Source organism: Methanomassiliicoccales archaeon LGM-DZ1 (genome assembly GCA_030168595.1).
In the GTDB taxonomy this organism is placed as follows: Archaea; Thermoplasmatota; Thermoplasmata; order Methanomassiliicoccales; family Methanomethylophilaceae; genus Methanomethylophilus.
Window position 1 is genome coordinate 861182 of sequence record CP115556.1, and the last position, 57106, is coordinate 918287.

Annotated in this window: 53 protein-coding genes and 4 tRNA genes (1 of these 57 only partly in view); 30 read left to right on the top strand and 27 right to left on the bottom strand. The window is 62.2% G+C overall.

What is annotated here, in order from left to right:
• Positions 1-809, bottom strand: the 5' portion of a protein-coding gene (locus O8W32_04125) for a THUMP domain-containing protein (GenBank protein WII10012.1). 67 nt of this gene lie to the left of the window's left edge; only the first 809 of its 876 coding nucleotides appear in the window; its start codon is at positions 807-809; its stop codon lies off the left edge, out of view.
• Positions 810-967: 158 nt separating this feature from the next.
• On the opposite strand from O8W32_04125, the gene O8W32_04130 reads away from it, so the two are divergent.
• The 3 genes from O8W32_04130 (at position 968) to O8W32_04140 (ending at position 2478) form a co-directional block, all read left to right on the top strand.
• Positions 968-1297, top strand: coding sequence for a hypothetical protein (locus tag O8W32_04130; protein ID WII10013.1), 330 nt, complete (start codon positions 968-970; stop codon positions 1295-1297).
• A gap of 87 nt (positions 1298-1384) precedes the next feature.
• Entirely contained in the window at positions 1385-2212 is an 828-nt protein-coding gene (locus O8W32_04135; protein WII10014.1) for a sulfite exporter TauE/SafE family protein, read from the top strand.
• Positions 2209-2478, top strand: a complete 270-nt coding sequence (locus tag O8W32_04140) for a DUF1634 domain-containing protein (protein WII10015.1) — start codon at positions 2209-2211, stop codon at positions 2476-2478. The genes O8W32_04135 and O8W32_04140 overlap by 4 nt, the downstream gene beginning before the upstream one ends.
• A gap of 39 nt (positions 2479-2517) precedes the next feature.
• Here O8W32_04140 and O8W32_04145 read toward each other — a convergent pair whose 3' ends face one another.
• The 4 genes from O8W32_04145 to O8W32_04160 form a co-directional block, all read right to left on the bottom strand.
• Positions 2518-3972 (bottom strand): pyridoxal-dependent decarboxylase, encoded by a 1455-nt coding sequence (locus O8W32_04145; GenBank protein ID WII10016.1) that lies wholly within the window; start codon positions 3970-3972, stop codon positions 2518-2520.
• Positions 3959-5302 carry a diaminobutyrate--2-oxoglutarate transaminase family protein gene (locus O8W32_04150; protein WII10017.1) on the bottom strand — a complete coding sequence of 448 codons (1344 nt, stop codon included), beginning with the start codon at positions 5300-5302 and terminating at the stop codon, positions 3959-3961. Before O8W32_04150 ends, O8W32_04145 begins: the two co-directional genes overlap by 14 nt.
• Before the next feature lie 401 nt (positions 5303-5703).
• Positions 5704-7020 (bottom strand): replication-associated recombination protein A, encoded by a 1317-nt coding sequence (locus O8W32_04155; protein WII10018.1) that lies wholly within the window; start codon positions 7018-7020, stop codon positions 5704-5706.
• Complete coding sequence (locus O8W32_04160; protein WII10019.1) at positions 7017-8393, bottom strand: replication-associated recombination protein A; 1377 nt, start codon at positions 8391-8393, stop codon at positions 7017-7019. Before O8W32_04160 ends, O8W32_04155 begins: the two co-directional genes overlap by 4 nt.
• A 44-nt stretch (positions 8394-8437) precedes the next feature.
• Between O8W32_04160 and O8W32_04165 the strand changes: the two genes are divergently transcribed.
• Positions 8438-9805: an MATE family efflux transporter gene (locus O8W32_04165; GenBank protein WII10020.1), complete on the top strand. Its 1368-nt coding sequence runs from the start codon at positions 8438-8440 to the stop codon at positions 9803-9805.
• A gap of 47 nt (positions 9806-9852) precedes the next feature.
• Here the strand turns inward: O8W32_04165 and O8W32_04170 are convergent.
• A tRNA-Leu gene (locus O8W32_04170) sits at positions 9853-9939 on the bottom strand.
• Between the two features lie 92 nt (positions 9940-10031).
• Positions 10032-10250 (bottom strand): hypothetical protein, encoded by a 219-nt coding sequence (locus tag O8W32_04175; GenBank protein WII10021.1) that lies wholly within the window; start codon positions 10248-10250, stop codon positions 10032-10034.
• 205 nt (positions 10251-10455) lie between these two features.
• Here O8W32_04175 and O8W32_04180 point away from each other — a divergent pair, with 205 nt between their 5' ends.
• On the top strand, positions 10456-11751 hold the full coding sequence (locus O8W32_04180; GenBank protein ID WII10022.1) for a phosphomannomutase: 1296 nt from the start codon (positions 10456-10458) through the stop codon (positions 11749-11751).
• Between the two features lie 118 nt (positions 11752-11869).
• The gene (locus O8W32_04185) at positions 11870-12097 is read left to right on the top strand and encodes a hypothetical protein (GenBank protein ID WII10023.1); all 228 of its coding nucleotides are present in this window, start codon (positions 11870-11872) and stop codon (positions 12095-12097) included.
• 58 nt (positions 12098-12155) lie between these two features.
• On the opposite strand, the gene O8W32_04190 is transcribed toward O8W32_04185, so the two are convergent.
• Complete coding sequence (locus tag O8W32_04190; protein WII10024.1) at positions 12156-13772, bottom strand: NAD(+)/NADH kinase; 1617 nt, start codon at positions 13770-13772, stop codon at positions 12156-12158.
• Between the two features lie 84 nt (positions 13773-13856).
• On the opposite strand from O8W32_04190, the gene O8W32_04195 reads away from it, so the two are divergent.
• From O8W32_04195 to O8W32_04210, 4 genes are read left to right on the top strand one after another with little or no spacing between them, the layout of a single operon-like run.
• Positions 13857-14516, top strand: a complete 660-nt coding sequence (locus O8W32_04195; protein ID WII10025.1) for a fibrillarin-like rRNA/tRNA 2'-O-methyltransferase — start codon at positions 13857-13859, stop codon at positions 14514-14516.
• Entirely contained in the window at positions 14513-14908 is a 396-nt protein-coding gene (locus O8W32_04200; GenBank protein WII10026.1) for an NUDIX domain-containing protein, read from the top strand. Before O8W32_04195 ends, O8W32_04200 begins: the two co-directional genes overlap by 4 nt.
• 55 nt (positions 14909-14963) lie before the next feature.
• Positions 14964-15419, top strand: coding sequence for a 30S ribosomal protein S15 (locus O8W32_04205; GenBank protein WII10027.1), 456 nt, complete (start codon positions 14964-14966; stop codon positions 15417-15419).
• 5 nt (positions 15420-15424) lie between these two features.
• A complete protein-coding gene (locus O8W32_04210) occupies positions 15425-16774 on the top strand; it encodes a DHH family phosphoesterase (protein ID WII10028.1) in 1350 nt (449 codons plus the stop codon).
• Positions 16775-16887: 113 nt separating this feature from the next.
• Here the strand turns inward: O8W32_04210 and O8W32_04215 are convergent, their stop codons facing one another.
• Positions 16888-17871 (bottom strand): bifunctional N(6)-L-threonylcarbamoyladenine synthase/serine/threonine protein kinase, encoded by a 984-nt coding sequence (locus O8W32_04215; GenBank protein WII10029.1) that lies wholly within the window; start codon positions 17869-17871, stop codon positions 16888-16890.
• A 130-nt stretch (positions 17872-18001) separates the two neighbouring features.
• Between O8W32_04215 and O8W32_04220 the strand changes: the two genes are divergently transcribed.
• Positions 18002-18077, top strand: a tRNA-Val gene (locus O8W32_04220).
• Between the two features lie 414 nt (positions 18078-18491).
• On the opposite strand, the gene O8W32_04225 is transcribed toward O8W32_04220, so the two are convergent.
• Positions 18492-19613 (bottom strand): IS110 family transposase, encoded by a 1122-nt coding sequence (locus tag O8W32_04225; protein ID WII10030.1) that lies wholly within the window; start codon positions 19611-19613, stop codon positions 18492-18494.
• 210 nt (positions 19614-19823) lie between these two features.
• Here O8W32_04225 and O8W32_04230 point away from each other — a divergent pair, with 210 nt between their 5' ends.
• From O8W32_04230 to O8W32_04240, 3 genes are all read left to right on the top strand, one after another.
• Complete coding sequence (locus O8W32_04230) at positions 19824-20285, top strand: hypothetical protein (protein WII10031.1); 462 nt, start codon at positions 19824-19826, stop codon at positions 20283-20285.
• Positions 20286-20517: 232 nt separating this feature from the next.
• Positions 20518-22089 carry a transposase gene (locus tag O8W32_04235; GenBank protein ID WII10032.1) on the top strand — a complete coding sequence of 524 codons (1572 nt, stop codon included), beginning with the start codon at positions 20518-20520 and terminating at the stop codon, positions 22087-22089.
• A 177-nt stretch (positions 22090-22266) separates the two neighbouring features.
• Entirely contained in the window at positions 22267-22452 is a 186-nt protein-coding gene (locus O8W32_04240; GenBank protein ID WII10033.1) for a hypothetical protein, read from the top strand.
• 67 nt (positions 22453-22519) lie between these two features.
• On the opposite strand, the gene O8W32_04245 is transcribed toward O8W32_04240, so the two are convergent.
• The 4 genes from O8W32_04245 to O8W32_04260 form a co-directional block, all read right to left on the bottom strand.
• Positions 22520-23083 (bottom strand): MarR family winged helix-turn-helix transcriptional regulator, encoded by a 564-nt coding sequence (locus O8W32_04245; GenBank protein WII10034.1) that lies wholly within the window; start codon positions 23081-23083, stop codon positions 22520-22522.
• Between the two features lie 15 nt (positions 23084-23098).
• Positions 23099-24430 carry an MATE family efflux transporter gene (locus O8W32_04250; protein WII08392.1) on the bottom strand — a complete coding sequence of 444 codons (1332 nt, stop codon included), beginning with the start codon at positions 24428-24430 and terminating at the stop codon, positions 23099-23101.
• Between the two features lie 146 nt (positions 24431-24576).
• Complete coding sequence (proB, locus tag O8W32_04255; protein WII08393.1) at positions 24577-25653, bottom strand: glutamate 5-kinase; 1077 nt, start codon at positions 25651-25653, stop codon at positions 24577-24579.
• A 52-nt stretch (positions 25654-25705) separates the two neighbouring features.
• Positions 25706-27019, bottom strand: coding sequence for a glutamate-5-semialdehyde dehydrogenase (locus O8W32_04260; protein ID WII08394.1), 1314 nt, complete (start codon positions 27017-27019; stop codon positions 25706-25708).
• A 53-nt stretch (positions 27020-27072) separates the two neighbouring features.
• Between O8W32_04260 and O8W32_04265 the strand changes: the two genes are divergently transcribed.
• Both O8W32_04265 and O8W32_04270 read left to right on the top strand, forming a co-directional pair.
• Positions 27073-27158 (top strand) — tRNA-Ser (locus tag O8W32_04265).
• Positions 27159-27275: 117 nt separating this feature from the next.
• Positions 27276-27361 (top strand) — tRNA-Ser (locus O8W32_04270).
• A 45-nt stretch (positions 27362-27406) separates the two neighbouring features.
• On the opposite strand, the gene O8W32_04275 is transcribed toward O8W32_04270, so the two are convergent.
• The gene (locus O8W32_04275; protein ID WII08395.1) at positions 27407-28813 is read right to left on the bottom strand and encodes an AAA family ATPase; all 1407 of its coding nucleotides are present in this window, start codon (positions 28811-28813) and stop codon (positions 27407-27409) included.
• Between the two features lie 247 nt (positions 28814-29060).
• On the opposite strand from O8W32_04275, the gene O8W32_04280 reads away from it, so the two are divergent.
• Both O8W32_04280 and O8W32_04285 read left to right on the top strand, forming a co-directional pair.
• Positions 29061-29690 (top strand): class I SAM-dependent methyltransferase, encoded by a 630-nt coding sequence (locus tag O8W32_04280; protein WII08396.1) that lies wholly within the window; start codon positions 29061-29063, stop codon positions 29688-29690.
• A 1-nt stretch (position 29691) separates the two neighbouring features.
• A complete protein-coding gene (locus O8W32_04285; GenBank protein WII08397.1) occupies positions 29692-30063 on the top strand; it encodes a hypothetical protein in 372 nt (123 codons plus the stop codon).
• Between the two features lie 344 nt (positions 30064-30407).
• Here O8W32_04285 and O8W32_04290 read toward each other — a convergent pair whose 3' ends face one another.
• The gene (locus O8W32_04290) at positions 30408-31979 is read right to left on the bottom strand and encodes a hypothetical protein (protein ID WII08398.1); all 1572 of its coding nucleotides are present in this window, start codon (positions 31977-31979) and stop codon (positions 30408-30410) included.
• A gap of 107 nt (positions 31980-32086) precedes the next feature.
• On the opposite strand from O8W32_04290, the gene O8W32_04295 reads away from it, so the two are divergent.
• Positions 32087-32503, top strand: a complete 417-nt coding sequence (locus O8W32_04295; protein WII08399.1) for a tetratricopeptide repeat protein — start codon at positions 32087-32089, stop codon at positions 32501-32503.
• Between the two features lie 373 nt (positions 32504-32876).
• Here the strand turns inward: O8W32_04295 and O8W32_04300 are convergent, their stop codons facing one another.
• Genes O8W32_04300 through O8W32_04310 form a run of 3 tightly spaced genes read right to left on the bottom strand, consistent with a single transcriptional unit; the run spans position 32877 to position 35668 of the window.
• Entirely contained in the window at positions 32877-34346 is a 1470-nt protein-coding gene (locus O8W32_04300; GenBank protein ID WII08400.1) for an MFS transporter, read from the bottom strand.
• A gap of 13 nt (positions 34347-34359) precedes the next feature.
• Complete coding sequence (locus tag O8W32_04305) at positions 34360-34824, bottom strand: hypothetical protein (protein WII08401.1); 465 nt, start codon at positions 34822-34824, stop codon at positions 34360-34362.
• The gene (locus O8W32_04310; protein WII08402.1) at positions 34802-35668 is read right to left on the bottom strand and encodes an inositol monophosphatase; all 867 of its coding nucleotides are present in this window, start codon (positions 35666-35668) and stop codon (positions 34802-34804) included. The genes O8W32_04305 and O8W32_04310 overlap by 23 nt, the downstream gene beginning before the upstream one ends.
• Positions 35669-35855: 187 nt before the next feature.
• On the opposite strand from O8W32_04310, the gene O8W32_04315 reads away from it, so the two are divergent.
• Both O8W32_04315 and O8W32_04320 read left to right on the top strand, forming a co-directional pair.
• Entirely contained in the window at positions 35856-36020 is a 165-nt protein-coding gene (locus O8W32_04315; GenBank protein WII08403.1) for a 4Fe-4S binding protein, read from the top strand.
• Between the two features lie 5 nt (positions 36021-36025).
• Positions 36026-36193 carry a 4Fe-4S binding protein gene (locus tag O8W32_04320; protein ID WII08404.1) on the top strand — a complete coding sequence of 56 codons (168 nt, stop codon included), beginning with the start codon at positions 36026-36028 and terminating at the stop codon, positions 36191-36193.
• Between the two features lie 98 nt (positions 36194-36291).
• Here the strand turns inward: O8W32_04320 and O8W32_04325 are convergent, their stop codons facing one another.
• Both O8W32_04325 and O8W32_04330 read right to left on the bottom strand, forming a co-directional pair.
• Positions 36292-36969: a hypothetical protein gene (locus O8W32_04325; protein WII08405.1), complete on the bottom strand. Its 678-nt coding sequence runs from the start codon at positions 36967-36969 to the stop codon at positions 36292-36294.
• Positions 36970-36973: 4 nt separating this feature from the next.
• Positions 36974-37891 carry a TerC/Alx family metal homeostasis membrane protein gene (locus tag O8W32_04330; GenBank protein ID WII08406.1) on the bottom strand — a complete coding sequence of 306 codons (918 nt, stop codon included), beginning with the start codon at positions 37889-37891 and terminating at the stop codon, positions 36974-36976.
• Between the two features lie 86 nt (positions 37892-37977).
• Between O8W32_04330 and O8W32_04335 the strand changes: the two genes are divergently transcribed.
• The gene (locus O8W32_04335) at positions 37978-38457 is read left to right on the top strand and encodes a YbjN domain-containing protein (GenBank protein WII08407.1); all 480 of its coding nucleotides are present in this window, start codon (positions 37978-37980) and stop codon (positions 38455-38457) included.
• Positions 38458-38523: 66 nt separating this feature from the next.
• On the opposite strand, the gene dnaJ is transcribed toward O8W32_04335, so the two are convergent.
• The 4 genes from dnaJ to thsB form a co-directional block, all read right to left on the bottom strand.
• The gene (gene dnaJ, locus O8W32_04340; GenBank protein ID WII08408.1) at positions 38524-39693 is read right to left on the bottom strand and encodes a molecular chaperone DnaJ; all 1170 of its coding nucleotides are present in this window, start codon (positions 39691-39693) and stop codon (positions 38524-38526) included.
• Between the two features lie 22 nt (positions 39694-39715).
• Positions 39716-41635, bottom strand: coding sequence for a molecular chaperone DnaK (gene dnaK / locus O8W32_04345; protein ID WII08409.1), 1920 nt, complete (start codon positions 41633-41635; stop codon positions 39716-39718).
• Positions 41636-41668: 33 nt separating this feature from the next.
• Positions 41669-42295 (bottom strand): nucleotide exchange factor GrpE, encoded by a 627-nt coding sequence (locus O8W32_04350; GenBank protein ID WII08410.1) that lies wholly within the window; start codon positions 42293-42295, stop codon positions 41669-41671.
• Between the two features lie 74 nt (positions 42296-42369).
• The gene (gene thsB, locus O8W32_04355) at positions 42370-43992 is read right to left on the bottom strand and encodes a thermosome subunit beta (GenBank protein ID WII08411.1); all 1623 of its coding nucleotides are present in this window, start codon (positions 43990-43992) and stop codon (positions 42370-42372) included.
• Between the two features lie 333 nt (positions 43993-44325).
• Between thsB and O8W32_04360 the strand changes: the two genes are divergently transcribed.
• Together O8W32_04360 and O8W32_04365 are read left to right on the top strand one after the other, a co-directional pair.
• Positions 44326-44682: an SMR family transporter gene (locus O8W32_04360; GenBank protein ID WII08412.1), complete on the top strand. Its 357-nt coding sequence runs from the start codon at positions 44326-44328 to the stop codon at positions 44680-44682.
• Positions 44682-45059 carry an SMR family transporter gene (locus O8W32_04365; protein WII08413.1) on the top strand — a complete coding sequence of 126 codons (378 nt, stop codon included), beginning with the start codon at positions 44682-44684 and terminating at the stop codon, positions 45057-45059. Before O8W32_04360 ends, O8W32_04365 begins: the two co-directional genes overlap by 1 nt.
• A gap of 38 nt (positions 45060-45097) precedes the next feature.
• Here O8W32_04365 and gltB read toward each other — a convergent pair whose 3' ends face one another.
• Positions 45098-49474: a glutamate synthase large subunit gene (gene gltB / locus O8W32_04370; protein WII08414.1), complete on the bottom strand. Its 4377-nt coding sequence runs from the start codon at positions 49472-49474 to the stop codon at positions 45098-45100.
• A gap of 10 nt (positions 49475-49484) precedes the next feature.
• Complete coding sequence (locus O8W32_04375; protein ID WII08415.1) at positions 49485-51668, bottom strand: glutamine synthetase III; 2184 nt, start codon at positions 51666-51668, stop codon at positions 49485-49487.
• Between the two features lie 396 nt (positions 51669-52064).
• Between O8W32_04375 and O8W32_04380 the strand changes: the two genes are divergently transcribed.
• From O8W32_04380 to O8W32_04405, 6 genes are read left to right on the top strand one after another with little or no spacing between them, the layout of a single operon-like run.
• Positions 52065-53000: a hypothetical protein gene (locus tag O8W32_04380; GenBank protein ID WII08416.1), complete on the top strand. Its 936-nt coding sequence runs from the start codon at positions 52065-52067 to the stop codon at positions 52998-53000.
• Complete coding sequence (locus O8W32_04385) at positions 52997-54544, top strand: hypothetical protein (protein WII08417.1); 1548 nt, start codon at positions 52997-52999, stop codon at positions 54542-54544. The genes O8W32_04380 and O8W32_04385 overlap by 4 nt, the downstream gene beginning before the upstream one ends.
• Before the next feature lie 37 nt (positions 54545-54581).
• Positions 54582-54959, top strand: coding sequence for a hypothetical protein (locus O8W32_04390; GenBank protein WII08418.1), 378 nt, complete (start codon positions 54582-54584; stop codon positions 54957-54959).
• Between the two features lie 19 nt (positions 54960-54978).
• Positions 54979-55530: a hypothetical protein gene (locus O8W32_04395; GenBank protein ID WII08419.1), complete on the top strand. Its 552-nt coding sequence runs from the start codon at positions 54979-54981 to the stop codon at positions 55528-55530.
• A gap of 5 nt (positions 55531-55535) precedes the next feature.
• Positions 55536-56687, top strand: coding sequence for an SPFH domain-containing protein (locus tag O8W32_04400; GenBank protein ID WII08420.1), 1152 nt, complete (start codon positions 55536-55538; stop codon positions 56685-56687).
• 60 nt (positions 56688-56747) lie between these two features.
• Positions 56748-57068, top strand: a complete 321-nt coding sequence (locus O8W32_04405) for a hypothetical protein (protein WII08421.1) — start codon at positions 56748-56750, stop codon at positions 57066-57068.
• Positions 57069-57106: the final 38 nt, after the last annotated feature.

Below are 57106 nucleotides of genomic sequence, written 5' to 3' on the forward strand. Positions count from 1 at the left end.
GCCACCTCGGCATCGGTCATCCCGACGGTCGGGAAGAACGCCGGCCGGTCGCGGGAGGCGGGGTCGAACCCGGCGGCCTCCTCCAGCCCGTACCCGAACACGTACCCCAGGTTGCGCTCGACGCGGAATCCGGGATCGATGACCTTCAGGCGGGGGTCGTACTGCCTGAGCACGCCGAGCCCGTAGTCCCCGACCACGTAGACCCTGCATCCCCTCTTCATCATCAGCCAGGCGCTCAGGAGGCCGCGGTCGTCATCGACATAGGCGACCACCCTCCCCTGGGTGCCCAGGGGCAGGCCGGCATGGGCGTAGATGTACTCCTGGAAGTAGTACGTCTTCTTCGGCCTGACCTCCACCCAGAAGGTGATGTCGGGTTCGCTGAGGTTCACCTTCGGGTGCTTGTCCAGGTTGGCGTCCCAGATGGCGTCGCCGACCTGCCTGGCTATGTCCATGGAGGTGTACTTCTGGCCCCCTTCCCTGCGGGCGCGGACAGCGAAGGTCTTCCCGTCGGCCATGCGCGTCTTGGAGTATTCCGCGAGCGCGGCGCATATCTCCTCCGGGTCGGTGCTGTCCAGTTCCTCGGCGACGCTCAGCGAGGAGACCCCGAAGACCTTCCTCACGGACCTTATGGCCGCCTGGATGTCCCCGGCGGTGATGTAGAAGCGTGCCTGGCCCTTCTCCACCAGGGATTCGACCCCGTCGGCCTCCAGCATCTGCATGAGATTGTCTTTCATGCGGTTCTCCCAGCGGTTGCGGACCGCCGAGCCTTTGAGGCCGATTTCCGAATACCTGATCAGCAGCACTGCCATCGCATTCCCAATCGGGCGGAGGTCTTTCTACTTATCGACCCCGGCCGAGATGATGCGCCGTGCGGACGTTGGATCCGACACCCGACCGTTATTGCAACATGCATCGGATGCCGACGTCCGTAGAACATTGCTTATCGTTCCTCGCGCATAGCCCCGGCATGACCTCGACCGTAAAGGTAAACATGCGCGTCTGCGACAAGAAATGCAGGATCACCGCCACCCACAAGGAGAACGGGGACCTCATCGAGATCGTCTCGGACTGCAGCAAGCTGCAGAAGATGGGGGAGGACCTGAAAGAGGTGTCCTCGGACGATATCATGGACGTATACCACAGCAGGATCATGTCCCCCGAGGTGCGCGGGAACGTCTGCTTCGAGTGCCTCGCCGTGCCGGCGGTATTCAACGCCGCCTGGCTCGAGGAGGGCATGATCTCCAAGAACCTGGCCCGGAAATCCGGAAGCAACTCTGTTGAATTCGACGAGCTCTGAAACGTTTTCCCCCGCCGGGGGGCATCGGGCCCGCTCCCGGCGGAGTTCGCGTCAGTTTATTATCTGTCCCCTTCATGGAGAGGCCCGATGGAACCCTTCCTGCTCCTGGTGCTCATGGTCATCGCGGTCGGCGCGGGCATAGTGGGCGCCCTGTTCGGCCTCGGAGGCGGCATCGTCTTCGTCCCGGTGCTGACGATCCTCTTCGGGCTCGATGCCACCGAGGCGACCGCCGCCTCCCTCGTCGGGATTGTGGCGACCTCCACAGGCTCGGCCACCAGCTACATCAGGAAAGGGATGTCGAACGTCCGCCTCGGGATGATGATGGAGATCACGACGACCCTGGGAGCGGTATCGGGTGCGATAATCGCCGCCTACCTGGACAACACCGTCCTCATCGTGCTGTTCGCCGCCGTGATGCTGTACTCCGGCATCAAGATGGGCCTGTCCCCCGAGAGGCATTATGCCAGCACCGACGAGAAGGACTCCCGGTTCACCTTCTCCTACGTCGAGGCGGGCGCGGAGCCCTCTGAGCAGAAGTACACCGTCCAGCACGTGCGCGGCGGGATGGCCCTGTGCACGGTGGCCGGAGCGGTATCGTCGATGACCGGCATCGGAGGGGGGTCGATAAAGGTCCCCCTCATGAACATCTACATGCACCTGCCCATTAAGGTCGCCACCGCCACCAGCAACTACATGATCGGGATAACTGCATTCTCCGGGGCGGTTATCTACTTCCTGATGGGGGAGATTATCCTAGACGTCGCCGCCGCGGTCGCCATCGGAGCATATATCGGGGCCAGGCTGGGCACCCGCATCAGCTCCAGGATCAACGCCAAGGCGCTCAAGAGGTACATGACCGTGGTCTACTTCTTCATAGCCGCCGTGATGCTGTGCCAGGCAGGAGGGATCATATGAGCCTGAACTCCGACACCTCCAACGTCCTCCACTGGGGGACCCTCATAGGGCTGTCCATCATGTGCGTGGGATTGCTGCTGAGCGTCCTGGACGTCACGGACCTCCTGCTGGCGGCCGGGATACTGGTCCTCATCTTCACTCCGGTCGCCGGGATAGCGGCGGCCACTTACAACCTGAGGAAGGAGCACGATACGTTCTGGACGAGGATCGCCTACGCCCTGTGCTGCGTGATCGTGATAGGCATGCTGGCGACCGTGTTCCTCTGAACCGCCCGCCGGGGAAACCGAAGGCTGTCCGGGGCCCGGTCAGGAGAGCGAGGTCCCGATCTCCTTGATCCTGGCTATGATTGAGTCGATCGTAGCGTGGTCCAGGTTGGGGTTGAGGAGCGTGAACTTCAGCATCACGCGGCCGTCCATGACGGTCTGCCCGATGACTGTGCCCTCGTCCATCAGGCGGCGCCTGATCCCCTTGTTGACCCCGTCGCCCCTGTCCAGGGCGAACACGACCGAGGAGATCTCCGGTTCCACGGGGGCGATGAAGTCTGGGTCGCCGGAGATCCTGCGGTAGAAGTAGGCGGCGTTCTCCACGGCGGTGTCGATGAGCCTCCCGTAGCCTTCCTCTCCGCGGGTCTGGAAGGCCATGAAGACCTTCAGGGCGTCGAAGCGGCGGGTGGTCTGCATGGACTTGCCGACCAGGTTGATGTATCCCTCCTCCTCGTCCTCCTCGCGGTTGAGGTAATCGGCGTGGAGCTCGAAGCATTTCAGCCTCTCCCCGTCCTTCATCAGCAGGGCCGAGCAGGAGATCGGGAGCAGGAACATCTTGTGGAAGTCCACCGTGACCGAGTCGCAAAGGGAGACCGCGGAGATCCTCTCCCTGTACTTCCTGCTCATGATGAGCCCGGAGCCGTAGGCGGCGTCGGCGTGGAGGTGCATGCCGTAGCGGTCGCAGAGCGCCCTCATGCCGCGGGCGTCGTCGATGGACCCGAAGTCGGTCGTCCCGAGGGTGGCGACGGCGCAGAACGGGAAGAGCCCCGCCCTGACGTCCTCCTCGAGCATCTCCGCGAACGCGCCGAGGTCCATCCTGCACTTGGAGTCCACTGGGACCTTCCTGACCGCCTCATACCCCATCCCGAGGATGTGGCAGGCCTTCTCCATGGTGAAGTGGGAGACATCGGACGCATACAGGCGCAGCTTCCCGAACTCGGGGGGCAGGCCTTTCTTCTTGACGTCCCAGCCGAACTTCTCCATGCAGTACCAGTCGCGGGCGGCCAGTATGGCCGAGATGTTGGACTGGGAGCCGCCGGAGGTGAAGCACCCGTCGGCGGTCTCGGGCGGGAAGCCGTAGAGCCCCTCCAGGCCCCTGATCATGCTGACCTCGAGCTCGGTGGCGGCGGGCCCCTGGTCCCAGCTGTCCATGCTGTCGTTGAAGCAGGCGATGATGAGCTCCGAGCAGATCGACTCTGTCAGCGCGGGCGAGTGCAGGTGGGGCATGTACTTGACGGACCAGGTGCGCAGCATGTTCGGCAGGATGACCTTCTCGGTCTCCTCCAGGACCTTATCGAAACCCTTCCCCTGAACGGGCAGGAACCCCAGGTCCCTGACCTCCTTCCTCAGCTCATAGGGGCCGATCCCGGAGAAGGCGCTCCCGTCGGAGTACGATGAGAGGACAGCCCTCAGGGTCTCCTCTATCATCTCTGTGAATCTTTTCTTCACATCCTCCGAATCGGAGAGGAGCACCGGGATGCTGTCAGACGCGGGCATCGGCGTCCACCTGCCTGATGACCTTCTCGAGGACGGCCATTGCCTTCTCGATGTCGGAATCGGGTATGTTGAGCGCGCAGAGGCACCTCATGACGGCGCCGTTCCTCCCGCCCCTCTCCATGATGAGACCGTTCTCGAAGCACAGCCTCTGCACGCGGGCGGCGATGTCCCCGCTGGGCTCGGGAACGCCCATCAGGTCCTTCGGCCCGCGGGGGTCGATGAGCTCGATGCCGTACATCAGGCCGCGGCCGCGGACGTCGCCGATGATGGAGACCTCCTTCTGGAGCTTCCTGAGGCGGCCCATCATGTACTCTCCCTTGCGGGTCACCTCGGCCAGGAAAGCGGGGTCGCTGATCCTCCTGATCACGACGGTCCCCGCCGCCATCGCCAGCTGGTTTCCGCGGAAGGTCCCGGTGTGCGCCCCGGGGCCCCATTTGTCGAGGTCCTTGTCGTAGACGACCACGGACAGGGGCTGCGATCCCCCTACGGCCTTGGAGATGAGGATGACGTCGGGGACGATGCCGGAGTGCTCGAAGGCGAATACGTTCCCGGAGCGCCCCATCCCGCACTGGATCTCGTCGCAGATGAGGGGGATCCCGAGCTCCTTGGTGACCCTGCGGACGGCCTGCAGGAACTCGTCGGGAGCGGGGATCACGCCTCCTTCTCCCTGGATGGCCTCGAGGATCACGGCGGCGGGCCTGGTGACCCCGCTGTTGGTGTCCTTGAGGAACCTCTCGAAGTAATTGATGCAGGCCCTGGTCCCCGCCTCGCCGCCGATGCCCATCGGGCAGCGGTAGGAGTACGGATAGGGCATGAACTGGACCCCGGGCATGAGGTTCTGCACGTGCTCCTTGGGGTGGAGCTCCCCGGTGAGGGCGAGGGCGCCGTGCCCCATGCCGTGGAACCCGCCGGAGAAGGCGATGACGGTGCCCCTGCCGGTGGCGGTCTTGCAGAGCTTGATCGCGGCATCCACGGCGTCAGTGCCCGAAGGGGAGCAGAACTGCACTTTGGCCCTGGAAGCGAGCTCTTTGGGGATGATGGAGAGGAGGGCATCGACGAACCTGTCCTTGACAGGGGTCGCAAGGTCCAGGGTATGGAGCGCGGCTCCCGACTGGATCAGGTCGACCATCGTCCGGTTCACCTCGTCGTCGTTGTGCCCGAGCGCAAGGGTCCCGGCCCCGTTGAGGAAATCGATGTACTTCCTGCCGTCCGCATCCTCTATCCATGATCCTTTCGCGGACTTGATCGCGATAGGGAATTTGCGGGGATAGCTCCTGGCGGAGGATTCGTACTCGTTCTGATGCTCAACGAAGTACCGGTTGTTCTGCATAAGTGCTCGAAAAAACCCATCATATAAAAAACATATAACTAAAAATTCTGAATAAAACGGATATTTGTCTAAAATTATTTTATAATATTCATTGCCCATCTAACAAAATAGACTACAAACAATTGAAATATCCGTAACGGAAAATTCCGGGCCGGAAGCACCCCAGATCATGGGAGATGCGCATATAGGTGCATTCGCGAACTCGCAGGAGAGATGAAACCAGGCCCGAAAAACAGTAACAGTAACCCAATTAGTCTGACATGCTTCTTTGCGATGAGTTCCGATGTTGCGGCCCCGAACGCCCAGCGTCTGTGTCGCACTGGGTCCGGGGAGGCTCTTATAATATTAAAATTGGCCCCAGCAGGCGGCCTTACGGATGCATCATCCATCCTGGCGGGCGTTCAGAGAGGCGGGTCCTTCCTGATGCCCGCCTTCCAGTCCCTGATCGCCTTCAGCCTGCGGGCGTAATACTTCTCGTCGCCCTTGGTGCCGGGAACGTAGTACCTCCTGTCCCTGAGCGAGTCCGGAAGACACTGCATCTTCGTGATCTTCTCCTCCGAGGCCTCGGCATGCTGGTACCCCTTCCCGTAGCCGAGGCCCTCCATGAGCTTGGTGGGCGCATTGCGTATCTGCATGGGCACAGGCTCCCCGGGGGAATGGTGGACGTCCCAGAGAGCGTGCCCTATGGCCATGGGCACCGCATTGGTCCTCGGGGCCATCGACATGTAGATAGCCGTCTCCGCGAGGATGAGCGCGCTCTCCCTCTCGCCGAGCTCCGAGCAGGCCTCGTAGCAGGCCGCTGCCATCTCCATGGCGGTGCTGTCGGCCAGACCGACGGTCTCCGGGGCGGCCTCCATCAGCCTCCTGGCTATGTACTTGGGGTCCTCCCCTCCCGCGAGCATCCTCGCCAGCCAGTAGACCGCCGCGTCCGGGTCGGTGTTCCGCATCCCCTCGTGGAAGGCCGAGATGATGTTGTAGTGCTCCTCGCCGTTCCGGTCGTAGCGGACCGCACGGTCCCCGAGGCTCCCACTGATCGCCTCCTTGGTAACGATATCCCCGCCGGACAGCTCGACCGCGGTCTCGAAGGCGTTCAGCGCCGCGCGGGCATCGCCGTCGGCGAAGGCGGCGATCCTTCTCAGGCCGGCGTCGGAGCATTCAATGCTCCTGCCCGGGAAGCCCTCGGCGGCCGCCTTCTTCAGAAGGGCGGTTATGTCCCCCTCGGACAGCTTCGAGAGGACGAAGACCTTGCAGCGGGACAGCAGGGCCGAGTTCAGCTCGAACGAGGGGTTCTCGGTGGTGGCGCCGATGAGGGTTATGCTCCCCTTCTCCATGTACGGCAGGAACTCGTCCTGCTGGGTCCTGCTGAAGCGGTGAATCTCGTCCACGAAGAGCACGGTCCTTCCGCCGCGAGAGGCCCTCGCCTCGGCGTCCGACATGATCCTCCTGATCTCCGGGACACCGTCTTTGACGGCCGATATCGATACGAACTCTGCCCCCGTGGAACGCGCGATTATCCCTGCCAAAGTGGTCTTCCCGGTGCCGGGAGGGCCCCAGAGGATCATCGAGGGCACCCTGTCCGCCTCGATGGCGTGCCTCAGGAACTTCCCCTTCCCGAGGAGGGCCTCCTGCCCCACATACCCGTCCAGGGTCTTCGGGCGCATCCTGCTGGCCAGGGGCTCGGGGTCCTCGGTCCCTGTATCCAATGATGTCTGGGTCATTCGGGAGGCTCCCCGCGGCGGCCGGCCTTCCAGTCCCGGATCCCCTGCAGGCGCTTGGAGATGTACGCCTCGTTGCCGCGGTTCCCCGGCTCATAGTAGATCCTGTCCTTCAGGCCGTCCGGAAGGCACTGCATCTTCGTGACCTTGGCCTCGGTCCCCTCGGGGTACTGGTATCCCTTCCCGTATCCCAGCTGCTCCATGAGCTTCGTCTCGGCGTTCCTGAGCTGCATGGGGACGGGCTCGTTCGGCTTCCCGCGGACGTCCGCCATCGCGCTCTCTATAGCCTTCGCGACGGAATCCGACCTGGGGGCGAGGGAGAGGTATATCGCCGTCTGCGCGAGCGCGAAGCGGCATTCGGGCATGCCCATGTTCTTGCAGGCGAAGAAGCAGGACACCGCCTGCAGCATGGCATTGGGGTCGGCCATGCCGACGTCGTCCCCCGAGAACTCGATCATCCTCCTGGCGATGTAGCAGGGGTCCTCCCCGCCGTCCAGCATCCTCGCCAGCCAGTAGACCGCGGCGTCCGGGTCCGAGTTCCTCATGGACTTGTGGAACGCGGATATGAGGTTGTAGTGCTCCTCGCCCGTCTTGTCGTAGAGGAGGGAGCGCCTGCTGACGCAGTCGGCGACGGCTTCCTCGGACACCATGATGGCCCCGTTCTCCTTCGGGGAGTCCGAGGCGGCCGCCTCGAGGGTGTTGAGGGCGGTGCGGGCATCGCCGTTGGCGAACCTCGCGATGACATGCGCCAGGTCGTCCGATATCACCGCCTTCGTCCCCGGGAACCCCTTCTCGGCGGCGCGGAGGACCAGCCCCGCGACGTCGTCCTCGGACAGCGCCTTCAGGACGAACACCTTGCAACGGGACAGCAGCGCCGAGTTCACGTGGAACGACGGGTTCTCGGTGGTGGCGCCGATGAGGATGATGCTGCCTTTCTCCACATAAGGCAGGAACGCGTCCTGCTGGGCCTTGTTGAAACGGTGGATCTCGTCCACGAACAGCACGGTCCTCCTCCCGGACGCACGCCTCTTCTCGGCGGCGTCCATGATCGCGCGGACCTCCTTCGCGCTGCCGGTGACCGCCGAGAAGGGGATGAACTCGGCCGAGGTGCGGACGGCGATTATGTGCGCCAAGGTCGTCTTCCCGACGCCCGGCGGGCCCCAGAGAATCATGGACTGCATGCGGTCCTGCTCGATCATCATCCTCAGCACCTTGCCTTCGCCGAGCAGGTGCTCCTGGCCGACGAAACCGTCCAGGCTGTCCGGGCGCATCCGCCCTGCCAGCGGCTCCCCCGGCCCGCGGACGGGCTTCCGGGCCGATTTCGGCTCGTCTCCGAAAAGCGTTGTCTGCGCCGTGACCTTCCCCTCCTTCTTCATGGACAGCATAAGGATTAACTAGATAAACGCTAGACGGAGGGCAGATGCACGGAACCGATGTCCTGACCTCTGAGCCCCGCACCGCGCTCAGGGCGATGGCGGTGCCGATAGTGATCTCGCTTCTGGTGGCCCAGATCAACGCGTTCGCGGACACCTTCTGGTGCTCCGGGCTGGGAGGGGAGGCGCTGGCCGCCCTGGGGCTGGGGATTCCCATGTACGCCGTCGTCGCCGGGATCGGGAATGGGATGGGGATCGGCATCTCCGCCGCCGGGGCCAACAGGATAGGCGCGGGGAAGAGGGACGAGGCCGCCGAGATCGTCAGGCAGGCCATCCCCGCGATGCTCATCGTCTCCCTCGCTGCCGCTCTGCTCTTCCTTCTGGCCGGGAGGCCCGTGGTGGATTGGATGGGAAGCGGCGGAAGCGTCAGCGGGGAGGCCTGGGAGTATTGCATCCCCTGCTTCATCTGCTCGGCCGCCATCATCATGCCCAACATCTACGCCGGGGCCCTGCGCGCCGAGGGGGACGCGGGACGGTCGATGTACATCCTGGCCTTCGGGGCCCTGCTGAACATGGTCCTGGACCCGGTCTTCGCTTATGGCCTCGGATACGGGATATCGGGCCTCGCATGGGCGACCTCGGTTTCCTCCGCGGCGGCGGCCGTGCCCGCGGCCTACTGGTACCATGTGAAGAAGGACACCGAGCTCCGCATCTCCTACGGAGGGTTCAGGTTCAGGAAGGGGCCGGTGAAGGCGTTCTCCTCCATCGGGGTGCCCAAGGCCGTCGAGCTCGACATCTTCTACATCTTCAACATCCTGATGCTGTACTTCTTCGTGAAGGTCGGAGGCCCGGACGGGTCCGCCCTCTACAATTCCGCGTACAAGTACGTCGACCTCATCGGAGTCATACCTGCGGGGATCGGCGGGGCCATCGCCACCGTCTGCTCCGCCCAGTTCGGGATGGGGGACTTCGGCAGGATACGCAGGACCGTGTCCGAGGGGCTGAAGATATCCCTCATCGCCGTGACCGCTGCCGCCGCCGTGCTGTTCGTGTTCTCCGATTGGTTCGCGGCCGTGTTCGCATCCGGGGACTCGGCGTACCTGAGGGCGGACCTGGCCCGCACCATCCGCCTGTACTGCCTGTTCATACCGATACTCGTCCTCAGGGACATCGGATCGGCCCAGCTGCAGAGCATAAGGATGGCAGGGTCCTCGATGGCGTCGGCGCTCATCAGGAACCTGGAGATGACCGCCGCGTTCTGGGCCGCATCGTATTTCTCGCTCGATGCCGAATGGTGGGCGCTGATAACCGGGCACTGGCTGGGGGCCCTGCTCATGTGGGCCTGGGCAGAATGGGGGCTCAGGCTCAGGGAGCGCGAGCACAGAAAAGCAGAAGCGGGGAGAGAGGCTGCATGACGGGGCCGCCGGGGGAAATGCCCTCAGGCAGGCGGAAATGAGAGTGATGGTGCAGAGAGCGGGATTCGAACCCGTGGACCGCTAGGGATTAGACCCTGAATCTAACGTCGTTGGCCATGCTTGACTATCTCTGCAGGTGGGGTTCCCCATCGCGTTCTTCTATTAAAGGATAAGTGTTGGAAGAAGTTTGTGGAGTTTGATTTCCTGTCCGGAGATGTGCGTCCGTTCAGGCGTTCATGATCTTCATCCAGCCGCCGGACTCGTAGACGGCCAGGTTCCTCTTCTTGAGGATCGCCTCGAACTCATCCCAGGAGATGACGTCGAGACGCCCGTTGGTGCCCTTGGTGAACTGGACGCCCTCGGTGCCCTTGACCTTTCCGGGGTTCAGACCCTTTATCTTCGCTATCTGCTTGGCCTTGGCTATTGTTATTCTCTCCATCGCCATTTCAAAACCTCATACTGCAGTTTCTCTTAATGAAGATAAACTCGCTGAATAGTATATAAGACTTATCGAAAATTCAGGTTCCGAGTTGCAAAAAACGTCATATCTGGGTCTTTTTGGCTGCGAGTTTGCCGATATATCCCGGCCCGTTCTCCTGCCGTCTGGGGCCCTGCCAAAAACTATTATCGGCGGTGCCCATCATGAGTCCATGGACGGCAGCGGCGGAGCGGTATCCCTGACGGACGACATGACCCCCTCGAGGGCGCTCTCCCTCGGGACCAAGCTGGGGTCCGTATGCCTGAAGGTGGCGGTAGGGCGCGACGCGAACCCGAGCAGCCAGATGATCGCGGCGGCCTTCATGGCCGGCCTGACCTCCGCCGGCGCGGACGCCATCGACGCAGGGATAATCCCTGCGCCCGGCCTCTGCATAGCGTTCAGGGACCGGGTCGACTGCACGGTCCATGTCGGCTCCCCCGACGATTACGGGCACATCGCCGGCATCCGCATCCGCCTCCCGGAGGGCTCCCCCTTCCCGCTCGAGCGCCTGGACGGCGCGGACGGAGAGCTCCCGCCTTTCAGCGACGTCGGCTGCATACGCTCCGAGCCGGGAGCGGTGGACGCGTACATCGATTCGTTCCCCGAGGGCGAGGGCGGAGGCTACATCCTCTCGGACACCGGAGGGAACAGCACGTCCGTCTGCGCGGACCGCATCCTGAAGAAGAGCGGGGCGGACCCGATCGGCCTGAACGCCCACATAAGCGGCGGCGCCCCTCCCCGCTCCCCCGGCATAGACAGGGCGGAGCTGGCGGGGCTGTCGAGCTTCGTGAACGCGAGCACCGGGTCCATAGGCATAGCGTTCAACGGCGACGGCACCAGGCTGGCCCTCCTGGACGAGAGCGGGAAGTTCGTTCCCGGGGACAAGCTCCTGGCGATAATGCTGCTGGCCGTCAAACCGTCCAGGGCCGTGGTCCCCTATGCCTCTCCCAGCATCGTCGACGATGCGTTCTACAGGTACAGGCCGCGCGGGAAGAACGGCGGAGGGCTGATCCGCCACGGGAACTCGCTGGAATCGATAATGAAGGCCGCGAAGGACAGCGGGGCCGATTTCGCCGGCACCCTGGACGGCCTCTTCGTGTTCCCGAAGAGGACCCAGTGCCCGGACGCGCTGGCCGCCGCGGCCGAGATCTCCAAGCTCGCGGGGGCCAGGAGCATAAGGAACGTGCTCGAGGGTTTCCCCAGATACACCGTCAGGAGGACCTACGTGGACTTCGACGGGTATTTCAGCGCCTTCACCGACCGCTTCCTGAACTCTGTGAAGGATGCGGACGTGAGCAGAGTCGACGGCGGCGGAGGGCTCTGCATCCAGATGAGCCGCGGGATCCTCTACGTCAACCCCGACCCTTCCGACCCGAAGAGGATCGAGATCTCGGCGGAGTCCGGGGACCCTGTTTACCTGGCGACCATGCTCGATGAGGCGGAGGAGCTCGTCCGCGGCTCGATCTGACCTTCGCGGGGCCTGCGGGTCGGCCTTGGTGCCGTCGGCGTACAGCATGTCGAGGCGGACCTCATCGCCCGCTGAATTATAGGCTTTCCAGCTGGTCCTGTCGTACGGCTGGCAGGTGATGAAGTGCACCCCGCCCATGCTCCCGAAAACCTGCAGGTCGTCCTCCGACGCCTCGTTGGAGTACCCTGGATGGGAATGGGCCGAGCCGGTCCTCTGGAAATCGATGGGGTCCATCCAGTCCATGATGAAGCTGTGGGAGTCCCCGAACACCGTCCCGGGGAGCATGACCATCTCGTCGATGATGCCGCCGTGCGCCCGGTGCAGGCAGATGAACTCGTCCGGGTAAACGGACCTCGCGGATTCGTTCAGGGCATCGATGAAATCGATGCTGACCCCTTTGATGTTCATGACGAGTTCACCAGCTTCTCCGTCAGGCTCTTGTAGAAGTCGCGGTCGAAGCGGATGATCCTGAAGCTCTGGGAGGACCTGACGAACGTCAGCCTCGAGCCGCCCTCGACCTTATGCTCCAGGAGCCCGTCGATGACCAGCAGGCATCCCTTGTCCAGCACGCAGTCGACGTCCACCTTGCTCCAGCTGGGCACCACGATGGGGCGGGAGGAGAACTTGTAGGCTGCCATCGGTACGATGACGAGGGCGTCTACCCTGGGGTCGACCACGGGGGCGCCGAGGCTCATCGCATAGCTGGTGGACCCGGTCGGGGTCGAGATGATGATCCCGTCCGCCCTGACCTCCGTGGCGAGCCTGTCGTCGACGTAGATCCTGAACTTCCTGATCTTCGCGATGGAGTCGGAGTGCACCACGGCCTCGTTGACGGCCGGGTCGAACATCTCGTCCCCGCAGGCGGTGTCCAGCTTGAACCTCTCCTCCATGGTGTAGTCGCCGTTTCTGAGCCTGGCGATGCCCTCTTCTATCTGGGAGGGCTCGAGGGCGGCCAGGAACCCGACGCCGCCGGCGTTGATGCCCATGACGGGCGCCGAGTTGGCGTTCAGCGTCCTCAGGATGGTGCCGTCGCCGCCGATCGTTATCACGGTGTCCGCATGCATGTCGGAGATCTCGAGACCGTCGTCCCTCCCGAGCACCGCGGCGGCGGACTTGTCGAGCACTATGCTGGCGTCCCCCAGTGACTCGATGACCCTCTCCAAGTAGCCCCTGACGCCGTCCACCTTCGGGTTGGCGACGATGCCGTAGACCCTTCTCCTGCCGGACATGAGGTGCTTGCGGGTGATGAAATCGTAGAGGGACGGGCTGGAGACCGCGATGAAGTTGCCGCGGGTCTCGAGGTCGAACGGCATGTCGAAGTCCGCTCCCTCCAGGGTGTAGATGTATCCCCCGGCCTCCCTGAGGATCAGGTACGAGGCGGCGATGTCCACCACGCGGATGGCGCGGGTGTACCTCTCGGAGTTCATGTAGACCCCGTCGGCGGTGCCCTCGGCGACGAACGCCATCTCCAGCGAGGAGCAGCCGTAGGAGCGGGAGGATTTCACCCTCTTCCCGAGCTCCCAGGCGGACGGATGGGCGCCGTTCCCCGTGTAGATCATCATGAGGAGGGAGCTCTCCTTCGGGGCGCGGACATGCAGCCTGCGCCCGTTCTTGTACGCCCCCTTCCCCTTCTCGGCCCAGTACTCGTCCCCGGTCGCCGGCATGAACAGGTAGGCCAGCCTCTCATCGGACAGCCTGGCCGACCCGATGGCCATGGACACGGTGTACAGCGGGACCCCGGCGATGGCGTTGTGCGACCCGTCGATGGGGTCGAGGACCATGGTCTCCTCCGCGCCGTTGTCTATGAAGCCGATCTCCTCGCTCAGGACGTTCAGGGCGATGTCGTTCCTGACGATGTAATCGAGAACGGTGTTCTCGGCGACCTTGTCGATGAGGGCGGTCGGAGTGCCGTCCGCTCCCATCTCGATGTCCCTCCCCTTCTCCTCCTGTGTCGGGATCTTGTCGATGTTCTCCTTGACCGCCGCCCCGATGGCCTTGAGGACCTCCAGCGTGACTTCCATATGGACCTTGCTATCGTACGTGCGCGTATAAAGACAGCGCGCCGGCGCACTTTTTTTATCGGCGGCGCCGCATCGGAGTGGGGAATGCAGCCCATGGATTTCACATCGGGGACCGTTTTCGCGGAGAACGGCCGCCTCTACACCCTCTCGGCGGCGCCCGGGACCCGCGTTTACGGGGAGAGGACCGTCACGGCGGGCGGGAAGGAGTACCGCGAATGGGACCCGCACCGCAGCAAGCTCGCCGCCTACCTGGCGAACGGGGGGAGGGCGTTCCCGTTCCTCCCGGGGTCCTCCGTCCTGTACCTCGGGGCCTCGAGCGGGACCACCCCGTCGCACGTCTCCGACATAGCCAGCATGGGGAAGGTCTACTGCGTCGAGTTCGCCCCCAGGATGTTCAGGCAGCTGGTCTCGAACTGCCGGCCGAGGAAGAACATGATCCCGATCCTGGCCGACGCCACCCGGCCTTCGGAGTACTCTTTCATGGTCTCGCACGCCGACATCGTCTACCAGGACGTGGCGCAGAAGGGGCAGGCCGACATCCTGGCCGACAACATGGAGGCGTACGGCGCCGAGCACGGCATGATGGCGGTCAAGGCGAGGTCCGAGGACGTGGCCGAGGAGCCGGCGAGGATCTTCAGGAAGGCCGAGGAGCGCCTGAGGGAGAGAGGGTTCGAGATCGTAGACGCCAGGCGCCTGGAGCCGTTCGAGGATTCCCACGAGATGATCGCCGTGAGGCGCGCATGACCCCGGACACCGGCTCGACGGTGTACGCCGTCGCGTTCCGCGGCAGGAGGTTCCTGATGGTCTTCAACGCCCGGAGAGGGGGCTGGGAGATGCCCGGGGGGCACATCAAGGAAGGCGAGACCCCGGAGCAGGCCGCCGTCCGCGAGACGCGGGAGGAGTCCGGGTTCGCGATAAAGGTGGTCGCGACGAGGGACCTGGGCCACTGCTATGTGTGCGCGGCCGTCGCGGATGCCGGGGCCGCCGACGGGGACTGCGAGATGGAGAGCTCGTTCTTCGGCTCGCTCCCGGAGAAGCTGTCCTTCCCCAGGGAGGAGTATTTGGACACCGTCCCCTGGGCGGAGCGCGAGCTGGACGCCTGCGGGGCCTCCGATCGGCCTTACAACACACTTTAAATAGGGAACACCGATAGGGAAGACCTAGCCTCGCCGCCAAGATGAGTGATTCATAATGGCAAGAATGCACGCAAGAAGAAAGGGAAAGGCGTCCTCCAAACGCCCCATGATCACCGAGAACCCCGACTGGGTCCCCCTGTCAGCCACCGAGATAGAGGACAAGATCGAGGCATTCGCCAACGAGGGTATGTCCCCCGCTATGATCGGCATGGTGCTCAGGGACCAGTACGCCGTCCCCAACGTGAAGCTCGCGACCGGTAAGACCGTCACCGAGATCATGGCAGAGAGGAAGGCCAGCGGAGCACTTCCCGAGGACCTCGCCGCCCTCATGGTCCGCGCGATCAACCTCAACAACCATGTTTCAGCAAACCCGAATGACGTCGCCAACAAGCGCGGACTGACCCTGATCGAAGCGAAGATCAGGCGCCTGGAGCGCTACTACAAAGAGAACGGCGTCCTTCCCGAGACCTGGAAGTATTCTCTCTCCAACGCTGAACTGATGCTCAAGTGAGCTTCATGGAAGGTTTCGACCTGCCTTCTAAACTTCTTTCCGCCCTGCGGGCGGCCGCGGACACTGTCCGCGGCCATGATTTTATCCAATGCTACTCGCACTTCGATGCCGACGGCATAACCGCCGCCGCCATCATCTCGAAGGCCCTACTCCGCGAAGGGAAGGAGTTCCGCATGACGATCTTCCCGACGCTCAACGAGGAGCAGATGAAGACGATCGAGGAGACCCCGTCGGAGTGCGTCCTGATAACCGATCTCGGAGCATCCTACATCAAGCGCTTCGATGCCCTGCCCTGCGACGCGGTGGTCCTGGACCACCACACGGTGAAGGACCAGGCGGAGAAGGCCGTCTACGCCAACCCCCACCTGTACGGGATCGACGGCATGACCTCGGGATGCGGCGCGACGATGGCGTTCCTTTTCGCTGTCACCCTTGACGAATCCAACTGGGACCTCGCGCCCCTGGCCCTCGCCGGCATGGCAGGGGACAGGCAGCACATCAACGGCCTCAGCGGGCTGAACGCCTTCGTCCTGAGCGGCGCTGAGCAGAGAGGGCTGGCCGAGGAGAGGCCGGGCTCTCTGATCCCGCCCGGGAAGCTCTCCGAGTCCCTTTACCTGTCCACCGACCCCTACATCCGCGGAGTGAGCGGCAGCGAGACGGGGACGGCGGCCCTGCTGGCCGATGCGGGGATATCCGGGGACAGGTCCCAGGCGGACCTGACCGAGGAGGAGAAGGACAGGCTGTCCAGCCTCATCGCCCTGAAGCTGATCTCCCAGGGGGTCACCCGCGAGAAGCTCGAGGAGCTGGCCCGCACCAGGTACTGGCTCCCGGGCTGGAGAACCGATGCTGAGTCGCTCTCAGGCGTCCTGAACGCCGCCGGGCGCTCCGGGGAGGCCGGGCTGGGCGTCGCCGCAGGGATGGGCGATGCCGAGTCCCTGAAGGCCGCCGAGGAGATCGACAGGGCATCCTCCAGGGAACTCCTGGAGGCAGTCCTGGCCGTCGACAGGGAGGGCCTGGTCCAGATGGAGAACATCCAGTGGTTCGATTCTTCCGTCGTCGGCTTCACCGGGATGGTCTGCGGGACCGCCATGAGCTACTTCGCCGACCCGTCGAAGCCCACTGTCGGCGTGAACACCTCCGACCCGAAGGCGAACGCCTCCTCGAGAGCGACATTCTCCCTGCTCGATGCAGGCGTCGACCTCGCCGAGGCCATGTCTGAGGCCGCCAGGGCCGCAGGCGGCGAAGGGGGAGGCCACAAGATCGCTGCAGGCGGTTCGTTCCCGTCCGAAAGGGTGCAGGACTTCCTCAGGGCCGCCGACGAGGCCGTCGGCCGGCAGAAGAAGACTAAGAACTGAGAACAGCATCCGGCCGGACCGATTTGAACCGACCGGAGCAGGTATCTGAGGTACAGCCATTGTCTGAACGCCGGTTCTGACTCGGCAGATGGCTGAGAACGATATTCCCTATATCAGTCGCGCCAGGTAACGGGGACCTCGTCGGTCCTGAAACGCTGCCTGACCTCGGTATCAGCGATGTCCATCCTGACCCCGGAGCCGTACATCAGGTTCCCCAGCCAGGCGATCATGGCGCCGTTGTCCCTGCAGAGGTTCCTGTCGGGGACGAACATCCTCCCGCCGCGCTCCTTGGCCATCTCAGAGAGCATATCGCGGAGACGGCCGTTCTGGGCCACCCCGCCGCCCAGGAGGACCTCTGACTTGCCCACATGGGCCATCGCCCTCTCCGTGACCTCTGTGAGCATCGCGAAGGCGGTCTCCTGGACTGAATAGCAGATGTCCTCGATCCTGCAGCCCCTGTCCCTGTAGGACTCGGCGGCTGTCAGTATCCCGGAGAAGGAGATGTCCATCCCCTTGACCGAGTAAGGGAGGTCCAGGAGCCTGTCGCCGTCCTTGGCCAGCTTCTCGATGGCCGGCCCGGCGTAGAATCCCAGGCCGAGCTCCCTGCCGAGCTTGTCCAGCATGTTCCCGATCCCGACATCCTGGGTCTCTCCGAAGATGCGGTAGCGGCGGTCCGAATAGGCGATCACCTGGGTGTTGCCTCCCGAGGCATACAGCAGGACCGGGTCGGAGCATCCGGTGGTCGCATTGCCGATCTCGATATGGGCGATGCAGTGGTTGACGCCGACGATCGGGACCCCGAGGGACAGCGCGAGGGACCTCGCGGCGGTGCCCGCGACGCGCAGGCAGGGGCCGAGGCCCGGGCCCATGGAGAACGAGACCAGGTCCACGTCGTGAATGGAGATCCCTGCCTCTTCCAGGGCCTTCCCGATGTCTCCGGCGACGACCTCGGCATGGTGGTTGGCCGCCTCCCTGGGGTGGAGCCCGCCCTGGGGCGGCCGGTACATGTCGATCACGTTCGACATTATCTTCCCGTCCGAATCGACGATGCCCACGCCCAGAGTGTGCGCCGTGCCCTCGATCCCCAGCGTTATCATCGCCCTTCCATGGAAGTCGTGATAATAACCGTTTCCCAAATCTTCCTGCATATCGGAGGGCCAGAACCTGCCGGTCCGGGACCGGGCATTCGGAAAGTATAATTATATCCAGTTATTACAGAGGCCTACTGGGCTCGTGGTCTAGGGGTTATGACGTCACATTGACATTGTGAAGGTCGCCAGTTCAAATCTGGCCGGGCCCACCATCTTAGATGGCCAGCAAGATTTTTTTAGGTCATGTTAAATTTTAATCCGAAATCTCAGCCGGGTTCCGGCTGATCATCACGGCCGCGTTTCGTTAACGGGGACCTTATTCCATTCAGGCAGCGCCCGCCAACCACATTATCAGCCCCGTTTTGGTTAAACTTTGCGTAGCTTCCGCTGTGCGACCGCCTTCTGCAGGTGCTGTGCCTCAGCTCTCGTGCGGGCGGGATCTCCGCCGGGCCGCCATCTTATTCACGCCCATCCGCCCCTCCGGGACGGAGGACCTCACCGCGTATCCGGCTGTCCCTCGGCTTTGCGCCATCTTTTGCTTCGGCCTGCCGCTGATGCGGCGGCCAAATGGTGCTCGGCGATTAAGGCCCCGGGATGCCCGCGCTCGGCGCCCGCATATCAGGGGTTCAGTCCGCCGCCGGATCCCCCTCCGCTTCCTCCGCCATCTCGGCGGAGCGTTCCAGGAGCTCCCTGTCGGTGCTGAAGGGCCTGCGGTTCCTCAGCACCGACCAGACCACGGTCACCAGCTTGCGCGCGGCCGCCACCTGGGCCTCCCGGTGGGAGACCCCCCTCGCCCTCAGCCTGTTGTAGAGGGCCGAGACCACCGAGTCCTCGGCGGTGCGGACGTGGACGATCGCCGACTGGCACAGCAGCCTGCGCATCTCTCTGTCGCCGCGGTGCGTGGTCGCGCACCGGTGCGAGGTCTCCGCCGATTCGCGCACCTTCGGCACCAGGCCGAAGTACGCCGCCAGCTGGGCCGACGACCCGAAGCGCTTCACGTCGATGATCATAGAGACCGCGTACGCGGCCGAGACCGCGCCGAACCCCGGGATGCTCATCACCAGGTCGAAGTCGGTGATGTGCCCGAACGTCGCCCGGATCAGCCTGGCCTCCTCGTCGGTGCGGGCCTTTATCGACCTCGCCTCCGACACGAGGAGCCTCAGGCAGGTGTCCCTCGAGTCCCACATCTCCTTCATCGCCTTCTTCGAGAAGATGTCGGAGTAATCCTTGCTCAGCCTGATCCCGTGGAGGAGCATGTGCATCCTGGCCCGGCGCTTGAGGTCCGCCAGGTGCCTCTTCTCCGCGAGGACCGCGCGGCATATCTCGCGCCGCTCCATCCAGACCGGGGACGGCATCTTGCAGACGGCGAACTCGCGCTCGCCGTTCAGCCTCCGCCGCATGTACCCCGCGAGCTCGGCCGCATCGTTGGCGTCGGTCTTCTTCACGGACTTGGTGATCCGGTAGAGGTCCTGGGCCTGCGCCACGACCGTGTCGATCCCGAGGTTGGTCAGGACCCAGTAGGTCTCGTGCGTCTTCGTGGAGTTCTCGATGAGGACATGCGCCTCATGCCCGCGGAGCGCCTCCGCGATCCGCGCTATGTCCTCGGGCTCCGACGGCTGCGTGCCGTGGTCCCTGTTGAAGCGCCTCAGGAACTCCTCCTCGTCTTCGCTCGGCTTCCCCGGGCCCGCATGGACCGCGCAGCATACCGCGGTCTTCTTGTGCAGGTCCATCCCGATCGCTATCCTCAAGCTTTCCTTGCCTCCCTGCCGCAACCTTCCCCGGAGGCCTGCCGAGGCGCCAATCTTTATCTCAGGTCGGCGATATTCCTCTCGGCCTGCGGTTTTTTGTTGCAACTATGAATCAGCAGGTCGCTTTTTGAATGGGGCGGTCTTCTCTACACAGTGGACACCGATACTGCCGCCCTGGACGGAGGAAGGGCTCTGCCCGGAGGCGAGAGAATGAGGACAGGGCCCGGGAAGCACGGTCGGACCGGCGTGACTGCATTCAGTATAAATATCTCCGAATGCAGTATCGATTTCAGGGAGAAGATGACGGCTCCGGAAGGAGCCGGACCCTTGAGGCGGGTCAGTCCCGATCATTCCTTACGGAATGTCGATGACGATCACGGCCTCGTCGGTCATGATCATCAGACGGAATCCGCGATTCCGACACTTGGTGACGATCAGTACGATCTTCTCGCCTCCTGCCGGGACGGTTCCGCGCATGCCGGGTGTAAGAGGTTCGGCATGCGCGAACTTCCCGTCTCCCGGCGTCCTTCTGAATGCGGCGTATCCGAAATAAACATATCGGGATCGCGCATCTTTACAACATACCACATCCCCGAAGGGGATGTAAGAGAACAAAATGGGGCCAGTGAGGTTCAAATTTTAAGAATCGGTCTTATTCCATTTCTTTTTTGAGCCTAGCCAAGGCCAGTTCTATTCCATGCGACCAGCTCGCGAACTCGTGCTCCTGCACTCCCTTGTCGAGGAACTCGAAAAGATCCTGCGAGATTGTGATGTTCAGAGATTTTTTGTTGCGTTTTGTAACCTCACCTATGCTGAGTTTTGATAACGAGGCAGGATCCTGATTGTCTGGCTCATGTGATTCCGGCAAAGGGTATTTATATAAACATCGTTATCACTATTAACGATGTCATACAACGTGATCCAGCAGCAAAAGACCAAGACCGGGACGAGGTACTATCTCTACGAGGTCACTGCGGAATGGGATCCCGTGAAGAAATGTTCGAAGCAGAAACGCAGATATCTCGGTCCATGCGACGAGAAAGGCAATCTGCTGAAGAAGCCCGCGAAGAAGCAGACCATAGTGCGCAGTCCGTCCTACGGGCCGTACTACATCATGTGGAACCTCGCCAGGGAATCGCATCTGGATGAGGTGCTGACCAAGATCTACGGTGCGAGGAACGCGAAGAGACTCCTGGCTCTTGCCATACTGGGAATCACCGACCCGGGCAGCGGGGACCTCCTGGAGGAGACGGTGGAGGACACCTACCTGCGCGAACTGATGGACATGGATTGGTCCTTCGAACAGTCGGAGGTCTGCAGGTTCCTGCAGACCGTGGGCGAGGATGCCGGCAGGAGGGAGGACCTCTTCGCGGAACTGTGTCCCGGGAAGGGATGCATGATCTTCGACATAGTGTGCATGGGCACCGACTCCGACGGTCTGGAGTATTCCGAAGCCGGACGCAAGGCACGTTTCACAGGTTCGAAGCAGTTCAATCTCGGTATGGTGCATTCGATGGAGGACGGGCTGCCCTTCTGCTACCGCACCTATCCCGGTTCGGTGGCCGACGTGGTCACCCTGGACATAATCGTTGCCGATCTGAAGAGGATGGGTTGCGACGGTTTCGAGATGGTGATGGACAGGGGGTTCTTCAGCGCGGGCAACGTGGAACTGATGATGGAACGCAGTGCGGGATTTACCGTCCCCGTACCGGCCAGGAACTCCATCCTGAAACTCCTGATATCCGATAGTGTGAAGGATATCGAATCCCCTCTGAACACCGACTATCTGGCGGGCAGTTCTGTACGCGGTTACGAGACCAGGGTTGTATTGGAGGAGGGGGAGTTCTCCATAGATCCCGACAAAGGGACGATAAGGGCCGTGGTATTCCAGGACGACGCCCGCAGGCAGACGGAGGTCTCTACCTTATACAGGAGGATCGGCGAGATGGAGAGTTTCCTGGCGGATAGGAAGTACGACGCATTCCTGCCGAAGAAACTGTCTGCGAATCAGATCGAGATATACAATCTGCTGGAGGTATCCGATGCAAACGGGAGATACGATATCCGGAGGAAACGCAACGCCATAACGGCCAAGGAGAACGGATGCGGAAGGTTCGCTGTTCTTACGACATCCGATCTGCCGTGGAAGGAACTCATGATAGAATACAGGCAGAGGAACGATGTGGAATACGATTTCTCCCAATTGCAGTCGGACCTGTTCATGGGGATCAAAGGGAAATCTGATCAGAAGTCCGCCGAAGGAGGGCTCCTGGTGAACTTCCTTTCCCTGAGACTGAGACTAACTCTTCTGGACAGGATGAAGACCGCAGGGATAACGGACGAGATGTGGATCCCCAAGTTCATGAAGATCATGAGGAAACTGAGGATAACCCTGGTGGGCGACGAGTGGCGCCTCAACGAGGTCACGAGGAAACAGAGGGAACTCATATCCAAACTGGGTCTTCCGCTGCTGTGACCTCGTTATCAATTATCTGCATAAGTGAGGTTGTAACTACCATACGTAACAAAATTCTGCACAAACGGTTGAATAAGACCCAAATTAATCTTTGTACTGCAAAGATTACCTTTGCAGGAAGACCAGAATATAACGAAATCGACGCTATCGGCGCAAGCTTTAGACGGCTCCTCGAAGGTGTTCTGCATCATATGCCCGGACGGGTCCAGGGTGCACCTCTGCCGCACCACGGCGGAGTGGTCCGCGGCCGCCGGGGACATCCTCGTCTGCAGGGAGTATGAGGGCGACTACGCGAGGATCAACTGCGATAAGGAGGTGCGGGACGCCCTCGGCGATCAGTGGAGGACCAATCCGATAAACTGATTCCTCGAACCTTTTTCCCAAACTTTTTCTCGTTTTTTATTAGTCTGCAATCTGGCGCTATCAACGATTATTTCCGCGTGTCTGGCACAAGAAAGTTACTGGTCTGGCCGGACCCACCATCCCCTTCGTTTTCGCTGATGCGCCCTTCAGGCGCTGTTCCTACTGATCCCTTGTTCCTGCCGGCTGCGATCATCTTCCTGATGTTCTCGCTGAGCCTGCGCGTATAGGCGATGACGCTGCGGATCATCTCTTCGCTCTTCTCCGCACCCAGGACATCGAAGGCATTCTCCGAGGCCTCGTACAGCGGCAGGAGCAGCTTCTCCGCGTAGGCCGTGCCCGATTCGGTGAGGCGGACCTGCTTGTTGCGGCGGTCCGAAAGGTCCTCGGACAGCTCCGCATAGCCTTTCTCCCAGAGCGCTCTCACGATCTGATTGACACTCTGCTTCGAGCACATCATCGCCTCGGAGATCTCCTTCTGGGATATCGGGCCTGCATCGTACAGTATGTCGAGCACCAGCAGGCTCGTGTAGCTCATTCCGACTGATTTCGCATAATCCTGGTAGAGCCTGTCGGCGGCCGCTGTCGAGTCCATCAGCCTGTCCGTCCGGTCGGTCTTCTTGCTGCCTTCCATGCACCCCGTGCCTCCTCATGCGTAATGGAAAACGGTTTTCTTCTTCTTAAAATAGTGAACTGTCAGGACGATCGCCAGGGTCTCCTCCATGGCCAGGGATGCCCAGACCCCGTCCGTCGAGAACAGCCAGGGCAGCACCGAGAGCGGGATCAGCAGGAACAGGGTGGTCCTCAGCAGCGAGAGGATGGCAGACGTCTTCCCGTCGTTCAGGGCAGTGAACATCGCGGATGCGAATATGTTGTACCCCATGAACAGCATCGACACGGAGAACACGTACACTCCTCTCACCCCGAGGTCCAGGACATCCGCGTTCTCGGCGGCGAACAGGGACGCCAGCGGGACCGCCAGGATCAGCAGCATTGCGAAGGTGATGACGGACAGGATGCCCATCGTCTTCAGCGCTATCCTGTAGATCTTCTGCAGATTCCCGACATCGCCGGCACCGTAATTGTAGCTGAACAAAGGAGCGATCCCCTCCGAATATCCCATGTACACGGCGGACAGCAGCATCTGGATGTTGACCACTATGGCCCCTGCGGCGACGCCATCGGACCCGGCGAGGTCCATGAGGATGATGTTGAGGGCGATCATCTTCACGGTGACGGCCAGAGAAGTGACCATCTCGCTGCTCCCGTTGGCAAACGCCTTGACGACCGCACGGCCTTCCCACCTCGGGCGGACGAAATAGAGGTCCCCTCTGCGGTTGAACATGAAGTAGATCAGCCCCACGGCCGTCTGGAAAGTATAGCCTATCCCGGAAGCGTATGCTGCCCCGGCGACCCCCATGTCGAGGATGCCCATCAGCACATAGTCGAGGACTATGTTGATCAGGCCGCCGGCTATTGTCGCGAACAGCCCGAGATGGGGCTTCCCGCTGAGGATGAACATGACGGAGAGGACCACGCCCCCCATGGCGACAGGCATCAGCAGGAACAGGGGAATGAGATAATCCTCGCAGAGATCGTACAGCGAGCCGCGGGCCCCGAGAGCGTAGATGATCGGCTCCCTGAACACCAGTCCCGCCACGCAGAACGCCGCGCTGATGGCAATGCAGAGCACCATGAACAGGCTGAAGTTCTCCCTGGCCTGCTGCTTCCTGCCCTCTCCGAGGCGTTTCCCTATGAGCGCGCTGCCCCCTATGGCGATCATCTGCCCCACGGCCATGGTGAAGACAAGGACGGGGGCATCGATGTTGATCGCGGAGAGAGCATCGGTGCTGATCAGGTTCGACGCGAGCGCCGAATCCACCAGGCTGTAGATGTTCTGGAATACGAAGACCAGGATCGTCGGGACTGCGAAGAACAGCAGCGAGCGCGGCGATATCCTGATATTGACTGATTCTGCCATCGGTTACCCTCTCGAAATTGGTATATTTTCGATATAGTAAAATAAATTTACTATTTTGCAGACGGTAGGGACGGCACAGGATAGCCCGGAATACAGGCTTACCGAGGAGGGAGAGGATACCCCATGCACCTGAATGCAGGCGTTCCTCAGGGGAGCAGCGCGATGTTCTCGCTGAGGACGATGTCCCGGTGCTTCATGTTGCCGCCCAGGGCCGCCTTCGCCTCGGACGATCTCATCCCGCGGACGCGGTTGATCTCCTCCGAGCCGTAATCGGGAAGGGCGCGGGCGATGACGGCGCCGCCGCATACGATGTCCACCGGCTTCCCAGCCTCGAACGGGCCTTCGGCGTACTTGACGCCCACTGGCAGCAGGGAACGGTGCTCCCTGAGCGCCCTGCCGGCGCCCTCGTCCACCACGATCCTCCCCACCGGGGGCGCGGACTTGATCCATCTGCGCTTCTTGGTGATGGCGGAGTCGGCCACGAAAACCGTCCCGACCTCCTCCCCGCGGACCGCCCTGAGGATGACGTCCTCCTCGGCCGATGACGCAATGATCATCTGGCACCCTGCGTCGCGGCAGATCTCGGCGGCGCGGATCTTGGTCCTCATCCCGCCGGTGCCGGCCTTGGAGCCCGGGCCCCCGGCGGCCGAGAGCACATCGTCCCCTATCTCGGTCACCGTGCGGATAATCTTGGCGTCCGGGTTCTTCCTCGGGTCGCTGTCGTACAGCCCGTCGATGTCCGAGAGGATGATCAGGAGGTCCGCGTCCGCCCTGCTGGCTATTATCGCCGACAGGGTATCGTTGTCCCCGAAGATCGGCCCGATCTCCTTCACCGAGATGGCGTCGTTCTCGTTGAAGATGGGGACGGCCTTGTGCTTCAGGAGCTCGGCCATGGTGTTGTTCAGGTTGAGGACGACGTCCCTGTTCGAGTACCCGTCGGCGGTTATGAGTATCTGCCCGACAGTGAGGCCGTACTTCTGGAACGCATCGTTCCATTTCTGCATCAGTATGCCCTGGCCGACGGAGGCCGCAGCCTGCTTCACCGGGACCTCGTTGGGCTTGGGGACCACGTTGAGCGCTCTGAGGCCGATGCCTATGGCCCCGGAGGACACCAGCAGGACCTCTTTCCCTGCCGATTCCAGCTCCGACACCTGGCGGGCGATAGAATCCATGAAGGCGTCCGACGGGACGCTCCCGCCCATGGTGATGGAGGACGTCCCCACCTTGACGACTATCCTCTCCGGGTCCCCGAGGACCTCTTTCCTGTCCGCCGTCTCACTCCCCGAGGTCGAGTTTCTTCTGTATGTGCCGGTGGAGGTACTTCTTCGCGTGCGGCCCGGTGTAGTCGGCGACCTTCTGGCCGTTCCCGATCACGACGTACTTGTAGATGCACAGCCCCTCCATGCCCATCGGACCGCGGGCGTGCACCTTGCCGGTGGAGATGCCTATCTCCGCCCCTTTCCCGAAGCGGTAGCCGTCAGCGAAGCGGGTGGAGGCGTTGACCATGACGTCGGCGGAGTCGACGCCCTTGATGAACCTCTCGGCCGCCCTCCTGTCCTCGGTCACGATGCAGTCCGTGTGGTGGCTGCCGTAGGTGTTGATCTGCGCGATGGCGTCCTCGAGGCCGTCGACTATGCGCACGTTGATGATGCGGTCGTCGTACTCGGCGGACTTGTCCGCCTCGGTCGCCTCCTTCACCGGAAGTCCCAGCAGGTGCGGCATGCACTCGGGCGAGGCCCGGATCTCCACCCCTTTGGCGATGAGGGCGTCCGCCACCCTCGGCAGGATGAACTTCGCGATCTTCCTGTCCACGAGGAGCTGCTCGGCGGCGTTGCAGACCGCCGGATACTGGGCCTTCGAGTCCACCGTGACGTCTATCGCCTTCTGCAGCTCGGCGGCCCCGTCGATGTAGACATGGCAGACCCCCGCCGAATGGCCGAGCACCGGGATCTTGGTGTTGTCCTGGATATATTTCACGAAGGAGTAGGAGCCCCTCGGGACCAGGAGGTCGATGACCCCGTCGAGCTTCAGGATCTCCGACACATCCTCCCTGGACTTCATGAGGACGAAGGCCTCCTTCGGCACGCCCTCGGAGGCGGCGGCATCCCTCAGGATGTCGAACAGCGCCCTGTTGGACCTCTTCGCCTCTGAACCTCCCTTGAACACCACGGCGTTCCCGCTCTTGAGGCACAGGGACATGATCTGGGGGACAACCTCGGGGCGGGCCTCGAATATCACTCCCACCAGGCCGATCGGGCACCTGATCTGGTAGAGGGTAAGCCCCTCGTCGAGCTCGACGGTGTCCATGGTCTCGCCCACGGGGTCAGGGAGGGAGGCGACGGACTTCATGCTGGCTATCATGTCGTCCACCTTCCCGGCGTCCGTCTTCAGCCTCCGCATCATCTCCGGGGGGATCTTCCCCTCGGAATCCCTGACGTCCTCGGCGTTCGCTTCCAGGATCCCGGCCTTGTGGGATTCCAGGGCCGCCGCCATGGCCTCCAGGGCCCTGTCCTTTGTTTCGGACGGCAGGGCCGCCAGCGCCAGCGCCGCCCTTTTCGCCTCTATGACCTCGGAAGTCAGATCGCTCATGCCATGCTAATCTCGGTAATCCATATAAGGGTTGAGCGATTATTCGCAAGGGAGCCGAGATAGCCAAGCCCGGTATGGCGGCGGTCTTGAAAACCGCTGGTCCTTGACCTCGGGAGTTCGAATCTCTCTCTCGGCGCCATTTTACATTCCTGGCACCTCTCATATGCACATGGAGGGCGCCGGCCTGCGGAGGCCCTGCCGGACGCAGCCGCGCCACAACGAGGATTAAATATCGGTAACAGATAGTCGGCGCCGAGCCGAGATAGCCAAGTCCGGTATGGCGGTAGTCTCGAAAACTACTGGTCCTAGACCTCGGGAGTTCGAATCTCTCTCTCGGCGCCATTTTACATTCCTGACCGTGCGTATTCCGTCGGCTGACTGCCGGGATCAGGCCTTCCCGGCACTGTATCTCCTGTTGATCTCATCCACATCGACCCTGGCGATCCTCGGGACCTCCGGCCCTTCCAGGAAGGACGGGCCGTACAGGGGCAGGTGCATGACGCCGTTCACGTCGGTCATGACGTTGTTGTCGCAGACCTTCAGGCCCATGCGGTTCCTGTTCTTCTCCGACAGCAGCATGCTGAGCGATCTGGACCTCTTGTGCTTCCCGGATTTGATCTCCGCGATGCACACCTTGCCCTTGTACTTCAGAACGAAATCGACCTCAAGCGTGCTGTCCTTCTTCGCATAGTAGTAAAGCGGATACCCCTTCGATGCCAAGGCGTCCGCCGTGGCGTTCTCCATCAGCATGCCGTTGTTGGTGAACGGATCGCCGGCCACGATCTCCTGCACATCCCTGTATCCGCAGAGAGACATCAGGATGCCCGTGTCGCACAGGTACATCTTGAACGCATCGCCGTCGACGTTGTTGTCCAAGGGCGGGTCCACGGACAGGAGGTTCCTGCATCTGAGGGCTATGCCCGCATTCTCCAGCCATTCCAATGCCGTCCCGTACTCGCGCTTGCCGGTGCCCTTCTTCTTCTCAATATCGTAGTACTGGAACGACCTGTTCCCTCCTGCCAGCTGCGAAGGTATCGATTGAAGGCAGGCCTGGATGCGCATGACATCGCTCTTCGGCGAATACTTGCCGGCATCGATCCGGAGGATGGCCACTATCTCATCGAGGCGCTTCACGGTCTCCGCATAGTCGCCGGTCTCCGAATACGCCTTCACTGCGGCCGGCATGCCCCCGACGACGAGATATCTCCTGAACAGGTCGCTGAGCGTCCTGTGGTAGTACTGATCGATCTCGGTTCCGTCCGTTACAGACTTTTTCACATCGGAGATCAGGCTGCGGTTGACCCCCATGGCCCAGAGGAACTCCTCGAAATCCATCGGGTACATCCTTTTCACGCAGGCATAACCCATCGGGGAGACCCTGTGCTCGTCCTGACCGCTGTCATCCTTCTTCCCGGACTCCAGTGTGACGCCGAGGAAGGACCCGGTGGCTATGATGTCGAAGCGGCCTTTGGATGAGAGAGGTTTGAGGGAGTAGTAGGCATCGTCGCATTCCTGTATCTCATCGAGCACCAGCAGGGTCCTGCCTTCTGCAGGGAGGTTCTTGGAGACGATTATCCTATCGGCGAGCCTGTCGGCATCCAGATTGCCCCGGAACAGCAGCCTGTCATCGGGATTGTCGGCGAAGTTGAGGTAAACGGTGCTGCCGTACTCCCTATCCCCGAACTCCCTGACGATGAACGTCTTGCCGACCTGCCGGCATCCCAGCAGGATCATCGGCTTCCTGTCGGGATCGTTCTTCCACCCCATCAGTTCCGCGTAGATCTTGCGTTCCATGCGATGATCATCGTCACTGAGGTATTTTACTATTTTTAACTGGGGTATTTGCAGTGAAATCACTGCAAAAACGGCCTTAAAAACAGTGGACCTGCAGGACGGCATCGACGCTTGCTGCATCGGCAATGCTGGGATGGATGGACCCGGCAGACTCCGGCCGTTCAGGGCCTGCATCCAACTGTTGCCTCGAAACCTATAACAGTGCGCCGCGCATGGTGTGCGGTATGATTGCATGGCCGGTGACGATATGACTTCAGAAGAAGAACTGGCACAGTGCGGGTTCCCTCAGGGGGAGGAGGGCCGGAAGGTCCTGGCAGGGATGAACGACCACCACCGGGAGCTGACCGCGTGGGGGCTGTCGCAGCTCCGCGGGCATCCGGACATGAAGATCCGGAACGTCCTCGACATCGGCTGCGGGGGCGGCAACACCCTCCGCATGCTGAGCGCCAGCTATCCGCGCGCCAAGTGCGTGGGCATAGACATCTCCGAGACCGCAGTGAAGATGACCCTCGAGAGGAACAGCGTCTACCACCGCCTGGGCAACCTCGACGCGATCGTGGCGAGCGCTGACAGGATCCCATTCCCGGACGGCACTTTCGACGTCATCACCGCGGTGGAGACCTACTTCTTCTGGCCCGACCTGGAGAAGGGCATCGCGGAGGCGGCCTCCAAGCTGAAGGAGGGCGGCATGATGCTGATTATCGCCGAGGCCTACTTCGAGAAGGACATCTCCGAGATGGCGGACTCCGATTGGGCCTCCAAGGTGCACCTGGTGTCCAACGGCGAGATGGTATCGCTGATGGAGAAGGCAGGGCTGAAGGCCGAGGCCGTAACCAACCCCGACAAGCACTGGGTCGTCTTCACCGGAAGGAAATGAGATGCCGAGCATCTCCGTCGAGGCCGGGGAGGACGCCCTGTCCGTCACCACCCCCTATTTCGTCCGCAGGATCCCTTACAATGAGATGGAAGGGCTCCTGCTCAGGGACTACGAGAAGCTGGAGATCGGCGAGTGCATAGAAGGGAAGCACGGGACGGTCAACGTCGGCATATTCAGGAACTCCGAGTTCGGGGAGTACGATATGGCCTCGCACGTGTCCTCCAAGGTCTATGCCGTCGCCAAGCACGCCGGAAGGCACCTCGTCTTCACGATGACCAACGTAGAGGCCACCAAGGCAGTCTACATGGACGTCAAGAGGAAGGTCAAGGCCTCCGGGAACGTCCCAGAGGAACGCACCGGGAAAATCTTTTGAGACCGGGGCGGACCGCGGATCCGGGAACATGCCTCGAAAACAGCCGCTGACCGAAACCCCTTAAATACTCCATCCCTCGGAAAAATGTTCTCTGGATGATGTTGGATGATTGAGGTAACAGCAATTCGTCCTACCGGGATTTGATTTAATTATCGGCAGACGACGTACAATCATGCAATCTTTCAGGATAGATGAGCTTGAGGCATTGGCCTCGCAGGGCGTGCACAAGGCCGAGACCCTCCTGGGGATCGCGTATTTCTGCGGAACAGGGACGGATGCGGACTATGCTATCTCGCGCGGATACTTCGAAACCTCACTTATGCATCGATTTGATAACAAGGGGTTCATTGGATTTTTACCCCGAGAGCTTCGAAGAGTTCCCTCTGGGCCTTGGTGACCTCGTTCAGTCTCCATTTCCCGCCGATGCACGAGATCTTCAGCTTCTTCAGGGTGTTCAGCACGTCCGGGACCCAGTAATCGCCCGCCAATCCCTTTTCCTTCAGCAGGTTTATCAGCGTCAGCCTGAGCCTTAGTGACAGGAAGTTCACCAGGAGTCCGCCTTCGGCGGAATCCTGGTCCGATTTACCTGTTATGCCCACGAACAGATCCGACTGAAGCTGCGAGAAATCATATTCCACCCCGTTCCTGAGACGGTACTGCATCAACAGGTCCAGCCAATGCTTGTCCGACGTCGTTATCACCGCGAACCTTCCGCAAGCGTTCTCCTTGGCGGATATCGCATTGCGTTTCCTCGTCACCACGGTCTTCCCGTTGCCGTCCGCGGCGAATTCCAGCAGATCCGCGGTCTGCTGTTCCGTGCGTGTGAGCTTCTTCCTGGCGAAACGGTCGTATTCCGTACCGGACAGCCTGTTCTCGAGCTCCCCGATCCTCGAATACAGCGTGGCGATCTCCTTTGTACGCTTCGAATCGTCCTGGAACACCAACGCCCTGATCGCCCCCGCGTCCCCCTCGGAGGCTTTCACCAGCTCCTCGTCCTCAAGTCTCACGAATGTCTCGTATCCCCTCACCACCGACCGTGCCAGATAGTCCGTGTTCAGGGGCGAGTCTATCTCCCTGACGCTCTCCGACAGCAGCAGTTTGGATATGCCGACACGTGCAGGTATCGGCACGGTGAACCCCATTCCGCGTTCCAGCATCATCTGCACGTTGCCTATGCTGAAGAACCCCCTGTCCATCTCCAGTTCTACGGGGGAACAGTCCATGGTCCGGAGGTCCGAGACGATGTTGTCCAGTGTGGATACGTCCGCCACCGAACCCGGATAGGTGCGGTAGCAGAACGGGAGGTTGTCCTCCATCGAATGCACCATGCCTAGATTGAACTGTCTGAATCCGGTGAGGTGGGTCTTCCTTCCTACCTCCGCATATTCGAGGTCCTCGGAATCCGTGCCCAGGCACACTATGTCGAAGATTACGCATCCGCTCTTCGGGGCGAGTTCGTTGAACAGGAGTTCCCTCTGCTCCGAAGCGTGGCCCACGGTCTGCAGGAACCGGCAGACCGACGATTGTTCGAAACCCCAGTCGACACCGAGAAGTTCCCGCAGGTAGGTGTCGTCTATGGCATTCTCCATCTGGTTCACGGTCACGGGATCCACGATGCCCAGTATGGCCATGGCCAGCAGCCTCCTTCCGTCCCTCACCCCGTACACGTCGTCCAGAGCGGACGTGAGTCCGCTCCTCTCCGCCAGCTGTACGAACAGCTGGTACGGCCCGTACACCGGACTGCAGCTGACCGTCCTGTTCCTGGCCGGTTCCTTCAGCAGATTGCCTTCGGCATCGCACACGCCCAGATACGTCCTGGTCTGTTTCGAGTTCTTCTTGACTGGATCCCAGACTCCCGTGACCTCGTACAGGTAGTATCTGCCGTTGCTCTGCTTCTGGACGACCTTGTAACTCATTGTTAAGAATGATAACAATGATTGTATAAAAACCCTCGTTCATTTCGGATTAGCCAGCATATCAAAAGTCCTTGTTACGATGACCTTGTTATCAAGTCATTGCATGAGTGAGGTTCGAAAGTGCGGCCGCCGGCGGAGAATCGGAGCCCCTGGTGTACCTGGCCTGGATGAACTGCCTCGGCATGGGAGGAGAGTGTGACATGGCGAAGGCAGAGGAGCTGCTCAGAGGTTCGATCGAGGCCGCCGATTCCGGCGATTGCAACGTCCAGTACGCGCTGGGCATGGCCTACTACCTGGGAGGAGTGCCGGGAGGGCGCGACCTGCCCAAATCATCATACTATCTGGAAAGAGCGGCGATGAACGACCACCGCGACGCGCAGTGCTTCCTCGCCTCCATGTACCTCAGGGGCGACGGCGTGCCCTGCGACCCGGCCAAAGCGAGGTTCCTCCTGGAAAGGGCGGCCGGCAACGGGAGCGCCGAGGCCGCCGCCATGCTGAGGGCGCAGGCCTCGGAAGAGGCATAGGCCGAGCCGATACGCCGGCGTTTCTCTTCTCTGCCGACTCCTGCCCGAAGGTAGTCCCGGCCGCTCTGGCGCTTCCTGAAGGATACAGACCCTCGCATTCGGATTAGCGCTATCAGCACGCCTATCCCTATGGCGAATCGGCCGGGGAGAATGGACAAAAGTAGCCATTCCCTTGTGTATGACCTGGCAAGTGGATGAACTGCCTTCGGCATGGGAGGAGAGCATGGCGAGGCCCCTGGGAGCTGCTGGCCTGAGGTTCCTCGGCATGAGGCCGCCGATGGCCTCAACGTCAGAGAGTGATGAGGCGCGATTCGAAGGATGGTACCACCTGGACCTGGGAGCCGTGCCGGGAGGGCGCGACCTGCCCAAATCATCATACTATCTGGAAAGCTGCGGCGGACGACCACCGCTGACGCGCAGTGCTTCCGGGAGCCTCCCATGTCACCTCAGGGCGACGGCGATGCCCTGCGCCCGGCCAAAGCAGGTTCCTCCTGGAAAGGGCGAACGGGAGCGCCGAGCCCCGCCATGCTGAGGGCGCAGGCCTCGGAAGAGGGTTCATAGGCCTGAGAAAGGCGCGGCCGTTTCTCACTCCCCGCCTGGCGGCGCTGCCCGAAGGGGGGGCCAGGGCCGCAAGGTCCCCCAGGCCTGCCCATCCACAGCGTTCCGCGTACGCTATGTCGGCGGCGGCTATGAGCACGCCTCCATCCCTATGGCGTAATCCGGCCAGGCGGAGGGTGGACAGTACCATTCCCGTGCATCCGATCATGAAGAAGATGAAGTTCATCAGGGAGGAGACCGCGCCCGAGTCGCCGGGGTGGCTGGCCATGAGTATCCCCATGCCCCAGGGCCTGGGGTGGCTGGCCATGAGTATCCCCATGGCCGTCCCCACCGTCACGCAGATGATGAACGCGACGAGGAAGAAGTACCATTCCCTGTTCCCGACCAGCAGCATGGCGACGGCGCTGACCGTCCCCAATGCCAGGTAGAACTTCAGCATGCGGCGGTTCACGACGCTGCCCGTGAGCTTGTTTATCACGGTCATGAACACGGTCCCCATGATCAAAGTGAACCCAAGGAGCAGGGAATAAGCGGCCTCGCTCATCCCGAACATGTCCTCGTAGATGTAGGACGAAACGGAGAGGTAGCCCATGAAGGGCAGGTTGAAGATCGTGGTCATCACGGTGAAGACCACGAAGGCGCGGTTCCCGCACAGTTCCTTCATGCCCCTGAGCATCTGGCGGACGCCGCCCTCGACCCTCTCGGAGGGCGGCAGGGTTTCGTCGGTCATCAGAACCATGATGAACGCCGCGATCCCTACGAACACGGGGGCGACGAAGGTGGACCTCCATCCCCAGACGGAGATCAGGCCGGCGCCCACGATAGGTGCCAGCAGAGGACCCAGCACTCCGATGACGGCGACGACGTTCAGCATCCTGACGCGGAGGGCGCCGGAGTAGACGTCCTTGACGTAAGCGGTGGAGACCGTCATCGCCGCCCCGGAACCGACGGCCTGGAGGACGCGGAGGGCAATCAGCTCGCCGACGCCCTGGGCCAGGGAGCACAGAAGGGTGGTGATGCAGTACTCGGCAAGCGCGCAGACCAGGACCTTCTTCCTGCCGAACTTGTCCGAGACCGGCCCCAGGATCAGGATGGAGACGGCCATGGAGAACATGAACCCGTAGAGGGTCATGTTCATGACCGCCTCGGTGGTGCCCAGCTCGTCCACCATCACCGGCAGGGCCGGCAGGTACATGTCGGTGGACATGGGCGGGAAGGCCGCCAGGACCACGATCAGGGCCAGGAACGCCCCCGGGCCGAGGCGCCCCACGTTCTTCCCCTCCATCTGGAAGGCTTCCTCAGAACGCGTGGAGTATCTCGTTCATGACGTCGGCGAGATGCTCGGTGGCGGCGGCCGCCTCTCCTTTCAGCTTTCCTTTGTCGGCAGGGGATGCCGATTCAGCGGCCTCGTGCTTGGCGATGTATTCCCTGTAGGCCGCGATACCTTTGGCAAGGGCATCGGCCGCATCGTCCGCCCCTTCCTTCCTGCACTTCTCCTCGGCCCTCTCCATGTCCCTGAAGGTCTTGTCGCATGCCCTGATGGACACGTTCCTGGACTGGGTGCCCTCGTCGGTGTTCAGCATGTCGGCGACCGTGTTGCAGGCGAGGGTTATCATCGTGGCGGCCTCGATGCGCGCCACCGTGAAATCGGCGGGAGCGGGCCCCTCTTTCTTCTGGTACGGCGCCGCCTCGGCGGCCACCGGCCCGGCGGAGGCCGAGGACCCCGGGACTCCTTTCGCATCAGCCTTGGTTTTCTGGGTCATTGCTATCGGAGCGGTTATCGCGGATGCACGTTAAATATTTCCAGCCTGCTCGGAAATCCGTTCCTTCCAGGACCTGCTCCCTGAACGCGCGCCCGGCCTTTTCGGTGCCGGAGAGCAGGAGGAACCTCTTCTCCGCCAGGAGTTCCTCGTCGACGTAGGCCCCGGAGACGCGGGCCATGAACAGCCCCGGGAGGAAGTCCCACAGCTTGTTGACGTAGCGGATGTGTATGTCCGTCCTCCCCGCCGAGAGGTAGGCGAAGTCGGAGCAGGCGGCCCCGAACATCCTGATGCGCGCTACCCTGTCCTTCATCGCGCCGATGATGCGGTAGTGCCCGTCCCTCCATTCCTGGCTCTTCCTCGAGAAATCTCCTGTGGACACGATGCACTGCCTGAGCTCGCGCTCGGGATGTGCGCGCACCGGCTCCCCGTTCAGGCGCGCACCGGAGGCGGCCGTGGCGGTGAACAGCTCGCCGAGGGCCGGCAGGAGGATGGCGGACATGACCGGCTCCTTATCGACGGCAAGAACGGCCTGGGTGCCGTAGAAGGGGATTCCGTGCTGGTAGTTCAGCGTCCCGTCGATGGGGTCGATGATCCACGTGCGCTCGCCGGTGAGATCGCCGTCCCTGCCCTCCTCCGCGATGATCCTGTCGTCCGGGAAGACGGACAGGATGGCAGATACGGCGGCCTCCTGGGCGGCGGTGTCGGCATCCGTGACCGTGTCATAGGAGCCGACGGCGTTCTTCTTCTCGGAGCTGCGGGGGTCCGCCGCGTTCATGTAGACGGAGGCGGCGGCCCGGACCGCGGCGCAGGCGGCGGACAGCTCGTCCGCATACGGATCTTCCATGACGGCGGGGATGCGTGACGGCGTATTGTTCTTTTCGAGGCATAGGGAGATGCGCATCTCCGAGGCCGAGCGCCTTCTGTCCCAGTCTGTTTTAAATAGTAATAAGAAGAGCCTAAATCAAGTGTCCTTGAAGGCAGGTTCGGCTTAAATACCATCACCGCGACTTTTGATTCAAGGTGATAAAAAAATGCCTACCATCGTTTCCGACAACTGCGTTGCCTGCGGCGCCTGCGCCGATGCCTGCCCCAGCGGAGCCATCTCCGTCGATGACATCGCCGTCATCGACGCCGGAAAATGCACGGACTGCGGCGCGTGCATCGACGCGTGCCCGTCCGAGGCCATCACTGAGTGACGCTGATGGCAGTGAAGATCGACGCCGGAAAATGCGTCGGGTGCGGCGCCTGCGCCGATGCCTGCCCCAACGGCGCGATTACCATCGAGGACGTTGCCGTCGTGGACGCCGACAAGTGCGTCGACTGCGGCGCGTGCATCGATGAATGCCCGTCCGAGGCCATCTCCGAGTGAGAAGCATCCGGGGGCGGAGACGATCCGCCCCGGCAAACCCCTTCTTTTCCAGTTTTATTCTTGGCGCATGTGCGCTGTCTTCCGGCTGTCTGCCATTCTTACCGAGATCGGAATACCCTGACGGCCCTGCTGCCTATGCATGTCGCCCTCAGGTCCGGGAACTCCTCCTCCCTTCCGAGGCAGGAGAAGTACCAGTGCCCGTAGCTGCAGTGCGACAGAACGTCGCTGCAGGCGTCCGAGGCAGCCGATCTCCCGGGGCCCCCTGTCCTGGGTATCCATTCCGTCGGGCGTTCGCAGGAGAAGACGAAATCGACCTTCCCGCCGTGTCCGGCAAGGTTCGAAACTGCATCCGAGACCTCTCCGGCGGACGGGTCCTGCTCCGGCCACCAGTCCCAGTACTTCCCGATGTCGTCCCTTCCCGGCGTGCGGGCGCCTCCCATGACGGCGAAAGTGTAACCGTCGATGGAGAACACCTGCCCGCGGCAGAGCCTCCTCACGCCTCTCCAGACGTCGTTGGTCATCCCTCCGTTCCACGGGAACTCCGGATAGCCATCGACTGCATCATAATCGTCGGAGGCCCCGTCCAGGAAGAGGACGTTGCATGGGAGGCAGGACAGCCGGCGTATAGATTCCATCCGACCGCGGCGGGGCTCGAACACCCCTGATCCTCCCAGTATCAGGAGGAAATCGCCCTTTCCCATGGACATGACCAGAGGGTCATGTGCCAGGGCCTCCGGCGCCCCCTCATCCCTCACGGGGCCTGCGACCGCCAGCATAGGATCAGGGGGACGCGTTCTTGTATGCCAGCGAGGAGACCACGGTGACGGCCAGGACTATGATGATGACCGCCAGCGAGACGAAGGTGCTCACTTCGCAGATGTCCGCGGCCGACAGCAGCATCTTGAGGCCGATGAAGGCGAGGATGATCCCGAGGCCGTACTTGAGGAACCTGAGGTTCCCAAGGACGTCCCTTATGACGAAGTACATCGACCTGAGTCCCATGACCGCGAAGATGTTGGACGTGTAGACCAGGAAGATATCGGTGGAGATGGCCAGCGCCGCCGGGATCGAGTCGAAGGCGAACATGATATCCGACAGCTCGATGACGATGAGGCACAGGAAGAGCGGAGTAGCCAGCAGCTTCCCTTTCTCCCTGACGAAGAACTTCGCGCCGCGGAGATCGGGCGTGGAGTTGATCTTCTTGCTGAGCTTGTAGGACAGGGTGTCCTCGGTCTTCTTGCCCTCGCTCTTGCTGAACGCAGTCTTGACCGCAGTGTAGATGAGAATGGCCCCGAAGATGTACATCATCCAATCGAAAGTGTCCAGAAGGTCCGCTCCCACCTCGACGAACAGCAGGCGGAGGAATATCGCGCCGAGGATCCCGTAGAAGAGGACCCTGTGCTGGTCCTTGGACGGGATGGCGAAGGCGGCGAAGATTACCATGAAGACAAACAGGTTGTCGACGGACATCGACAGTTCTATCGCATAGGCCGCGTAGTAAGAGGCCGCGCTCTCCGATCCCAATTCGAAGAATATGAGCACTCCGAAAAGAAGCGCGATCGTGATGTAGATGAGAGTGAGCCTCCCGGCCTTCTTGGTGTTGATCTGGGTCTCCTTGCTGTCGACCGCGAACAGGTCGACTGCCATCACCGTCACGAAGATGATGATGAAGATTACCCAGAGGGCGCTCTCTGACATACCTTCGCATATCCGGTGACTTCATAAATAACTATGCGGACGTTCCGGGCACATCTGATATAAACCGTCCCGTGCATCCAGACACCATGTTCGGTTCTGTCAGGAGGCTGACCGCCGATGGCCCTGCCCGCATTTACAAAGAGATCCGCGCAGCCTTCGACAGCGAAAACCTCGCCTACCGGGAAGATGCCCTGAAGAGGGAGATCTGGTGCCTCTTCGAAGGCGACGATATGCCAGTGAAACTCTCGGTGTCCGTATCCGATGAGGCCCCGATGATAATGTTCGACTGCCTCCTTGACTTCAAGGCGCCCGACAAATCCTTCGGCCCGGTCCTCGAGGGGCTCAACGTCATCAACTCCTCTCTTCACTTCGGAGCGTTCATACTCAACCCGGAGACCGGGCGCCTGCTCTACAGGTACCATTTCCTGTTGGACGGGAGGATACCCTCGAGAGACGTCATACTCGCGGTCGTGAAGATGGTGGTCGATACCGTGGATGCGAACGACGGCGCGATAAAGGCGCTGATCCCCGAGAAAACCTCGTTCGCCGACCCTATGTTCGGATGAAGATAACATCCTGAAACGTAAAGAAAGATGCCGGCCGCCGAATCCCTCCGGCGCCCGGCTGTTTCGTCACAGATTTCGCTGCTTCTTGCCGAAGAGCGTGGCCTTGGCCTTGGCGACCTTCGAGCGGGTCCTCTTGGTGCCGGCCTCTTCGTCCAGCTTGAGGAGGAGCTCCTTCTCGTAGTCGGAGGTCCTCTTGGGCACGGTGATGCCGAGGCGGATGTAAAGGTTCCCGCGGGTCTCCCTGTTGAGCATCGGGAGCCCCTGGCCGGCGATCTTCAGCACGCCTCCGACCTGAGTGCCGGAGGGGATGGTGGCCTCTATCTCCTGGTCCTCCAGGTTCTTCACCTTGACGGTGCCTCCGAGGACCAGCCTGGGATATGTGGTCTCTGCATCGATCCACAGGTCGGGGCCGTCGCGCCTGAAGCCTTTGCTGTCCTTCACGTGGAAGACGACGTAGAGGTCTCCGGAAGGCCCGCCGTTGACGCCGGCGTCGCCTGCTCCGGGGACGCGCATCTGCATGCCGTCCTCGACGCCCTTGGGCACGTTGATCTCGATCTTGGAGTTCTTGGACACTATCCCGGACCCGCGGCACTTGGGGCACTGGGTCACATAGACCCTGCCCGTGCCTCCGCAGCGGCTGCATTCCGAGACCATGACGGTGCTGCCGAACATGGTCTGGCGGACCTGCTGCATCTGGCCGCGGCCGCCGCACTCCGGGCACACCTGGGTCTTGCCGTCCTTGGCCCCGGTGCCGTGGCAGTCGGGGCACTGGGAGGTGTGGGGGACGGTCAGGGTGACCGTCTTGCCGGCGAGCACGTCGTTCAGGGTGATCTCGAGGTCATACCTCAGGGACTCTCCCTGGCGGGGCGCGTTCGGGTTGCGGCTCCTCCTGGATCCTCCGAAGAAGCTCCCGAAGATGTCGCCGAAGATGTCGCCGAACTCGTCCCCGTGCTCCTGGGCGAAGTCGTCCATGTTGAACCCGCCCGCCCCGAACGAGCTGTCGACACCCGCGAAGCCGTACTGATCGTAGCGGGAACGCTTGTCAGGGTCCGAGAGCACCTCGTACGCCTCGGAGATCTCCTTGAACTTGGCCTCGGCCACGTCCTTGGGCTCCGTGGAGACATCGGGGTGGTACTTCTTCGCCAGGGTACGGTACGCGTGCTTGATCTCGTCGGCGGTGGCCGTCTTGGAGACACCCAGCACCTCGTAGTAGTCCCTCTTGTTCTGATCGGGCATGGTTCAACCACTCTTCTTCGGATCACTGATCGTCGTCGACGATCTTGTAGTCCGCGTCGACGACGTTTCCGTCCTTCTTCGCGGAAGACCCCTCGGATGCGCCGGCCTTGGCGCTGCCCGAGGACGCCTGGCCCTGCTGCTGAGCCTCCTGGTACGCCTTGGCGGCGTCCTGGGCGGCCTTCTGCTGCTCGGGCGTGGCGTTCTTGTAGATCTTCTCGCTGATGGGCTCCATCGCCTTGAGGAGGGCCTCGGTCTTCTTCTTGATGTCCTCGGTGTCGTCTCCCTTGGAGGCGTTCTCCAGGTCGGAGATGGCGCTCTCGATGGGGGCGCGCTCCTCGTTGGTGACCTTGTCGCCGAGGTCGGACAGGGACTTCTGGACGGAGTAGATGGTGGTCTCCGCGGAGTTCTTCGCGTTGATCAGCTCCTCCTTCTTCTTGTCCGCATCGGCGAACTTCTCAGCGTCCTTGATGGCCGCGTCGATGTCCTCCTTGGACAGCTTGTTCGAGGAAGCGATGGTGATCTTCTGCTCCTTGCCGGTGCCGAGGTCCTTGGCGGAGACGTTGATGATGCCGTTCGCATCGATATCGAAGGTGACCTCGATCTGAGGCACTCCGCGGCGCGCAGGGGGTATTCCGTCGAGGACGAACTTGCCGAGGCTGGTGTTGTCGGCCGCCATCTTCCTCTCTCCCTGGACGACGTTGATCTCCACGGAGGGCTGGTTGTCGACGGCAGTGGAGAACACCTGGCTCTTCTTGGTCGGGATGGTGGTGTTCCTGTCGATCAGCTTGGTCGCGACTCCGCCGAGGGTCTCGATACCGAGGCTCAGCGGGGTGACATCGAGCAGCAGGACATCCTTGACGTCTCCGGACAGGACAGCGCCCTGGATGGCCGCACCCATGGAGACGCACTCCATGGGGTCGATGCCGTGCTGGATCTTGGGGCCGACGATGGACTCGACGAAGTTCTGGACGATGGGCATCCTGGTCGGGCCTCCGACCATGATGACCTTGTCGATGCCGTCGGCGGTGAGGTTGGCATCCTTCATGGCCTGCTCGATCGGGCCGCGGCAGCGGGACACGATGGGCTCGACGAGCTCCTCGAGCTTGGCGCGGGTGATGGTCTGCACCAGGTGCTTGGGGCCGGAGGCGTCCGCGGTGATGAACGGCAGGTTGATCTCGGTCTGCATGGTGGTGGAGAGCTCGATCTTGGCCTTCTCGGCGGCCTCGACGACCCTGACGCGGGCCGCGTGGTCCTTGGACAGGTCGATGCCGGTCTCCTTCTGGAACTCGCCGATGACGTAGTTGGTCAGCGCCTCATCCATGTCGGAGCCTCCGAGCTGGGTATCTCCGGAGGTCGAGAGGACCTGGAAGACGCCGTCGTCGAAGTCCATGATGGTCACATCGAGGGTTCCGCCTCCGAGGTCGAAGACGAGGATCTTCTGCTCTTTGCCGCCCTTGTCGAGGCCGTATGCGAGGGCCGCGGCGGTAGGCTCGTTGATGATCCTGACCACGTCGAGGCCGGCGATCTTTCCGGCGTCCTTGGTGGCCTGCCTCTGGTTGTCGTTGAAGTAGGCGGGGACGGTGATGACGGCCTTCTCGATGGGCTCGCCGACGAACGCCTCCGCGTCCTTCTTGATCTTCATGAGGATGTAAGCGGAGATCTGCTGGGGAGTGTACTCTTTGCCGAGCGCCGTGACCTTCTCGTTGGACCCCATCTTCCTCTTGACGTTCTTGATGGTTCCGTCGGGGTTGGTGACGGCCTGCCTGCGGGCGGGCTCTCCGACAAGGAGCTGTCCGTCCTTGGTGAACGCGACGTACGAAGGGAAGGACTTCCCTCCTACGGAGGTCCCCTCAGCGCTGGGGATCACAGTGGGCCTGCCGCCCTCCATCACGGAGGCGGCGGAGTTGCTCGTTCCTAGATCGATTCCGATTATCTTTGACATTTTCTTCACCTGCTTTCGGTATTGTAAACGGTTTCACTCGGCCCCTTTCCCGTCGGCCGGGGCTTCCTGGGCCTTCGCATCTCCTGCGGGCTGCTGGTCCTGCGGGGGCTGCTCTTTCTTCTTGGTCACTATGACCTTGGCGCATCTCAGGACGCGGCCGTTCAGAGTGTACCCTTTCTGGTACACCTGAGCTATCCTGTCGTCCTCCGGGCCCTCTGTCACCATGAGCGCCTCATGGTAGTTGGGGTCGAACTTCCCGTCGGTGGGAATCTCCTTGAGGCCTTGGGCCTCGAGGATCTTCATCAGGTTGTCCCTGATGCTCCTGACCCCGTCCTTGAGGGGGCTGTCCTCTTTCGCCGATTCGAGCGCGCGCCCGAGATCGTCCGCGACGTTGACTAGCTCGGAGACGAGCCCGCTCACCGCGTACTTGCGGTAGTCCTCGTTCTCCTTCTCGGTCCTCTTGCGGAAGTTCTCGAACTCGGCCTGCTTGCGGCGGGCCATGTCGAGGTACTCCGCAGCGTTCTTCTCGGCCTCGGCGAGCTTGGCCTCGAGTTCTCCGTAGGACTCCTTCCGGGCTTCCTCGGATCTCTCGGCCTTCTTCGCCTTCTTATCAGCTTTCTTTCCAGCGCTTCCGCTGTCGGATTCTTCTTTCTCTGTCAAATCGCGGCCTCCGTTCTTACCGAACCGGTGGCTCAGGGGCCCTTACGGGCCCCCTTTCGATCTCAGCTTACCGCTCAGTCGTCCGCTCCGGGAGCGGGGGCTCCCTCGCCGACCTGCGGCGATCCGGATTTGGAGGCGATGACGTCGTCGATCCTGAGGATCATGACGGCCGCATCGGTGGCCGAGTTGATGGCCTGCTTGCCGATCCTGATGGGCTCGATGACGTTGAGCTTCATCATGTCCTCCACCTTGCCGGTGAAGGGGTTGATGCCGGCGAACTTCTTGCCCGCCTTGTGCTGCTTCCTCATCTCGATGACCATGTTGATGGGGTCGAGACCGGCGTTCTCAGCGAGGGTGGTCGGGATGATCTCCATGGCGGAGGCGAAGGCCTCGATGGCAATCTGCTCCCTTCCGCCGACAGAGGCGGCGTAGTCGCGGACGCCCATGGCGATCTCCATGGCCGCGGAGCCTCCTCCGGTGACGATCATGCCGTCTTCCAGGCAGACCTTGACGACGGACCAGGCGTCCACGAGGGACCTCTCGACCTCATCGGCGACATGCTGGGTCCCTCCCCTGACGAGGACGGAGACGGTCTTGGGGTTCTTGCATCCGTTGATGAAGGTCATCTGCTCGTCGCCGACGAACTTCAGCTCGACGGTGTCAGCGTATCCGAGGTCCTCGGCGGTCATCTCGGAGATCTTGCTGATGATGGAGGCGCCGGTGGATTTGCCGAGCCTCTCCATGTCGGACTTCTTCACGCGGCGGCAGGCGTAGATTCCTTCCCTGGCGAAGTAGTGCTGGGCGAGGTCGTCGATGCCTTTCTGGCAGAAGACGACGTTGGCGCCGGCCTTCTTGACGCACTCGACCATGTCCTTGAGGGTCTTCTCCTCTTCGGCGATGAACTGGTTGAGCATAGCGGGGTCGGTGATCTGGATCTTGGCGTCCACTTCGGGCTTCCTGACCTCGAAGGCGACGTTGACCAGGGCGATCTTGGCGTTCTTCACGAGGTGGGGCATGGTCGGGTTGACAGGCTCCTTGTCGACGATGAGGCCTTTCACGAGCTCGGACTCCTCCATGTTGGCGCCGGCCTTCTTGACGGTCTGGATGTTCTTGAGGTCGATCTGCATCTTGCCCTCGGGGTCCTTGTCCATGATGGTCTTGACGGCGTCGACGACCATGTCGGAGAAGAACTCTTTCGAGCCGCTGACCTGCTTGGAGATCATCGCGGTCTGGGCGATGAGCTTCAGGGTCTTGTCGTCCTTGGGGTCCACCTTGGTGGCGATGGATTTGAGGATCTCCTGGGCCTTCTCGTTGGCCATCCTGTAACCGGCGGTGATGATGGTCGGGTGGACGTTGGAGTCGATCAGGTCGAGGGCCTTCTTCAGGAGCTCTCCCGCGATGATGACGGAGGTGGTGGTACCGTCGCCGACTTCCTGGTCCTGGGTCTTGGCGACCTCGACGAGCATCTTGGCGGCAGGGTGCTGGACATCCATCTCTTTGAGGATGGTCACACCGTCGTTGGTGATGACGACGTCTCCGACGGAGTCGACAAGCATCTTGTCCATTCCGCGGGGCCCGAGGCTGGACCTGACAGCGTCCGAGATGGTCCTCGCAGCGGTGATGTTGTTGAACTGAGCGTCTTTTCCTTTGTCCCTCTTGGTGCCTTCCCTGAGGATAAGCACGGGTGCGTTGCCCATACCCATTTTTACATTCTCCTTTAGCCCGAAGACTCTCTTCGGGAACTATGCCTTGATTGAATGTTCTTCTATATAAACATTCTTTTGGTAGACAACCTTAGGTTAATGACCAATTGGACGTGTCTTTTTCGTTATCTGGATTATCCGAAAATATCCCGATTTCTTCCTTTATTTTACACATTCCTGAAAGTATCATTTTTAAAATTAAATTATCCCTTTAAGGATTAGTGCCGGAGGCCTTTCCGGAAGCGCGGAGAGACCTGATGCACAGAAATGCTGACCCGAACATGTTCGCAAACCTGTTTAGTTACAAATTCGCGGCTTCAAAAGTGCATGAGCGAATTGATAGCTTGGGCGGTTCTGCTCGCGGCAAGCTGCATAGAGCCCATATGGCCTACATGCCTTGACAAGTCTGACGGATTCAAGAAGAAAGGGTGGGGGATCGCGGCGATAGTCCTGGTCCTCTTATGTTTATATTTACTAGCATACGCGGTGGGGATGGAGGATTCTTCGGGAGATGCGTACATCGGCCCCGGAGTCGCGTATTCGGTCCTGGCAGGGATCGGGGCGGCAGGCGTGGTCGCCATCGGCCGCGTGCTCTACAAGGAGAAGCTGACCGCCAGGAGGATCTTCTTCGTGGCCCTCATCGTGATCGGGATCATCGGCACCAGGCTGGCAGGTGAAATCTGATGGCATCGGTCGGCATTAACGAGAAGATGCTGGCATGGATCGTCCTCCTCCTGGGAGGGATATTCCAGATAGGATGGTCCATCGGCGTCGATTACACCGAGAAGTTCACCGTGTGGACCTGGGACATCGTCACCGTGGTCTTCCTGGCGCTCAGCATGGTCTGCCTCGAGTGGCCGATGAAGCACGGCATAGCGTTCACCACCGCCTATGCGGTATGGATCGGGGTCGGGGTCGGCCTGACCGTCATCGTGTCCGCGGTACTGGGACTCGATGACTTCAACTGGCTCATGGGCGTCTTCCTGGTGGTCGTCCTTGCGGGAGTGGTCGGGCTGAAGGCCACCCCGGTGGAATACATCGAAGAGCCAGAGAAACCCTGAAACAGGGGAGACAGGCCGGGCTTCCGGCCGTCCCCCCATCAGTTGCTCTCGTCTTTCAGGAGCATCTTGTAACCGACGGGGATGACCTTCAGGAACCTGCGGCAGGCCGCCGGCCAATCGGCCAGGAGGGACTTCGCCAGCGCGCTCCCGGTGTACTTGACGTGGTTCTCGAGGATCCCTCTCAGCTCGGCGCAGTCCTTCGGGACGTCCAGCGCCTCGAGCTCGACCATGTCCATGTTGCAGTGGCGGTCGAAATCGCCGTCATCGTTGAGGACATAGGCTATTCCCGCGGACATACCGGCGGCGAAGTTCCTGCCGCAGTGCCCGAGGACGACGACGCGCCCTCCGGTCATGTACTCGCAGCAATGGTCCCCGACGCCCTCGGCGACGGCTATCGCGCCGCTGTTGCGGACGCAGAACCTCTCTCCCGCGGATCCCGCGACATAGAGCTCACCGGCGGTGGCCCCGTACATGGCGGTGTTCCCGGCCAGCACTCCTGGGTCTTCGCATCCGGACCTGAAGACGGCGATCCTGCCGCCCGACAGCCCCTTTCCGATGTAATCGTTGGCCATCCCGTCGAGCTCCAGGGTTATGCCCTCGGTCAGGAAGGCTCCGAAGCTCTGCCCGGCCGTCCCTTTGAAGAACAGCCTGACCGAGCCGTCGGACGGACGGAGGCCCAGCCTCTTGATCTCGCCCGAGAGCATCGCCCCGACCGAGCGGTCGGTGTTCCTGACCGCGTAGGATAGGGAGACCGTCCCGCCCCTGCGGATCTCGGGCATGGCATCGGACATGATCACGCGGTCGATCTGCTCCGACAGCATGTCGGGCTGGCCGGGGCCGAGTTCCCTCTCGCCCTTCTCCATATGCAGGAGCGGGGAAAGGTCCAGGGAGGAGGCGGGGCCTTCGACGCTGCGCAGACCCAGCAGGTCCGCGCGGCCGATGATCTCGGACAGCGAGCGGAATCCCATGGCGGCGATGCGGCGCCTGACGTCCTCCGCGATGTCCGTGAGGTAGCGGGCGACGCCCTGCGGCGTCCCCTTGAACTTCTTCCTCAGCACCGGGTCCTGGGTGGCGATGCCTGCGGGGCACTTGTTGGTCTGGCACTTGCGGCACATGACACATCCCATGGACACGAGGACGGACGTCGCGAAGCCGTACTCCTCGGCGCCCAGCAGGGCGGCGACCACGACGTCGCGCCCGGTCCTGAGCTGCCCGTCGACCTGCAGCCTGACGCGGCCGCGGAGGCCGTTGGCCATGAGGGTCTGCTGAGCTTCGGCGAGACCGACCTCCCAGGGCATCCCCGCGTAGCGCATGGACGACATGGGGGCGGCTCCGGTCCCTCCGTCGCCGCCTGAGATGAGGATGATGTCCGCCCCGGCCTTGGCAACGCCGGAGGCGACGGTGCCCACGCCAGCCTCGGAGACGAGCTTGACGCTGATCTTCGCGGACGGGTTCACGCACCTGAGGTCGAGGATGAGCTGCTTCAGGTCCTCGATCGAATAGATATCGTGGTGCGGCGGAGGGGAGATCAGGGTAACGCCCGGCAGGGTGTGGCGGGTGGCCGCGATGACGGAGTCCACCTTGAACCCCATGAGCTGCCCGCCCTCTCCGGGCTTGGCGCCCTGGGCGCACTTGATCTGGATCTCCTCGGCCGATGCCAGGTACTCCGTGTCGACGCCGAAGCGCCCGGACGCCACCTGGCGGACCTTGGATGCCTTGGCGGCGGGGCGGGAGGGGTCCTCCCCTCCTTCTCCGCAGTTGCTGCGGGCCCCCAGCATGTTGGCGGCCTCGGCGGCCGTCTCGTGGGCCTCCTTGCTGATGGCGCCGAAGGACATCGCTTCCACGACGAACCTGCTGAGGATGGACCCGGCAGGCTCGACCTCGGAGATGTCTGCAGGCCTGCCGGCTGCCGGCTCGAGCAGGTCGCGGAGGTAGAACAGGCCGTCGCCCAGGTCCGCATGCTCGGCGAACCTGTCGTAGGCGCTGCCGTCGGCGTCGGAGGCCGCGGCATGGAGGAGCCTGACGGCCTCGACGGACCAGGCATGCCTCTCCCCTCCCCTGACCGGGGTGTAGACCCCGGTCTGGGGGAGGCCGTCCGGCAGCTCGGAGGCGAACGCCTCGGCGTGGCGGGCGAGGACGGTCTCGGCTATCTCCTTCAGCCCGATGCCGCCGACGCAGGACCTGGTGCCGCAGAGGTACTTGTTGCAGAGCCCGCGGTCGAGGCCGACGGCCTCGAACAGGCAGGTCCCGCGGTACGAGCGGATGGTGCTTATGCCCATCTTGGACATGATCTTCTTGAGGCCGTTCTCGAGCGCGCGGGCGTAGCGGTACTCCGCCGTGTCCGGGTCGTAGCCGGTCCTCCCGGCCAGGGAGAGGGACTCGACCTCGCAGTATGCCAGGTACGGGTTGACGAGGTTCGCGCCGTACGCGAACAGCAGGGCGACGTGCTCGGTCTCCCTGACCTCGCCGGTCTCGACGATTATGCCGGTCTCGACCCTCCTCTTCTTCTCGAGGAGGCGCTGGTGGACGGCAGCGGTGGCCAGCAGCGACGGGACCGCCGCATGGGCGGCGTCCACGCCGCGGTCCGACAGGATGATGTATGATATCCCGTCCGAAACGGCCTCCTCGGCCTGGGCGCATATCCTCTCGAGGGCCTTCTCGAGGCCGGCGGGGCCGTCCGATACCGGGAACACGATCTGGATGGTCGAAGTGGAGAATCCGCGGTAACGGAGGTTCCTCAGCAGGTCGATCTCCCTGTCGGTGATGATCGGGTGGCGGACCTTCACGATGCGGCAGTTCTCCGGCGCCGGGACGAGCAGGTCGTGGTGGATCGACCCGATGTAGCCGGTGACCGACATGACGAGCTCCTCGCGGATGGGGTCTATCGCGGGGTTGGTGACCTGCGCGAAGGACTGCCTGAAGTAATTGAAGAAGCTCTGCGGCATCGAGGACAGCACAGGCAGGGGGATGTCGGAGCCGGCCGACGAGACCGGTTCCTTCATCTTCTCTATGGTCGGGAGGATAATCCTGTCGATGTCCTCCTCGGACCAGCTGAACTCCGCCATCAGGCGGCGGGCGCCGGGGACGGAGCGGTCGACGGAGCGCCCGGAGGACACGTCCCCGAGGTCGATCCTGTTCTTCTCGAGCCAGTCGCGGTACGGATAGGCCGAGGCAAGGGCGCCCTTGATCTCCGGGTCCCTGATGATGCGGCCCTCCTCGGTGTCCACGAGGATCATCTTGCCGGGGCGGATCCTGCCCGATTCCGCGATATGCTCCGAGGGGACGTCGAGGACGCCCGCCTCCGAGGAGAGGACGAACAGGCCGCTGTCGATAACCGCATAGCGCACGGGGCGGAGGCCGTTCCTGTCCAGCATCCCGCCGGCGAACCTGCCGTCGGTGAACAGGACGGCGGCGGGGCCGTCCCAGGGCTCCATGAGTATGGAGCAGTACTCGTAATATGCCTTGAGGGAGTCCGGTATGGGGTTCTTGCTGTTCCAGGACTCCGGGATCATCGACGTCAGCGCGTTGGGCGCCGACATGCCGCTGAGCGTGAAGAACTCGAAGACGTTGTCCAGGGAAGCGCTGTCGCTCATGCCCGGCTGGACGATGGGCGAGAAGTCGGAGACGTCCGGGAAGGCGGGGCTCGACAGGAGCCCCTCCCTGGCGCCCATCCACGCGCGGTTGCCGCGGATGGTGTTGATCTCCCCGTTGTGGCACAGCATGCGGAACGGCTGGGCCAGCTTCCACATCGGCGAGGTGTTGGTGCTGAACCTGGAATGCACCATGGCCACGGAGCTGGCGAAGACGGGGTCGCTGAGGTCCGGGAAGTAGGCGCGGACCTGCCCCGGGGTCAGCATCCCCTTGTAGACGATCGTGCGGGTGGAGAGGCTGCAGACATAGAAATCCGGCACTGCGGAGTTGAGCGCCTCCGCCCTCTTCCTGGCGCGGAAGAGCTTCCTCTCCAGATCTATGCCTCCGCACCCGCCTACAACGAACGCCTGCCTCATGAGAGGCTCGGATGCAAGTGCCAGAGGGCCGGGGACGGAGTGGTCCGCCGGGACCTCCCTGTCCGCGAAAATGCTCAGGCCGTTCTCGGCGCATGCCCTGCGGAAGCGGTCCCATGCCGCCTCCGCGGCCTTGGGGTCCTTCGGCAGGAAGATTATGCCCGTCCCGTAGGACCCGGGGGCGGGCAGGGGAATGCCGAGCTTCTGGTAGAAGGCGTGGGGGATCTGGACGGTGATGCCGGCGCCGTCGCCGGTCAGGCCGTCCGCGTTCTCCGCGCCGCGGTGCGCCAGGCGCTCGAGCACGCGGAGGCCTGCCTCCACGATGCCGTGGTCCGCGGCGCCCGCCACCGAGACGACCATCCCGACCCCGCAGGAGTCCTTCCCCTCGGGGTCCGCGAGACCTGCGGCCATCACGGAAGCCTCAGTGGATGAAGAGGAGCTCCCTGTACTTGGGCAGGGGCCACATCTGGTCGTCGACCATCATCTCGAGGCTGTCGACATGCTTCCTGATGCTCTCGAGCAGCGGGACCATCTTGTCGTGGTACTCCTCGGCGGAACCGATGCCGTCGGCCTCGGACCTCAGCTTCGAGTCGAGGGCGTCGAGCTCGTCGACCATGCCCTCGGCGGCGGAGATGTCATCGGAGATGCACTTGATGAGGTCCATCTGGGAGGCCGCCATCTTGCGGAAGTCCTTGTCCCCGTAGATGTCCTTGAGGTTCTTGACGTTCTGGAGGAGGATGTTCTGGTACGCGATGGCGACGGGGATCACGTGGTTGGTGGTCAGGTCGCTCAGGACCCTTCCCTCGATGGCGATCTTCTTGGAATAGATCTCCAGGAAGACCTCCTTCCTGCTCTCGAGCTCAACGCGGGTCATGACACCGGTGTCGGCGAAGAGCTTGACGGTCTTCTTGGAGTCGAGGGCGTTGTAGCACAGGGGGACGGAGGTCTCGCAGTCGAGGCCCCTCTTGGCGGCCTCGGCCTTCCACTCGTCGGAGTAGCCGTTTCCGTCGAAGACGACGGCCTTGGCTGCCCTGTAGGTCTCGCGGGTCTCGTCGAGGACGGCCTGCAGGACGGGCGTGCCGCTCTTGATCCTCTTGTCGACCGCGGCCTTGAACTTCACGAGCTGGTCGGCGAGGATCGTGTTGAGGACGGTGATGGGTCCGGAGCAGTTGGCGCTGCTCCCGACGGCCCTGTACTCGAACCTGTTCCCGGTGAACGCGAAGGGCGAGGTCCTGTTCCTGTCGGTGTTGTCGACGAGGAGCTCGGGGACCTGCGGTATGCCGAGGCTGTATCCCTTCTTGCCGGCGATCTTGACCATGTCCTTGGACTTCAGGAGCTCCTCGAAGGCGGCGCTGACCTGCTGTCCCAGGAAGGAGGAGATGATCGCGGGCGGGGCCTCGGAGGCGCCGAGCCTGTGGGCGTTGTCGGCGTTCAGCACGGCGGCCTTGAGGAGGGCGTTGTTGTCGTAGACGGCCTTGAGGGTGTTGGCCATGAAGCAGAGGAACCTGAGGTTCTCCTCGTCGGTCTTCCCGGGGGACATCAGGCCGATGCCGCTCTCGGTTCCGAGGGACCAGTTGCAGTGCTTCCCGGATCCGTTGATGCCCGCGAAGGGCTTCTCGTGGAGGAGGACCTCGAAGCCGTGCCTCTCCGCGACGTTCTTCATGACGGACATGAGGAGGAGGTTGTGGTCGATGGCGAGGTTTGCCTCTTCGTAAACGGGGGCGATCTCGAACTGGTTGGGCGCGACCTCGTTGTGGCGGGTCTTCACCGGGATGCCGAGCTTGTACGCCTCGTACTCGAGGTCGCGCATGAACTCGATCACCCTGGGGGGTATGGCCGCGAAGTAGTGGTCGTCGAGCTGCTGGTTCTTCGCGCTGTCGTGGCCGACGAGGGTCCTGTCGGTCATGACGAGGTCGGGGCGCTGCATATAGAGGTCCTTGTCGACCAGGAAGTACTCCTGCTCCCATCCGAGGTAGGAGTGGACGACCTCATTGCCCTGTCCGAAATATGCCAGCACATCCTTGGTGGCCTTGGTGACCGCGGAGACCGACTTCAGGAGGGGGGTCTTGTAGTCGAGGGCCTCGCCGGTGTAGGAGACGAAGACGGTGGGGATGCAGAGGGTGTCGCCGATGACGAAGGCAGGGGACGAAGGGTCCCAGGCGGTGTAGCCGCGGGCCTCGAAGGTGTTCCTCAGGCCGCCGGAGGGGAACGAGGATGCGTCCGGCTCCTGCTGGAACAGCAGCTTCCCCTCGAACTTCTCGATCGACTCGCCGTGGCCGCGGGGGTCCGCGAAGGAGTCGTGCTTCTCGGCGGTGCCGCCGGTGAGGGGCTGGAACCAGTGGGTGTAGTGGGTGGCGCCCAGGTCCATGGCCCAGCGCTTCATGCCCTCTGCGACATGGTTGGCGACGTTCCTGTCGAGGGTCGCTCCCCTTTCGACGGTCTCATAGATCGACCTGCGGGTCTCCTCGGAAAGGTACTTCCTCATGGCCCTCCTGTCGAAGACGTTGCATCCGTAGTATGCCGACGTCTCCTTCGCGGGAGGCTCGGCCTTGGACGGAACCTTGGAAATCGCGCTCTCAACCGCTATGAACCTGAAGTTCTGCATGATGCGCGGATTACAGATGTTGTTTATAAGGATTGTTCATGATTGCTGTTAGACATTTGTACGCAACATTCCATTTTCGATAGATGTTTGATTACGGTTAAGTCTGAGATGCCAAAATAAAAAGTCGATTTTCGGAATATGAAGATTCGTTAAACATGGTTTTATCATATTAACACTTCTTAAGATGCATATCTCCCGGAGGCCGCGGAAGACTGCCCGGAACAGGCTCTCCGGGGCATGTCCCTGACGTTACTGAAAACGGCATCGCATGACCCGTGAGGGGCAAACAGCCCCTTCCGCGTCCCCCTGCCGACAATGGGTTTACGACGTTACAATCTGGCTTTACATTGTTTTTAATAAGAAAAAGTACAATCGGCAACTAAAGGGAGGACAGATATGGGCTTCAAACTCTTCAAGAGCGGAGACGACCTCTTCGAGGAAGCACAGGAACTCATCAAGATGAACGATCTTGACGGCGCCAGGAAGAAGTTCGAGAACGCGGTGTCCAAGAACACCGGCAGCCGCGACCTCGCCGTCCTGTACATCGCCATCATAGACCTCGTCAGGAACCGCGGCCAAAAGAACGCCTACCAGCAGGTGATCGGCAAGATCAGCGCCGCAGGCGGGAGCCTGAAGTTCGGCATCACCGATGTCGATACTGAGAAACTCAAGAAGGAGTGCGAGGCATACATCCACGAGATCGAGGCTCAGCAGGAGATCCCCGATTCCGAGTGGATGCGCAAAGGCCAGCAGATGATCGCGGTGGCCGGCGAGTTCGCATCGGAGTTCGGCGACCAGAGCATCACCCTCGACGAGCTGACCAACGGCAACTCGAAATCCACCGGGACGAGGGAATCGCTCATCCTCCAGGCCATCGCCTACGAGACCATGGGGAGGGGAGCCGTAGAGGGGGACCCGAAGCAGGCCGCCGAGTACATGCAGATGGCCTACACCTTCCGCAAGCAGCTCGGAGACTCCGGCCAGGAGGACATGGACGCGATGAAGGCGTACAGCACCTCCGGGAGGTGCTGGATCTGCGGCAGGCCGGCCAACGGCCTGGGCATACATTTCGTTGCGCAGAACGCCACTGTGTCCCAGATGTTCGTCAAAGGCGAGAAGAGCGGAGAGGTCCTGCCGTTCGCCGGGGGAAGCGATAACGGGTCGCCCACGCAGATCTACATCTGCATGCCCTGCTTCACCGCCATCTCCAACCGGGCCAACCAGATCTCCATCGGCTACTACAACGAGGCCATGAAGAACCTCCGGGAGACAGAGGCCAGGCTCCAGAGGCAGATCGATGCCCTCTCCGTGTCCGTGAGGATGAGCAGATGATCGGGGACGACATGGTCGCGCTGCGCTGCAAGTACTGCGGCGCCCCGCTGTCCGCCGACGACGTGAAAGGCGACGGGGATTACGTCACCTGCCCGAGCTGCGGTACGACCCAGCAGAGGCTCGACGCGAAAGCGTACCTCGACCAGATGATGGCCCAGGTCCGCTCCTGGATCGGCAAGGCCGTCCCGGGCGGCATGGCGGTGGCCGGCGCGCAGAACGTCGACCCCGTGGCGAGGTACAACATCTGGACCCAGAGCGTGAAGCCGAAGATCGACATAGAGTACGGGGAGTACAGGTTCGCCCTGACCTCCTTCCTCTCCAACCCGATGCTGGTCATGCCCTTCACCGTGACGACGAGCGTCAGCCCTAAGCACAGCACCGAGAGGCTGTTCCAGTTCGCGGAGCAGATCAACGGGGTCTCCCCGCTGGCCGTAGACGAGGAATCCCAGGAGTACGTCAGGACCGCCAAGGGCCTCACCGACGCCTATGCCATGCTGGCGAACAACTCCAAGCTGTTCCGCGAGGACAAGCCCGGCAGGTACCTGCTGATGGTGAACAACTTCAACACCGCGGCGGAGGACTTCCGCGCATCCAAAGGCTACGAGCCTGCGGCAGTGAGGTTCGAGGGGCTGTCCCTGGCGTGCCAGGGATGCGAGAGGATGCTCAGCGGCGACATAACGAGCGCCATGGGCAGCTTCACGGCGGCCCTGACCAAACTGAACCAGGCAAAGAAGGACTGCATCACCAACATGAAGGTCGCCATCATGGGCCAGGCCGTGGCCACCGAGATATCGGAGGTCGAGGCGCTGAACGAGACCGCCAATGCCGTCAACGCATTGGGCGGCGACCCGCTGAAGAGCCTGTCCCAGGTCAGGAGACTGTTCACCGCCGACTACCCGAACGTGGGCAGGTGGGGGAGCGTCCTGAAGGACAAGAACAGGCTGGCCGAGGTCTTCGCCAACATGAAGGCCGCCCTGGCGTCCGCCACCGGCGGGCAGGGCGTCTGCATCGCGGCGGGGCCCGGGAACGTCCTGGTGCCCTTCTGGCAGGTATCGCTCGACTACAGCTTCCAGACCGGGTCGCTGTGGAAGAAGAAGGCCGTCGAGGTGAAGGAGGTGCTCCTGGTGAGCGCCGACTTCGTCATCGACTCAGGCTGCCTGGAGCGCCCGGCGGAGGCCGTCACCGACGTCTTCGCCGGCGCTTCCAAGTCCGGGTTCCTGGACAGGCTGTCCGGGAAAGAGGGGTCCATCAGCAACAGCGCCGGGATCATAGAGGTCGTGAAGAGCGCGGCCCCCAACTCCATCGGCACCAGGAAGGTGGTCGTGCCCCTCAGCACCAAGAGGGAGGCCGAGCTGATCGCGGAGAACTACGTGGCGAACGTCCAGAACCCCCAGCTCAAGCTCAGCAACCCCGACGTGGTGAGGCTGATCTACGTGCCGTTCACGCTCAGCGGCGAATCCTTCGAGTCCCCCGGCAACCTCAGGCTGAGGCCGGCCAGGGTCTCCAGGATGAAAGCATCCGAACTGATAATACTCAACGACTGAAACCGAAGAAAACGACAGCAGAGAAGAAGGGATCGAAATGACAGAGAACAAAGGGAACGCATACAGGATGAAGCAGGTCTGGACGATGTTCCTCGTCCTCCTCGCCGCCGCAGTAGGCATCATCCTCTACTGGGGAGCTGACACATCCGCATCGGTCGCCGCCGGCGCGGTCATCCTCATCATAGGCATCGCCGTTGCTGGCGTGGGCGCCACCCACTCCTCCGCGCCTGACAAGTTCGGGCCCGGCGAGATGCTTTCCAGGGTCGCCGCGGGGCTCGTCATAATCCTCATCGGAATCGTCCTCGTGATCACCGAGTACTGCGACCTCTGGGTCGCCGCGGTCGTGTTCATCGTCGGCATCGCCCTGATCGGGCTCCTCGCCGCGACGAACAACAGCAAGCACAGCAAATACTGAACAGAAGGAGGCACACTCAATGGAAATGAACGGGAAGGACCTCGAGAACAACACCGAGAAGCAGATATCCGAGAACAGGACCCTCCCCTCCCGCATCGCGGGCTACATACCCATCTACAAAGGGTACAAGCAGAAGCAGCTCCGCCGCGAGGAGGACAGGGCGATCAGGGACATCGTGGCCAGGGAACTGACCGCGGTCAAGAACGACCTCGCCAACTCCGCGGCGGCCACCGTCGGCGACCTCGACGCGATGAGGATGTCCGAGAGGCTCAGGGCCAAGGTGGACCGCTACACCTCCCAGGTCAAGAAGACCGCCGTGGGCTACACCGGGTTCCACGAGGCGGTCAAGATCAGGGAGACCGAGCTGGACAGGGTCGTGTCCTTCGACGCCCGGCTGATCGACGGGATCGAGGCGCTCAAGAAGGAGACCGCGGACCTCACGAGGTTCGCCGACTCCGGAGAGGACATCAAGACCCCCATGAGGATGATCGAGAGGGACGTGGACGCCCTCATAGAGACTTTCAACCAGAGGGACGCGGTCATGAAGGGCATCGCGTCCGAGCAGGAGTGATCTTAATGGCATTCGGCAGCAAGAAGAACGAAGAGAAGAAGACCAACGTCGTCTACTGGGCGGACCAGGGCCCGGACGACATCATCTACGTCTCCCCGCACGACGACCTGAGGTTCTACACCTCGGTCACCGTCCCGGAGCATGCCGTCGCCCTGTTCATCAGGGACGGCCAGCTCCAGGGGGTCCTGGAGCCCGGAAGGCACCTGATCTCGTCGAACAACATCCCCTGGCTCACCAAGCTGTACAACGCGGCCCTGGGATTCAAGGAGACCCCGTTCAAGGTCCAGGTCGTGTTCATCAGCCTCAAGATCTTCAACGGCAAATGGGGCATCCGCTCCATGATCAAGGCCGCCAAGGAGTACGAGGTCCCGATCACCCTGATGGCGAACGGCGACTACCAGTTCCGCGTCGCGGACGTGAGCGTGTTCTACACCCAGGTCCTGGGAGGCATGAAGAGCTACACCACCGGCGATGTGAACCAGTTCATGAGGGGGTTCATCTCCGAGCAGATAATCCAGCAGCTCAACCAGCAGTACTACATGGACGTCATGGCCAACCTGGAGAAGGCGTCCACCGGCACCAAGATCCTCATCGACCCCTACTTCCAGCAGAGGGGGATCGAGCTCGTCGCCCTCAAGATCAACGAGGTCTCGACCACCGAGGAGGAGAAGAACAAGGTCTTCGAGTACCTGCAGTTCAGCTCCCAGAACGGAGAGGCCTTCAAGCGCTACGAGGTCATGGACAGGATGGCGGACGCCATCGGCGACTCCCAGGGAGGGGCCGCCATGGGCGCCGGCATGATGCTGTTCCCGCAGATGTACCAGCAGCTCAACCAGCAGCCGGTCCAGGGCGTGAACGCGCAGCAGCAGGCCCCCCAGGCCCAGCAGGTCATGTGCCCGTACTGCGGGTCCCTGAACACCTACCCGTACAAGTTCTGCAACAACTGCGGCAAGCCCTCGCCCATGCAGCAGCAGGCGATGGGCCAGCAGGCCCAGCAGCCGGCGGCCCCCGCTCCGGCGCAGCCCGCCGCGGCGCCTGCCCCTGCGGCCGCGGGAGCGCCCAAGGCGTTCAAGATCTGCCCGTACTGCGGCGAGAGCCTCGAGGGCCTCAAGAAGACCCCCAAGTTCTGCCCGTACTGCTCCGAGCAGCTCTACTGAAAACCTTTCCGTGGCGGGGATGCTCCCCGCCCCTTTGTTCATCTTCCGGAGTGGGTCTCATTGTGCAACGGCGACGACGGATGGTCCGGGATGGGGATGTGGCTCTTCCCCCCGCTGTTCTACAGGTACGGCGGCGGTGCGCCGCAGAACGGGAAGGAGGAGGCGGAGACCAAGGTCATGTGCCCGGTGTGCGGCGCGCTGAACTCCTATCCCTACCGCTACTGCTCCGAGTGCGGAAGCCCCTCACCCATGGAGAAATACGCCTCCTCCGCGCGTGCGGAGAAGCGCAGGTTCTCGTTCTGCCCGTTCTGCGGCGGGGACATCCGCGGGCTCTCCAAGCCCCCGCGCTACTGCCCGTACTGCGACGAGCGGTTCTTCTGACCGGGGCAAGGTTCAATACGGGCACGCCCCATGGGGAA

Coding starts and splice junctions, on each gene's coding strand:
- O8W32_04290 (WII08398.1), bottom strand. CDS start 31,979: ATGAGTTACAAGGTCGTCCAGAAGCAGAGCAACGGCAGATACTACCTG.
- O8W32_04260 (WII08394.1), bottom strand. CDS start 27,019: ATGAGCGATCTGACTTCCGAGGTCATAGAGGCGAAAAGGGCGGCGCTG.
- O8W32_04310 (WII08402.1), bottom strand. CDS start 35,668: ATGGAAGATCCGTATGCGGACGAGCTGTCCGCCGCCTGCGCCGCGGTC.
- O8W32_04385 (WII08417.1), top strand. CDS start 52,997: ATGATCGGGGACGACATGGTCGCGCTGCGCTGCAAGTACTGCGGCGCC.
- O8W32_04360 (WII08412.1), top strand. CDS start 44,326: ATGAGCGAATTGATAGCTTGGGCGGTTCTGCTCGCGGCAAGCTGCATA.
- O8W32_04300 (WII08400.1), bottom strand. CDS start 34,346: ATGGAGGGGAAGAACGTGGGGCGCCTCGGCCCGGGGGCGTTCCTGGCC.
- O8W32_04315 (WII08403.1), top strand. CDS start 35,856: ATGCCTACCATCGTTTCCGACAACTGCGTTGCCTGCGGCGCCTGCGCC.
- O8W32_04395 (WII08419.1), top strand. CDS start 54,979: ATGGAAATGAACGGGAAGGACCTCGAGAACAACACCGAGAAGCAGATA.
- O8W32_04335 (WII08407.1), top strand. CDS start 37,978: ATGTTCGGTTCTGTCAGGAGGCTGACCGCCGATGGCCCTGCCCGCATT.
- O8W32_04330 (WII08406.1), bottom strand. CDS start 37,891: ATGTCAGAGAGCGCCCTCTGGGTAATCTTCATCATCATCTTCGTGACG.
- gltB (WII08414.1), bottom strand. CDS start 49,474: ATGGCCGCAGGTCTCGCGGACCCCGAGGGGAAGGACTCCTGCGGGGTC.
- O8W32_04185 (WII10023.1), top strand. CDS start 11,870: ATGAAGTGCACCCCGCCCATGCTCCCGAAAACCTGCAGGTCGTCCTCC.
- O8W32_04145 (WII10016.1), bottom strand. CDS start 3,972: ATGCCCGCGTCTGACAGCATCCCGGTGCTCCTCTCCGATTCGGAGGAT.
- O8W32_04135 (WII10014.1), top strand. CDS start 1,385: ATGGAACCCTTCCTGCTCCTGGTGCTCATGGTCATCGCGGTCGGCGCG.
- O8W32_04325 (WII08405.1), bottom strand. CDS start 36,969: ATGCTGGCGGTCGCAGGCCCCGTGAGGGATGAGGGGGCGCCGGAGGCC.
- O8W32_04130 (WII10013.1), top strand. CDS start 968: ATGACCTCGACCGTAAAGGTAAACATGCGCGTCTGCGACAAGAAATGC.
- O8W32_04215 (WII10029.1), bottom strand. CDS start 17,871: ATGATAACGCTGGGGATCGAGGGCACGGCGCACACTCTGGGCGTGGGC.
- O8W32_04365 (WII08413.1), top strand. CDS start 44,682: ATGGCATCGGTCGGCATTAACGAGAAGATGCTGGCATGGATCGTCCTC.
- O8W32_04180 (WII10022.1), top strand. CDS start 10,456: ATGGACGGCAGCGGCGGAGCGGTATCCCTGACGGACGACATGACCCCC.
- thsB (WII08411.1), bottom strand. CDS start 43,992: ATGGGCAACGCACCCGTGCTTATCCTCAGGGAAGGCACCAAGAGGGAC.
- O8W32_04285 (WII08397.1), top strand. CDS start 29,692: ATGCCGAGCATCTCCGTCGAGGCCGGGGAGGACGCCCTGTCCGTCACC.
- O8W32_04235 (WII10032.1), top strand. CDS start 20,518: ATGTCATACAACGTGATCCAGCAGCAAAAGACCAAGACCGGGACGAGG.
- O8W32_04160 (WII10019.1), bottom strand. CDS start 8,393: ATGAAGAAGGAGGGGAAGGTCACGGCGCAGACAACGCTTTTCGGAGAC.
- O8W32_04175 (WII10021.1), bottom strand. CDS start 10,250: ATGGCGATGGAGAGAATAACAATAGCCAAGGCCAAGCAGATAGCGAAG.
- O8W32_04195 (WII10025.1), top strand. CDS start 13,857: ATGCAGCCCATGGATTTCACATCGGGGACCGTTTTCGCGGAGAACGGC.
- O8W32_04400 (WII08420.1), top strand. CDS start 55,536: ATGGCATTCGGCAGCAAGAAGAACGAAGAGAAGAAGACCAACGTCGTC.
- O8W32_04250 (WII08392.1), bottom strand. CDS start 24,430: ATGGCAGAATCAGTCAATATCAGGATATCGCCGCGCTCGCTGCTGTTC.
- O8W32_04305 (WII08401.1), bottom strand. CDS start 34,824: ATGACCCAGAAAACCAAGGCTGATGCGAAAGGAGTCCCGGGGTCCTCG.
- O8W32_04245 (WII10034.1), bottom strand. CDS start 23,083: ATGGAAGGCAGCAAGAAGACCGACCGGACGGACAGGCTGATGGACTCG.
- O8W32_04210 (WII10028.1), top strand. CDS start 15,425: ATGGAAGGTTTCGACCTGCCTTCTAAACTTCTTTCCGCCCTGCGGGCG.
- O8W32_04280 (WII08396.1), top strand. CDS start 29,061: ATGACTTCAGAAGAAGAACTGGCACAGTGCGGGTTCCCTCAGGGGGAG.
- O8W32_04150 (WII10017.1), bottom strand. CDS start 5,302: ATGCAGAACAACCGGTACTTCGTTGAGCATCAGAACGAGTACGAATCC.
- dnaK (WII08409.1), bottom strand. CDS start 41,635: ATGTCAAAGATAATCGGAATCGATCTAGGAACGAGCAACTCCGCCGCC.
- O8W32_04155 (WII10018.1), bottom strand. CDS start 7,020: ATGACCCAGACATCATTGGATACAGGGACCGAGGACCCCGAGCCCCTG.
- O8W32_04165 (WII10020.1), top strand. CDS start 8,438: ATGCACGGAACCGATGTCCTGACCTCTGAGCCCCGCACCGCGCTCAGG.
- O8W32_04205 (WII10027.1), top strand. CDS start 14,964: ATGGCAAGAATGCACGCAAGAAGAAAGGGAAAGGCGTCCTCCAAACGC.
- O8W32_04200 (WII10026.1), top strand. CDS start 14,513: ATGACCCCGGACACCGGCTCGACGGTGTACGCCGTCGCGTTCCGCGGC.
- O8W32_04275 (WII08395.1), bottom strand. CDS start 28,813: ATGGAACGCAAGATCTACGCGGAACTGATGGGGTGGAAGAACGATCCC.
- O8W32_04375 (WII08415.1), bottom strand. CDS start 51,668: ATGCAGAACTTCAGGTTCATAGCGGTTGAGAGCGCGATTTCCAAGGTT.
- dnaJ (WII08408.1), bottom strand. CDS start 39,693: ATGCCCGATCAGAACAAGAGGGACTACTACGAGGTGCTGGGTGTCTCC.
- O8W32_04390 (WII08418.1), top strand. CDS start 54,582: ATGACAGAGAACAAAGGGAACGCATACAGGATGAAGCAGGTCTGGACG.
- O8W32_04230 (WII10031.1), top strand. CDS start 19,824: ATGAGGACAGGGCCCGGGAAGCACGGTCGGACCGGCGTGACTGCATTC.
- O8W32_04320 (WII08404.1), top strand. CDS start 36,026: ATGGCAGTGAAGATCGACGCCGGAAAATGCGTCGGGTGCGGCGCCTGC.
- O8W32_04140 (WII10015.1), top strand. CDS start 2,209: ATGAGCCTGAACTCCGACACCTCCAACGTCCTCCACTGGGGGACCCTC.
- O8W32_04190 (WII10024.1), bottom strand. CDS start 13,772: ATGGAAGTCACGCTGGAGGTCCTCAAGGCCATCGGGGCGGCGGTCAAG.
- O8W32_04380 (WII08416.1), top strand. CDS start 52,065: ATGGGCTTCAAACTCTTCAAGAGCGGAGACGACCTCTTCGAGGAAGCA.